The 56351-nt window shown below is 70.9% G+C and carries 54 protein-coding genes (2 of these 54 only partly in view); 34 read left to right on the top strand and 20 right to left on the bottom strand.

The features are described from left to right. Together ACIBEJ_RS32265 and ACIBEJ_RS32270 are read left to right on the top strand one after the other, a co-directional pair. A protein-coding gene (locus ACIBEJ_RS32265; protein ID WP_397186639.1) for an EamA family transporter crosses the window boundary here: on the top strand, positions 1–650 show its 3' portion. 289 nt of this gene lie to the left of the window's left edge; only the last 650 of its 939 coding nucleotides appear in the window; its start codon lies off the left edge, out of view; it ends in the stop codon at positions 648–650. A gap of 64 nt (positions 651–714) precedes the next feature. Next, a complete protein-coding gene (locus tag ACIBEJ_RS32270; RefSeq protein ID WP_397186640.1) occupies positions 715–1338 on the top strand; it encodes an SAM-dependent methyltransferase in 624 nt (207 codons plus the stop codon). A 2-nt stretch (positions 1339–1340) separates the two neighbouring features. Here ACIBEJ_RS32270 and ACIBEJ_RS32275 read toward each other — a convergent pair whose 3' ends face one another. Further along, entirely contained in the window at positions 1341–1694 is a 354-nt protein-coding gene (locus tag ACIBEJ_RS32275) for a hypothetical protein (protein ID WP_397186641.1), read from the bottom strand. A 116-nt stretch (positions 1695–1810) separates the two neighbouring features. After that, positions 1811–2392, bottom strand: coding sequence for a biotin transporter BioY (locus ACIBEJ_RS32280; RefSeq protein WP_397186642.1), 582 nt, complete (start codon positions 2390–2392; stop codon positions 1811–1813). 86 nt (positions 2393–2478) lie between these two features. Here ACIBEJ_RS32280 and ACIBEJ_RS32285 point away from each other — a divergent pair, with 86 nt between their 5' ends. Continuing rightward, positions 2479–3411, top strand: a complete 933-nt coding sequence (locus ACIBEJ_RS32285; RefSeq protein WP_397186643.1) for an HpcH/HpaI aldolase/citrate lyase family protein — start codon at positions 2479–2481, stop codon at positions 3409–3411. Here the strand turns inward: ACIBEJ_RS32285 and ACIBEJ_RS32290 are convergent. After that, on the bottom strand, positions 3401–3943 hold the full coding sequence (locus ACIBEJ_RS32290; protein WP_397186644.1) for a DUF6529 family protein: 543 nt from the start codon (positions 3941–3943) through the stop codon (positions 3401–3403). The genes ACIBEJ_RS32285 and ACIBEJ_RS32290 overlap by 11 nt on opposite strands. Next, positions 3940–4719, bottom strand: coding sequence for a hypothetical protein (locus ACIBEJ_RS32295; RefSeq protein ID WP_397186645.1), 780 nt, complete (start codon positions 4717–4719; stop codon positions 3940–3942). The genes ACIBEJ_RS32290 and ACIBEJ_RS32295 overlap by 4 nt, the downstream gene beginning before the upstream one ends. A gap of 101 nt (positions 4720–4820) precedes the next feature. On the opposite strand from ACIBEJ_RS32295, the gene ACIBEJ_RS32300 reads away from it, so the two are divergent. Both ACIBEJ_RS32300 and ACIBEJ_RS32305 read left to right on the top strand, forming a co-directional pair. Further along, positions 4821–5801: a lysostaphin resistance A-like protein gene (locus ACIBEJ_RS32300; RefSeq protein ID WP_397186646.1), complete on the top strand. Its 981-nt coding sequence runs from the start codon at positions 4821–4823 to the stop codon at positions 5799–5801. Positions 5802–6024: 223 nt separating this feature from the next. Beyond that, positions 6025–9234, top strand: coding sequence for a hypothetical protein (locus ACIBEJ_RS32305; protein WP_397186647.1), 3210 nt, complete (start codon positions 6025–6027; stop codon positions 9232–9234). Here the strand turns inward: ACIBEJ_RS32305 and ACIBEJ_RS32310 are convergent. Further along, positions 9231–9629: an NUDIX hydrolase gene (locus ACIBEJ_RS32310; protein WP_397186648.1), complete on the bottom strand. Its 399-nt coding sequence runs from the start codon at positions 9627–9629 to the stop codon at positions 9231–9233. The two genes, ACIBEJ_RS32305 and ACIBEJ_RS32310, sit on opposite strands and share 4 nt — an antisense overlap. Positions 9630–9703: 74 nt before the next feature. Between ACIBEJ_RS32310 and ACIBEJ_RS32315 the strand changes: the two genes are divergently transcribed. The 9 genes from ACIBEJ_RS32315 to pqqE all read left to right on the top strand — a co-directional run bounded on the left by ACIBEJ_RS32315 (position 9704) and on the right by pqqE (position 16356). Then, on the top strand, positions 9704–10336 hold the full coding sequence (locus tag ACIBEJ_RS32315) for a DUF6758 family protein (RefSeq protein WP_397186649.1): 633 nt from the start codon (positions 9704–9706) through the stop codon (positions 10334–10336). A gap of 39 nt (positions 10337–10375) precedes the next feature. Further along, on the top strand, positions 10376–10984 hold the full coding sequence (locus tag ACIBEJ_RS32320) for a MarC family protein (protein ID WP_184967949.1): 609 nt from the start codon (positions 10376–10378) through the stop codon (positions 10982–10984). Between the two features lie 60 nt (positions 10985–11044). After that, positions 11045–11761 carry an MBL fold metallo-hydrolase gene (locus tag ACIBEJ_RS32325; protein WP_397186650.1) on the top strand — a complete coding sequence of 239 codons (717 nt, stop codon included), beginning with the start codon at positions 11045–11047 and terminating at the stop codon, positions 11759–11761. A gap of 29 nt (positions 11762–11790) precedes the next feature. After that, positions 11791–12771 (top strand): RecB family exonuclease, encoded by a 981-nt coding sequence (locus tag ACIBEJ_RS32330; protein ID WP_397186739.1) that lies wholly within the window; start codon positions 11791–11793, stop codon positions 12769–12771. A 366-nt stretch (positions 12772–13137) separates the two neighbouring features. Continuing rightward, positions 13138–13293: a pyrroloquinoline quinone precursor peptide PqqA gene (locus ACIBEJ_RS32335; RefSeq protein WP_184967953.1), complete on the top strand. Its 156-nt coding sequence runs from the start codon at positions 13138–13140 to the stop codon at positions 13291–13293. 9 nt (positions 13294–13302) lie between these two features. Then, positions 13303–14124, top strand: a complete 822-nt coding sequence (gene pqqB / locus ACIBEJ_RS32340; protein ID WP_397186651.1) for a pyrroloquinoline quinone biosynthesis protein PqqB — start codon at positions 13303–13305, stop codon at positions 14122–14124. After that, positions 14121–14792 carry a pyrroloquinoline-quinone synthase PqqC gene (pqqC, locus tag ACIBEJ_RS32345; protein ID WP_397186652.1) on the top strand — a complete coding sequence of 224 codons (672 nt, stop codon included), beginning with the start codon at positions 14121–14123 and terminating at the stop codon, positions 14790–14792. Before pqqB ends, pqqC begins: the two co-directional genes overlap by 4 nt. Beyond that, entirely contained in the window at positions 14789–15031 is a 243-nt protein-coding gene (pqqD, locus tag ACIBEJ_RS32350) for a pyrroloquinoline quinone biosynthesis peptide chaperone PqqD (RefSeq protein WP_397186653.1), read from the top strand. The genes pqqC and pqqD overlap by 4 nt, the downstream gene beginning before the upstream one ends. A gap of 137 nt (positions 15032–15168) precedes the next feature. Then, positions 15169–16356 (top strand): pyrroloquinoline quinone biosynthesis protein PqqE, encoded by a 1188-nt coding sequence (pqqE, locus tag ACIBEJ_RS32355; protein WP_397186654.1) that lies wholly within the window; start codon positions 15169–15171, stop codon positions 16354–16356. On the opposite strand, the gene ACIBEJ_RS32360 is transcribed toward pqqE, so the two are convergent. Next, a complete protein-coding gene (locus tag ACIBEJ_RS32360; protein WP_397186655.1) occupies positions 16316–17212 on the bottom strand; it encodes an oxygenase MpaB family protein in 897 nt (298 codons plus the stop codon). The two genes, pqqE and ACIBEJ_RS32360, sit on opposite strands and share 41 nt — an antisense overlap. A gap of 30 nt (positions 17213–17242) precedes the next feature. After that, positions 17243–18115, bottom strand: coding sequence for an alpha/beta fold hydrolase (locus ACIBEJ_RS32365; RefSeq protein ID WP_397186656.1), 873 nt, complete (start codon positions 18113–18115; stop codon positions 17243–17245). Between the two features lie 82 nt (positions 18116–18197). On the opposite strand from ACIBEJ_RS32365, the gene ACIBEJ_RS32370 reads away from it, so the two are divergent. Next, a complete protein-coding gene (locus ACIBEJ_RS32370) occupies positions 18198–18761 on the top strand; it encodes a GNAT family N-acetyltransferase (RefSeq protein ID WP_397186657.1) in 564 nt (187 codons plus the stop codon). Positions 18762–18952: 191 nt separating this feature from the next. On the opposite strand, the gene ACIBEJ_RS32375 is transcribed toward ACIBEJ_RS32370, so the two are convergent. Continuing rightward, positions 18953–20737: a DEAD/DEAH box helicase gene (locus ACIBEJ_RS32375; protein ID WP_397186658.1), complete on the bottom strand. Its 1785-nt coding sequence runs from the start codon at positions 20735–20737 to the stop codon at positions 18953–18955. Between the two features lie 328 nt (positions 20738–21065). Here ACIBEJ_RS32375 and ACIBEJ_RS32380 point away from each other — a divergent pair, with 328 nt between their 5' ends. Continuing rightward, positions 21066–21710, top strand: coding sequence for a ferritin-like fold-containing protein (locus ACIBEJ_RS32380; protein ID WP_397186659.1), 645 nt, complete (start codon positions 21066–21068; stop codon positions 21708–21710). A gap of 277 nt (positions 21711–21987) precedes the next feature. On the opposite strand, the gene ACIBEJ_RS32385 is transcribed toward ACIBEJ_RS32380, so the two are convergent. From ACIBEJ_RS32385 to ligD (ACIBEJ_RS32405), 5 genes are all read right to left on the bottom strand, one after another. Next, a complete protein-coding gene (locus ACIBEJ_RS32385; protein ID WP_397186660.1) occupies positions 21988–22218 on the bottom strand; it encodes a DUF3107 domain-containing protein in 231 nt (76 codons plus the stop codon). 103 nt (positions 22219–22321) lie between these two features. Further along, entirely contained in the window at positions 22322–22942 is a 621-nt protein-coding gene (locus ACIBEJ_RS32390; protein ID WP_397186661.1) for a TetR/AcrR family transcriptional regulator, read from the bottom strand. A gap of 75 nt (positions 22943–23017) precedes the next feature. Beyond that, the gene (locus ACIBEJ_RS32395) at positions 23018–23227 is read right to left on the bottom strand and encodes a hypothetical protein (protein WP_397186662.1); all 210 of its coding nucleotides are present in this window, start codon (positions 23225–23227) and stop codon (positions 23018–23020) included. A 50-nt stretch (positions 23228–23277) separates the two neighbouring features. After that, positions 23278–24150 (bottom strand): non-homologous end-joining DNA ligase, encoded by an 873-nt coding sequence (gene ligD, locus ACIBEJ_RS32400; RefSeq protein ID WP_397186663.1) that lies wholly within the window; start codon positions 24148–24150, stop codon positions 23278–23280. Next, complete coding sequence (ligD, locus tag ACIBEJ_RS32405; RefSeq protein WP_397186664.1) at positions 24147–25019, bottom strand: non-homologous end-joining DNA ligase; 873 nt, start codon at positions 25017–25019, stop codon at positions 24147–24149. Before ligD (ACIBEJ_RS32405) ends, ligD (ACIBEJ_RS32400) begins: the two co-directional genes overlap by 4 nt. A 91-nt stretch (positions 25020–25110) precedes the next feature. On the opposite strand from ligD (ACIBEJ_RS32405), the gene ACIBEJ_RS32410 reads away from it, so the two are divergent. Beyond that, positions 25111–26040: a Ku protein gene (locus tag ACIBEJ_RS32410; protein WP_397186665.1), complete on the top strand. Its 930-nt coding sequence runs from the start codon at positions 25111–25113 to the stop codon at positions 26038–26040. Positions 26041–26151: 111 nt separating this feature from the next. Here ACIBEJ_RS32410 and ACIBEJ_RS32415 read toward each other — a convergent pair whose 3' ends face one another. Both ACIBEJ_RS32415 and ACIBEJ_RS32420 read right to left on the bottom strand, forming a co-directional pair. Continuing rightward, positions 26152–26451 carry a hypothetical protein gene (locus ACIBEJ_RS32415; RefSeq protein WP_397186666.1) on the bottom strand — a complete coding sequence of 100 codons (300 nt, stop codon included), beginning with the start codon at positions 26449–26451 and terminating at the stop codon, positions 26152–26154. Positions 26452–26800: 349 nt separating this feature from the next. After that, positions 26801–27130: a hypothetical protein gene (locus ACIBEJ_RS32420; protein WP_397186667.1), complete on the bottom strand. Its 330-nt coding sequence runs from the start codon at positions 27128–27130 to the stop codon at positions 26801–26803. A 252-nt stretch (positions 27131–27382) separates the two neighbouring features. Here ACIBEJ_RS32420 and ACIBEJ_RS32425 point away from each other — a divergent pair, with 252 nt between their 5' ends. From ACIBEJ_RS32425 to ACIBEJ_RS32480, 12 genes are all read left to right on the top strand, one after another. Beyond that, positions 27383–28282 (top strand): alpha/beta fold hydrolase, encoded by a 900-nt coding sequence (locus tag ACIBEJ_RS32425; RefSeq protein ID WP_397186668.1) that lies wholly within the window; start codon positions 27383–27385, stop codon positions 28280–28282. A 42-nt stretch (positions 28283–28324) separates the two neighbouring features. Further along, the gene (gene moeZ, locus ACIBEJ_RS32430; RefSeq protein ID WP_397186669.1) at positions 28325–29506 is read left to right on the top strand and encodes an adenylyltransferase/sulfurtransferase MoeZ; all 1182 of its coding nucleotides are present in this window, start codon (positions 28325–28327) and stop codon (positions 29504–29506) included. Positions 29507–29555: 49 nt separating this feature from the next. Next, on the top strand, positions 29556–30275 hold the full coding sequence (locus tag ACIBEJ_RS32435) for a hypothetical protein (protein ID WP_397186670.1): 720 nt from the start codon (positions 29556–29558) through the stop codon (positions 30273–30275). Beyond that, positions 30269–31585: a S8 family serine peptidase gene (locus tag ACIBEJ_RS32440; protein WP_397186671.1), complete on the top strand. Its 1317-nt coding sequence runs from the start codon at positions 30269–30271 to the stop codon at positions 31583–31585. The genes ACIBEJ_RS32435 and ACIBEJ_RS32440 overlap by 7 nt, the downstream gene beginning before the upstream one ends. Positions 31586–31748: 163 nt before the next feature. Beyond that, positions 31749–32549, top strand: coding sequence for a hypothetical protein (locus ACIBEJ_RS32445; RefSeq protein WP_397186672.1), 801 nt, complete (start codon positions 31749–31751; stop codon positions 32547–32549). Continuing rightward, entirely contained in the window at positions 32543–33697 is a 1155-nt protein-coding gene (locus tag ACIBEJ_RS32450; protein WP_397186673.1) for a S8 family peptidase, read from the top strand. Before ACIBEJ_RS32445 ends, ACIBEJ_RS32450 begins: the two co-directional genes overlap by 7 nt. A gap of 22 nt (positions 33698–33719) precedes the next feature. Continuing rightward, positions 33720–34073 carry a hypothetical protein gene (locus tag ACIBEJ_RS32455; RefSeq protein ID WP_397186674.1) on the top strand — a complete coding sequence of 118 codons (354 nt, stop codon included), beginning with the start codon at positions 33720–33722 and terminating at the stop codon, positions 34071–34073. Next, positions 34067–34381 (top strand): MGMT family protein, encoded by a 315-nt coding sequence (locus tag ACIBEJ_RS32460; protein WP_397186675.1) that lies wholly within the window; start codon positions 34067–34069, stop codon positions 34379–34381. Before ACIBEJ_RS32455 ends, ACIBEJ_RS32460 begins: the two co-directional genes overlap by 7 nt. A gap of 95 nt (positions 34382–34476) precedes the next feature. Continuing rightward, positions 34477–37299 (top strand): CDP-glycerol glycerophosphotransferase family protein, encoded by a 2823-nt coding sequence (locus ACIBEJ_RS32465; RefSeq protein ID WP_397186676.1) that lies wholly within the window; start codon positions 34477–34479, stop codon positions 37297–37299. Positions 37300–37759: 460 nt separating this feature from the next. Next, positions 37760–39499, top strand: coding sequence for a DUF262 domain-containing protein (locus tag ACIBEJ_RS32470; protein ID WP_397186677.1), 1740 nt, complete (start codon positions 37760–37762; stop codon positions 39497–39499). Next, entirely contained in the window at positions 39486–40721 is a 1236-nt protein-coding gene (locus ACIBEJ_RS32475; RefSeq protein WP_397186678.1) for a type II toxin-antitoxin system HipA family toxin, read from the top strand. Before ACIBEJ_RS32470 ends, ACIBEJ_RS32475 begins: the two co-directional genes overlap by 14 nt. A 244-nt stretch (positions 40722–40965) precedes the next feature. After that, positions 40966–41796, top strand: coding sequence for a nitroreductase/quinone reductase family protein (locus ACIBEJ_RS32480; protein ID WP_397186679.1), 831 nt, complete (start codon positions 40966–40968; stop codon positions 41794–41796). Positions 41797–41860: 64 nt separating this feature from the next. Here the strand turns inward: ACIBEJ_RS32480 and ACIBEJ_RS32485 are convergent, their stop codons facing one another. Continuing rightward, positions 41861–42595, bottom strand: coding sequence for an SDR family NAD(P)-dependent oxidoreductase (locus ACIBEJ_RS32485; protein WP_397186680.1), 735 nt, complete (start codon positions 42593–42595; stop codon positions 41861–41863). Between the two features lie 86 nt (positions 42596–42681). Here ACIBEJ_RS32485 and ACIBEJ_RS32490 point away from each other — a divergent pair, with 86 nt between their 5' ends. From ACIBEJ_RS32490 to ACIBEJ_RS32500, 3 genes are all read left to right on the top strand, one after another. Beyond that, positions 42682–43242, top strand: a complete 561-nt coding sequence (locus ACIBEJ_RS32490; RefSeq protein ID WP_397186681.1) for a TetR/AcrR family transcriptional regulator — start codon at positions 42682–42684, stop codon at positions 43240–43242. Positions 43243–43654: 412 nt separating this feature from the next. Continuing rightward, complete coding sequence (locus ACIBEJ_RS32495) at positions 43655–47323, top strand: UvrD-helicase domain-containing protein (RefSeq protein WP_397186682.1); 3669 nt, start codon at positions 43655–43657, stop codon at positions 47321–47323. After that, positions 47317–50583 carry a UvrD-helicase domain-containing protein gene (locus ACIBEJ_RS32500; RefSeq protein ID WP_397186683.1) on the top strand — a complete coding sequence of 1089 codons (3267 nt, stop codon included), beginning with the start codon at positions 47317–47319 and terminating at the stop codon, positions 50581–50583. Before ACIBEJ_RS32495 ends, ACIBEJ_RS32500 begins: the two co-directional genes overlap by 7 nt. Positions 50584–50591: 8 nt before the next feature. Here the strand turns inward: ACIBEJ_RS32500 and ACIBEJ_RS32505 are convergent, their stop codons facing one another. From ACIBEJ_RS32505 to ACIBEJ_RS32520, 4 genes are read right to left on the bottom strand one after another with little or no spacing between them, the layout of a single operon-like run. After that, entirely contained in the window at positions 50592–51656 is a 1065-nt protein-coding gene (locus tag ACIBEJ_RS32505) for a type III PLP-dependent enzyme (RefSeq protein WP_397186684.1), read from the bottom strand. Then, positions 51653–53200: an IucA/IucC family protein gene (locus ACIBEJ_RS32510; RefSeq protein ID WP_397186685.1), complete on the bottom strand. Its 1548-nt coding sequence runs from the start codon at positions 53198–53200 to the stop codon at positions 51653–51655. Before ACIBEJ_RS32510 ends, ACIBEJ_RS32505 begins: the two co-directional genes overlap by 4 nt. Position 53201: 1 nt before the next feature. Then, a complete protein-coding gene (locus tag ACIBEJ_RS32515; RefSeq protein WP_397186686.1) occupies positions 53202–54641 on the bottom strand; it encodes an IucA/IucC family protein in 1440 nt (479 codons plus the stop codon). Further along, positions 54623–55762 (bottom strand): siderophore biosynthesis protein, encoded by a 1140-nt coding sequence (locus ACIBEJ_RS32520; protein ID WP_397186687.1) that lies wholly within the window; start codon positions 55760–55762, stop codon positions 54623–54625. The genes ACIBEJ_RS32515 and ACIBEJ_RS32520 overlap by 19 nt, the downstream gene beginning before the upstream one ends. A gap of 157 nt (positions 55763–55919) precedes the next feature. Here ACIBEJ_RS32520 and ACIBEJ_RS32525 point away from each other — a divergent pair, with 157 nt between their 5' ends. Continuing rightward, on the top strand, positions 55920–56216 hold the full coding sequence (locus ACIBEJ_RS32525) for a hypothetical protein (RefSeq protein WP_397186688.1): 297 nt from the start codon (positions 55920–55922) through the stop codon (positions 56214–56216). A gap of 39 nt (positions 56217–56255) precedes the next feature. After that, positions 56256–56351: the 5' portion of an ATP-binding protein gene (locus tag ACIBEJ_RS32530; protein WP_397186689.1), read on the top strand. The gene runs 1221 nt beyond the window's last position; only the first 96 of its 1317 coding nucleotides appear in the window; the start codon lies at positions 56256–56258; its stop codon lies off the right edge, out of view.

Here is a 56351-nt window from a genome sequence, read left to right on the forward strand (position 1 = left end):
TGGGGGTGGCGTTGCTGCTGGAGTACATGGCGCCGGTGATGGTGGTGGTGTGGGTCCGGTTCGTCCGGAGGGTACGGCTGCCGCGGGTGGCGTTCGTCGGCGCGGTGGTGGCCGTCGTGGGCCTGGGCGTGGTGGTCGAGGCGTGGCAGGGGCTGCGCCTGGACGCGTTGGGGCTGGCGCTGGCGTTGCTGGCTGGAGCGTGTTGCGCCGGATATTTCCTGATGAACGATAGTTTTGGGGATGAAATCGACTCGCTGGGGTTGATCGCCTGGGGCATGGTGGGCGCGGCCCTGGTCCTGGCCCCGTTCGCCCAGCCCTGGAACGTCCGCTGGAGCGCCTTCACCCAGACCACCGCCCCGGGCGGCGCGGTGGCCCTGCCGGTGATCGGGGCCTACCTGTGGATGGTGCTGGTGGCGACGGTGCTGGCGTACATCCTGGGCGTCAACGCCGTGCGCCGGCTGTCGGCGGCGGTGGGCGCGACCGTGGCCTCCCTGGAGGTCATCGGCGGCGCCATCGTCGCCTGGGCCCTGCTGGGCGAGTCGCTGGGTGTCTTCCAGATCATCGGCGGCCTGACGGTGCTGACCGGCGCCCTCCTGGCCCAGACCGCCACCTCCCGCCAGGCCCCGGCCCCCGAACCCGTTCCCGTCTGACCCTGGTTTGCTGGTTCGGCAATGAGGTTTGCCCTCCTGCGGATGGTGGGCCGATAGTGCGGGGGTGAGTGAACACGAGGAGTTCTGGGACGCCCGCTACAACGAGAGCCGGCGCATCTGGAGTGGTGAGCCCAACACGATGCTGGTCACCGAAGTCGAGGGGATGACCCCCGGACGCGCGCTCGACCTCGGCTGTGGTGAGGGCGGTGACGTGGTCTGGCTGGCCCGGCAGGGATGGCGGGTCACCGGGGTGGACGTCTCGCGCGTGGCGCTGGAGCGGGCCTCGGAGCATGCCAAGGAGGCCGGGGTGGCCGATCGGGTCGACCTTCAGTGGCATCAGCTGGGGGAGAGCTTCCCGGAGGGGGAGTTCGACCTGGTCTCGGCGGCGTACCTGCACAGCACGGTCGAGATGTCCCGGGAGGCGATCCTGCGGGCGGCCGCCGCGGCCGTGGCGCCGGGCGGGGTGCTGCTGGTGCTGGGGCACTCGGGGTGGGCTTCGTGGCAGCACGAGCCGATGCCCGGCGTGCACTTCCCGACGCCGCTTGAGGTGTATGAGGCGCTTGAGCTGCCTTCGGGGGAGTGGACCCTGGAGCGCAACGCGGAGTTTCAGCGCAGCCAGAACGGGCCCGACGGGAAGCCTGGGACGCGCACCGACAACGTGCTCCGGGCACGCCGGAACGCCGCCTGAGGTCAGGGCAGCGTCAGGCGGATGACCGTGGAGTCGCGGGCCCAGCGCTCGGCCAGGTGTTCGGTGTCGGGGGCGTTCAGGCGGTCCTTGGCCAGGGCGGCCACCGCCTCCGCCTCGGCCGCCTGGTCGACCACCGTCACCGGCGCGTCGAACTCCACCAGCAGGGCCCCGTTGTCCTTGCTGCGCAGCGTCACGCGTACCTCGGAGCGCTCGGCCAGGCCGGGCAGTTCCTGCTCGCCGCCTCCGGTGACCAGGTAGACGGCGCCCTCGTGCAGCGTGTGCCAGGCCAGGCGCGGGCGGTCGAGGGTGAGCCAGAGGACGCCGGACTTCTTCGCGCCTTCTTCGATGACGGTCACGCCTTCGACTCTAGCCGCGGATCACCGGGCGGCCAGCCTTCACGAACTGCGGATCACGGCGCAGCCAGCCTTCACGAGCTGCGGATCACGGCGCGGCCAGCCTCCAGGATCGCCGATCATCGGGCGGCCAGTCTCCAGGCGGCAGGAAGGAGCGCCGCGGCGAGGGCGATCTTGAGGGCGTCGCCCAGTAGGAAGGGGACGACGCCCACGGCCAGGGCGGCGCCGAGGCCCAGGCCGGTGACGGCCATGAGCACGGGCAGGCCGAAGGCGTAGATGGCGAGGTTGCCGAGGATCATGGTGCCGGCGGTGCGCAGCGGGGTGCGGTCCCCGCCCCGCGCGGCGAGCCGGCCGACCAGGACGCCCGCGGCGACGAACCCGATCACGTAGCCGAACGACGGCACCAGGCCGCCGTCCAGCCACGCCGTGTTGCCGTCGGCGAACCAGGGCACCCCGGCCAGCCCGACCACGAGGTACAACAGCATGCTGAGCGCCGCCCTGTTCATTCCCAGCGAGGCTCCCACCAGCAGGGCGGCGAAGGTCTGGCCCGAGACGGGCACGGGCGAGCCCGGGATGGGGAAGCTGACCTGGGCGGCCAGGCCGGTCAGGGCCGCGCCCCCGGCGATGAGGGCGAGGTCGCGCACGCGCGCGCCGGGCAGAAGATCGGACAGTACGGCGGGCGCCGCGGGGACCGAGGTCATGGGATGCACTCCTTGGCTGACGTTCGGCCCCCATTGTTGGCAGACGCCGTTCGAGGATCGGTCGAGCCACCCATTAGCGTGTGCGCATGCGATCACGTCGTTCGGTACTGGCGGTGCCCGGCAGCAACCCCCGCTTCCTGGAGAAGGCCCAGACGCTCCCCGCGGACGCGGTCTTCCTCGACCTGGAGGACTCGGTCGCGCCCGCGGCCAAGCCCGAGGCGCGCAAGAACATCGTGACGGCCCTGCGCGAAGGCGACTGGAGCGGCAAGGTGCGCACGGTCAGGGTCAACGACCTGACCACGATGTGGACCTACCGCGACGTGATCGAGGTGGTCGAGGGCGCCGGCGAGTTCCTGGACGGGATCATCCTGCCCAAGGTGCAGGACCCGACCGAGGTGGTCTGGCTGGACACGCTGCTCACCCAGATCGAGAGGACGATGGGCTTCGAGGTCGGGCGGATCGGCATCGAGGCGCAGATCGAGAACGCCCGCGGCCTGGTCAACGTGGACGCCATCGCCGGATCGTCCAGGCGGCTGGAGACGCTGGTGTTCGGGCCGGCCGACTTCATGGCCTCGATCAACATGCGCACGCTGGTGGTGGGGGAGCAGCCGCCCGGCTACACCGAGGGCGACGCCTACCACTACATCCTCATGCGCATGCTGATGGCCGCGCGGACGCACGATCTGCAGGTCATCGACGGGCCGTACCTGCAGATCAAGGATGTCGAGGGGTACCGGCGCATCGCGCGCAGGGCGGCGGCGCTGGGCTTCGACGGCAAGTGGGTGCTGCACCCGCTGCAGGTCGAGGCGGCCAACGAGGTGTTCTCGCCGGCGCAGGAGGACTACGACCACGCCGAGCTGATCCTGGAGGCGTACGAGTACTACACCACCGTGGAACGGCGCGGCGCGGTCATGCTGGGCGACGAGATGATCGACGAGGCGTCGCGGAAGATGGCGCTGGTCGTGGCGGCCAAGGGACGGGCCGCGGGGCTCCGCCGTACCAGCGGCTTCACACCTTGACGCCGATCGTGGTGAAGAACCAGAACGACGAGGTGAGCCAGAGCCCGACCAGCGCGGTGAAGACCAGGCCGCCGAGGACCGGGAGGGTCCAGCCGGGCAGGCCGCGCTTGGGCAGGGCGAGCATCTTCGCGGTGAAGACGCCGTAGAAGAAGCAGCCGAGCAGTGAGTGGATCATGACTCTGGGCACGTCGTACTGCAGGCCGAGCGCGTAGAGGCAGTGGAAGGCCACCGGGATGGTCAGGACGAAGGCGATCCTGCCCGACCAGCGGTGCACGGCCGGGTGGATCCGGACCTTGATCTTGCCCCACATGGACAGGGCCGAGATCACCTGAACGAAGGCCAGCACGAAGGCGCCCGTCGTCAGCCAGGACTTCATCGCCAGCGCCCCGGAGAACCCGGCCGGTCCGATCGCGAAGCCGGTCGGGGTGTGGGCCCTGCCGTACACGCCGAGGGCGACCATGACCAGGCCGCCGGCCAGCAGGGGGACCAGCAGCGGGCTGAGGCCGCCGCGGCGCGGCTCGACGGCGGTCATGAGATCTCCTCGATGTCCTGCGGGTAGAGGGTGGTCTCGCCCAGGCGTACCGGGGCGTTGGGCGTGGTGGCGTCGAGGGTGGGGGCGGCGGTCTTCTTCTCGCCCTCCACGGCCAGGCCGACCTGGTCGAAGCCGTTGCCGTCCGGCCGCCTCAGCATGATCCAGCCGGCCTTGATCTGCGCGCCTCTGACCGTCGCGGTGGCGCGGTAGAGGCCGGAGGGCTTCTTCACCAGCGGCGCGGAGAAGTCCCACTTCTTGCCGCCGAGGGCCAGTTCGCCCGCGGCCTTGCCGCCGCCGAGCGCGGCGGTGACGCTCGCCTTGCCGAAGCCTTCGAGATCGACCGCGCCGTCGGCGGCGTTGCCCTTGAACCAGGCCTCGGTTTTGCCGTCGCAGAAGTAGGCGATGGCCTTGCCGTTCCGGACGGAGATCGCGAGCAGGCCGCCCTTGACGCGGGTGGCGTAGTCGGCGCGCGCCGGAGTGGGCTTCGCGGTGACGGTCTCCCCGCCGGGTTCCCCAACGGTCTCCTCGCCGGGTTCCCCAACGGTCTCCTCGCCGGGTTCTCCAGCGGTCTCCTCGCCGGTTTTCTCAGCGGTTTTCTCGGCGGCTTCCTCGCCGGTTCGCTCGCCGGTTTCCTCGGGGGACGGCTCGGCGGGCGGCGACTCGGCGGCCGCGGTGGTCTCTTGGGCCACCGGGGTCGCGGTGACGCTGGCGACACCGAGCCCGGCGAAGAGCACCGCGCCCGCCGCCAGGGTGATGACAGGTCCCAGCCTTGACATGACATGGCTCCCAGGGTCGAAACGTCCTTCGACCTCAAGAATCCGCGCGTTTCGGGAGCCCGTCTGTGAACTAATGCTCACCCGCCGGACAGAATGATGGAATGCAGGAGAACCAGATCCCGTACGGCCAGCCACATCCGCAGCCGGGTCCCTACCCGCCCCCGGCCCCGAGGCAGCCCTGGTTCCTGCCCACTCCGAGCGGCGCCCGCTACGACCACCTGGCGCGCAACGGCGCCGGCGAGCTCTGGCGGCCGGTCGTCGGCACGGTCGTCGTCGGCGTCGCGTTCTTCGCGGTGGGGCTGTTCGTCCTGCTGATCGGCACGGTGCTGTCGCTGATCCTCGGCCTGCCGCAGCCGGCCAAGCCGGACCAGCTCTTCGGCGACCCGCTGTTCGGGCTGGTGTTCCTGCTGCTGTCGATCGCCGCCGTGCTCCCGGTCGTCTACGGTACGGCGGCGCTCATCCAACGCCGCAGACCCGGCACGCTCTCGTCGGTCGCGGGCCGGCTGCGCTGGTCGTGGATGCTCATGTGCGGCGGGGTGGCGATCCTGGCCCTGATCCTGGGGCAACTGGCCCAGCTCGGCGTGTTCGTGGCGACCGGTGAGGGGACCGACGAGGTCTTCGCGTGGGCTGGGTGGAGCGGGTTCGTGCCCGCCCTGGTGATCATCCTGCTGCTGGTGCCGTTCCAGGCGGCCACCGAGGAGTACATGTTCCGCGGGTGGCTGCTGCAGGCGTTCGGCACGCGGCTGAACAGCCCGTGGTGGGGGATCGTGATCGGGTCGGTGCTGTTCGCCTCGCTGCACGGTTACACGTGGGTGGGGCTGATCGACGTGTTCACCTTCGGGGTGGTGACCGGGTTCCTGGCGGTGCGTACCGGGGGGCTGGAGGCGCCGATCGCGATGCACGTGGTCAACAACGTCCTGGCGTTCGGGGTCAGCGCGGCGGCGGGGAAGCTGGACCAGGCGCTGGAGCAGGGCGAGGTGCCCTGGCAGTCGCTGGCGGGGACGGTGGTGCAGCTCAGTGTGTTCACGCTGGGGGTGCTGTGGCTGTCGAGGAAGCGGTCAGTCAACGCTTTTTCGGGATAAATCGCAAAGTGGTGCTACGAATCTCACTAGAGAGGTCTCGCCATTCCGGGCTGGGCGTGTTGCTCTGGAATGTGTGGGTGTTGCGGGATTCCGGAGGTGATCATCTCTGCGGGATGGGGTAGAGGTACCTGCGTGTGCTAAGTCGGTTTTTATGCCGACATGGCAGTCAATGAGGACGGCATAACTGGAACGGTCCGGAACCCCCGACGAGGAGGTGCTACGCGTGGCCTCCGGCCCCAGCGAACCGCCCCGGCACCCGCCGGACGACGACGAGCCGCGCCCTCGGGAGGAGCCGAGGATCCGGCACACCCCGCCGGGCCCCACCGACGACCGGGCCCGTGGCGTGCCGCTGGCCTCGCCCTGGGGGCTGCCTCCCTTCGCCTCGCCCACCCCGGAGGACGAGGCGCCCGAGCCTGAGCCGCCCAAGGGGCGCCGGCCGTACAGCTCGCCCACGGCGGAACCCGACACCGAGCCCCGCCGCCGCCCCCGCCGCACCGTCACCCATCCGGACAAGCTCGTCGCCTCCGGCCCACCCCGCCCCCTCCCCACCCCGCACAGTCCGGTAGAGCCCCCGCCCAGCTCGGAGCAGACCCAGCCCGGTGTGGCGCAACCGCCGCCCGATCCGGCACAGCCGTCGCCCGGTGCGGCGCAGACCCCACCCGGTCTGGCACAGCCGCCGCCCGGTGCGGCGCAAACCCCGCCCGGTCCGTCGGAGACGGCACCTGGTCGTCTGGAGGACCCGCCCGGTCGTCCGGAGGTCGTGGCCCGTCCTGCGGAGACCGTGCCCGGTGAGGCTGAGGATGACGCGCCTACCCTGCCGGGGCGGGCGCGGGGGGCGCAGCCGTACCAGAACCTGCGGCCGAGCGAGCCGCCGCCCCAGCGCCCGGCCGTGGTCCCGCCCGCATGGAGGGACACCGAGGACGAGGTCGCCCGGTGGAGCGGCGAGGAGCCAGAGGACGAACGCGACGCTCCCCGCGAGGACGAGGCTCCCGGTTTCGGTGAGCGTGGGGATCCGGGTTCAGGCGAGCGGGTGACGGGCGACCAGCCGGTACGCCGGGTGGGGCGCCCGCCCGCAGGCCGCCCGACGAGGCCCGATCTGCTCGTGGCCAGCGGCCCCGACCGGCAGGGACGGCATCACCGCGGCCAGGCCCCAGCGGCGTTCCGCCGGTCCAGCCCGCTGCGGCGGCGACGGCGCGTGCTCGGGCCGGTGGCGTTCGTGCTCGCGCTGGCCGTGGCGGTGAGCGCGGGTGTGCTCGGGTGGCGCTGGTGGAGTGCCAGCGACCCGGGCCTCCAGAGCGGGCTGCGGCTGGAGGCCGCGGCGGGACGCTCGGGGGACGAGGTGTTCACGGTGGCAGGCGCCGGCGACGGCTCCAACCAGAAGCTCAACGCCATGGCCTCGGCGGGCAAGACGGTCGTCGCGGTCGGCAGCGACACGACGAGCCCGACGCCGCGCCCGCTGTTCCTGTACTCGCAGGACGGCGGCAAGAACTGGCGGCTCGGCACCGCGGGCGCTTCCACGAGCGCCACCGCCACCCGGGTCACCGGCGGCGCGGGCCGCTGGCTGGCCGCGGGCGGCGACGAGACCGGCATCGAGCACGGCCTGTGGACCAGCACCGACGGCGCCTCCTGGACCGCCGTCGAGCCCGCGGGCCTGGCCGAAACGTTCAGGAAGGGCGACTACATCCACGACATCGCCAGGACCGCCTCCGGCTTCGTGGCGGTCGGCCGTACCGCGCGACAGGACGGCGCGAACGGCCCCGCGGCCTGGCAGTCACCCGACGGCCAGAGCTGGCAGCGCGTCGACCTGCGCGGGCTGGAGGCGGGCGAGTTCCGCGCGGTCGTGGCGCGCGGGGACGGCCTGGTGGCGCTCGCCCAGCCCGCCCAAGGCGAGGGCTCACTCGCCGTGCGCTCCGTGGACGGCGGCCTGACCTGGCAGAAGACCGACTTCCTGCTTCCCGGGGCGACGCCGAAGGCGGGCGCGCTGGCGGTGCTGGACAAGCAGTTCGTGCTCGTGCCGATCAGGAAGGAACCGGACGCGGGCGGCGGGCTGCGGGTCTACTGCTCGCCCACCGGCGCGAGCTGGGGCCAGTGCGGCACGATCAACCTCGGCCGCAGCCCCGGCGTCGAGACCACCATCTCGTACGGCGGCGGCGTCGCGGCGATCAGCCAGGCACCGGGTCTGGACAAGTACACCGTGCTGACCAGCGCCAACGCCCGCACCTGGACCAAGCGCGCCGACCTCGGCAACCTGTCCGGCGCCACGCTGCGCGGCTTCACGATGACCGACGCCGGGCTGCTGTTCGCCGCCGGTGACCAGGCCGCCGCGGACGTGGGCAACCAGCTCGTGCTGATGTCGGCGCCGGCCAAGGGCAGCGCCGCGCGCGTACCGGTGGCCGGGATCGAGGGTCTGTCGCGCATCGCCCGCGAGACCACCCGCCTGGCCGCCGCGAAGGGCCAGTACGTCGCGGTCGGCGCGGCCTCCGGCGACGCCGGCGTCTGGACCAGCAAGGACTGGCAGACCTGGACCTCCACCAGCCTCGGCGGCCCGCACCGCCAGATGCTCAACGACGTCGTGTACGGCCGGCGCGGCTGGCTGGCCGCCGGCGCCACCGAGTCGGGCACCTCGGCCACCGATCCGCTGATCGTGACCAGCGGCGACGGCCGTACCTGGAAGCAGGCGGGCGCGCCCGCGCGCGCGGAGGGCCACACCTACCTGGACGTGCAGTCGGTCGCCGCCGACGGCAAGGGCTACATCCTGGCCGGCGAGGACCGCGGGCCCGGCACCACGGGCGCCGCCATCTGGTTCACGCCCGACCTGCGCAAGTTCACCAGGAGCCAGAAGCTGCCGCAGGGCGGCGCGGGCGTGCGCATCTTCGACCTGGCGGCCACCCCGGACGGCTACGCCGCCGTGGGCAGCTCGGGCACCGGCGAGGAGGAGAGCGCGGTCGTCTGGACCTCCAAGGACGGGCTCAACTGGACCCCGCGCAAGCGCCCCTCGCCGCCCGACGCCTCGGCGGCGGGGCTGCGGCAGGTGGTGGCGTTCGGCGACATGCTGGTGGCCACCGGTACGGCGCGGCACGGCGGGACGTCCAAGGCGTTCGCCGCCTCCTCGGAGGACGGCGGGGCGAACTGGCGCTACGCGTGGCTGCCCGCCGAGCGGGCGGCGGCGGTCCACGACCTGGCGGCGGGAGAGAACGGGCTGGTGGCCGTGGGCTGGCACGGCCAGCCGGGCGGCGCGGACAGCGCGGCGTGGATCTCGGCCGACGGGCAGACCTGGGCCAGGCAGGACCTCAAGGACCCGAGGCTGCTGGGCGAGGGCATGCAGTGGCTGGCGGCGGTCACGACCAGCGGCGCGCAGGTGGTGGCGCTCGGCCGCTCGACCACCTACACGGCCGACCACCTGACGCTCTGGACGTTCCGCCTGGCGGGTTAGGTCCTGGGCAGGACGTCCCAGGAGGTGAGGGTGGCCAGCAGGCCGTCGGTGAGGGGGAGGGCGGCGAGGTCGGCGGCGGTGCACCAGCGCGCGTCCTTGGCGTCGTCGCCCGGGGTGAGCTCGCCGCCGGTGGGGGTGGCGAGGTAGTCGCGGATCTCGTAGACGGTCCGGCCCGGGCCAGGACGGTCGACGGCGCCGGTCAGCGGGCCCGGGGTGACGGTGAGGCCGGTTTCCTCGCGGATCTCGCGGACGAGCGCGTCGTGGTCGCTCTCGCCGGGATTGACGCGGCCGCCGGGCAGCGACCACAGGCCCTCACCCGGCGGGTGGCCGCGCTGGATGAGCAGCAGGCGGCCAAACTCATCGAAAACTATCGCTCCGACACAATTTACGCGCACAACACCAAGATTACGACGGGATAACGGCCTGTGCCCTTGACTGGAGCGTGCCGGACGACGCACCGTGGGTAGCTGTGAGAGCGGCTCCGACGTGTCCACGGTGTTTTGGCCCTCTTCATGCGCCCAGTGTGTGGTCGAGCGCCTGGCGGTGCGCCGCGCACGGGGACGTCCTGCCCTATCAGCCCCCCTGGCAGCCGTCCGCCGCCGCGGTGGACACGCTGCGCAAGTCGTCGATGGTCCCGGTGTGGCTGCCGTGGCCGTTGCCGCCCGGATGGCTGGTCACGGGGTTCGCCGAGGCGGGTGACGAACGCAGCGGCGGGCGGGCCAGCGTCGTGGCGCTCGGCGGCCCTTCGGTCACGAGCGGGCCCGCGGACCTGCTGGTCATCGCCGAGGAGCCGGGCGTGGGCCTGGGCGCCGCCTTCGCCGGCCTGGACGGTCCCGACCCCGGCGAGGGCTTCGACTCCGGGCCGCCGAACGCCAAGATCGACGTGCTCGGCCATCCGAGTGCCCTGTGGTGCGTGAGCGGCGCCGCCGACCGGGCCGTCTACGCCGGCGAGGCCATGGGCAACTGGCTGTGGACCATCGCCTGGCCCGCGGAGGCCGGCTGCCTGATCGCGCTCCTGCAGCTCAGCCTGCGTGACCTGCGCGAGCAGGACCAGGACCTCGACCTGCCCTTCGGTGCTTTCTCCCCGCGCCTGGACGACTAAGATCGGCAGCACTTCCCCCAACCGGCTGTTGGGGGAGCGGTGTCGGGGACCAGGTTCTTCGTCGAGGCGTTCGTGACGATGTTCGTCATCATGGACCCGCCCGGCGTGATCCCCCTCTTCCTCGCCTACACCAGCGGGCGCTCGCCGCTGGAACGGCGGCGCATCGCCTGGCAGGCCGCGGTGACGGCCTTCTGCCTCATCGTGGTCTTCGCGGTGTTCGGGCAGGCGATCCTGGCGTACCTGCACGTCGAGGTCGCGGCCATGCAGATCGCCGGTGGCCTGCTGCTGCTCCTGGTCGCCCTGGAACTGCTGCGCGGGGTCTCCCAGCCCTCCAGCGAGAGCATGCGCTCCAACGTCAACGTCGCCCTCGTGCCGCTCGGCACCCCGCTGCTGGCCGGTCCCGGCGCGATCGTGGCGACCATCGTCTTCGCCCAGCAGGCAGGGGGCCGGCCGGGCGGGATTCTCGCGCTCGGGCTGGCGATCGCGGCGGTGCACCTCGTGCTGTGGGTGTTCATGCGGTTCTCAGTCAGCATCATCCGCGTCATCAAGGAGAACGGCGTCGAGCTGGTGACCAGGATCGCCGGACTGCTGCTGTCCGCGCTGGCGGTGCAGCTCATCATCAACGCGATCCGGGCATTGCTGGCCTGACAGGAGATCCGAACAGGCTGGACACGGCGTACTGGAAGAAAACTCAGTATTGTTCGTGGCGTGACAGCGCGTATCGAGCGAGTGGTGACCGAGGGCGTCGTCGACGTCGACGGCGTGGAGTACAAGGTCGAGAACAACACGTGGATCGTGGGTGACGACGACGAGGTGATCGTCCTCGACCCGGCACGGGACGCGGAGAAGATTCTCGAGCAGGTCGGCGAGCGGGAGGTGCTGGCCGTCATCTGCACGCACGGCCTGCCCGACCACGTCGGCGCGGCGATCGAGGTGGCCAGCAGAGACGAGGCCGTCGTGGCGCTGCATCCCAAGGACAAGCCGCTGTGGCGGGAGACCTGGTCGGAGACCTGGCCGGACATCGACATGGAGGACGACGGCATCTTCGGCGTCGCCGACGTCCAGCTCGACGTCATGGAGACGCCCGGCGTCACGCCCGGCGGGGTCTCGCTGTACTGTGAGGCCCTCGAAGCGGTCTTCACCGGCAAGTCCCTGCAGGCCGACGGGCCCGGCAAGCTGGGCGGGGAGTACCCCGCACTGGCCGACCAGCTCACCTCCATCGGCGGGCGGCTGTTCACGCTCCCGCACGCCACGCGCATCCTGGCCAACCACGGTGACGAGGTCACCGTCGGCGACCTCGAGCCCCACTTCGACGACTGGGTCTCCGGCTCGCTCACCCGGGCCGACACCGGCGAGGCGGCGCCCGAGGGCCCGCTGACCGACGCGTCCAAGATCGCCGGGATCAAGCTCAACCCGGACGCCTGAGCGTGTACGACCAGCTTCCGCTGGAAGGGATGCCGCGGCGGCTCTACTCGTGCACGCCGTCGCGGCTCAACACGTGGCTCGACTGCCGGCGTCGCTACCGGTTCACCTACCTTGACCGGCCGCAGCCCGCCAAGGGTCCGGCCTGGGCGCACAACTCCGTCGGCGCCAGCGTGCACAACGCGCTGGCCGGGTGGTGGCGGGAGCCGTACGAGCGCAGGACGCCGCTGACGGCGGCCATCCTGCTCACGAACGGGTGGATCACCGAGGGTTTCCGGGACGGCGAGCAGTCGGCGGAGTGGCTCGGGAGGGCCCGCGACCTCGTATCCGGATATGTCGCGACACTGGACCCATCGGATGATCCGGTGGGCGTCGAGCGCACCGTCGCCACGCGGACCAAGGTCATCGCCGTCTCGGGCCGCATCGACCGCCTCGACCGGCGCGGCGACGAACTCGTCGTCGTCGACTACAAGACCGGCCGCCGGCCCCTCACCCAGGACGACGCGCGGTCCTCGCTCGCGCTGGCCATCTACGCGATCGCGGCGTCCAGGATGATGCGCACCCCGTGCTACTCCGTCGAACTCCACCACCTGCCGACCGGCGAGATCGTCGAGTGGCGCCACACGGACGACTCCCTGCGCCGCCACCTCACCCGGGCCGAGGAGATGGCCCAGGAGGCGGCCGACGCCGACGAACGCTACCGTGCGGTCCTGTCCGACGTGCCCGCGCCGCGTGCCGGCGGTTCGGGTACGGCGGGCCGTACCGGGACCAGGGCAGGCCAGCCCCAGCCCCAGAGCCCACCGCAGAGCGCGCAGGGCGAGCCAGAGGGCCCGGCGGCAGGCGCGCTGCAGGGTGCGACGGGCGGGCAGGCGACGGCGGTGACAGCGGAACTGGACGACCTGTTCGCACCGAACCCGGGGCCGATCTGCGGCTGGTGCGACTTCCGCCGCCACTGCCCCGAGGGCCAGGCCGCCGCCCAGGAACGCCGCCCCTGGGACGGCCTCGCCGACTAACCCCGCCCCGGCCCCAGCCCCCGGCTCGGCCCGCGTCGCACGCGATGCCAGGCGCCGGAGGGGTTACACCCCTGGGGGTCGCCCTGGTGTGGCTGTCGGAGCGGGTGGGCGTGTCGGTGCTGAGGCGCTCTGGTCCGGTCTGACCTGGGCTGTCTGGGCGCTGGCGGGGCGGATGGGCGGAACGGGTGCGCGAGTAGGTGGCCTGAAGTTACCGGCCAGACATCCGATGAAGCCCGGATGTGGGCGAGTTTTTGCGTGGATCGGGTGAAATTTCGGGCGATAGATCCGATCACAGGGATTGACGGAACGCCTCTGCCGAAGTCAGATCGTGGGTAACCCCCCGTATCGCACGGAAGGCAGGTGCACATGGCTCAGCCCAAGGACCCCGGCAAGAAGCAGCCGCCGAGGACCCACTCCAAGAAGGTCCGCACCCGCGGCGAGGAGACCACCTGGCACAAGCCCGACTACCAGGTCGTCGAGGCGTCGATGGAGATGTCCGCTTACTTCCTCGCCACCAGGTAACCGGACGCCATGCGCCTGCAGGTGCTCGGCACCGCCGCGGGCGGCGGCGTCCCCCAGTGGAACTGCGCGTGTCCCGGTTGCGCCGGGGCACGCGCACACCCCGCCTGGCACCGCCGTCACGCCAGCCTGGCCGTCCAGCTCCCCGGCCGCGTGGCCGTCGTCAACGCGACCCCCGACATCGCCGCGCAGATCGAGGACTGCCCCTGGCTGACGCCCGATCGCGACCACGCGCCGCTCGTGGTGCTCACCGACGCCGAGCTCGACCACACCCTGGGCCTCCTGCGGCTGCGCGAGGCCGCCTCCCTGGACGTCGCCGCCACCCCTCCGGTACGGCAGGCCCTCCGCCCCTTCGAGGACATCCTGCGCCCGTACGCCCCCATCCGCTGGCACGCCATGGACGGAATCGCCGAACCCATCCCGGTCTCCGCCAAACGCCCCCGCTACGCCGCCACCGGGGCGGCGGACGGGGCGTGGGTGTCGGCGTTGAGGTTCACCGACGGCAGGTCGAACGTCGTGTACGCGCCCGCCATGGGAGTGTGGACACCGGAGCTGGACGCCGCCTTCAGCGACGCCGACTGCGTGATCATCGATGGCACGTTCTGGGACGACGACGAGCCCCGCCGTACCGGAATCTCCGGCAGGACGGCGACCGGCATGGGACACCTCCCGATCGAGGCCACCATGGAACGCCTCGCCGCGCTGCCCGGCCGCTGCCTGTACACCCACCTCAACAACACCAACCCCCTCGTCGACCCGGACGCGCTGCACCACAAGGCGCTGGCCGAGCTGGGCGTCGAGGTGGCCGCCGACGGAATGGTGATCGAGCTGTGAACCCCTTCGAGGCCGAGCTCCGGGCGGTGCCCGAGCAGCGCTACCACCACCTGCACCCGTTCAACCTGCGGATGCACGCGGGCGAGCTGTCCAAGGAGGAGCTGCGGGGCTGGATCCTGAACCGCTTCCACTACCAGCGCCACATCCCCATCAAAGACGCCCACATCCTCGCCAAACTCCCCACCTCGGACCTGCGCCGCACGTGGCTGCGCCGCATCCAGGACCACGACGGCAAGGCCCCCGGCGAGGGCGGCATCGAACGCTGGCTCCGGCTCGGCGAAGCGGCCGGACTCGACCGCGAGGACCTGCTGTCGGGCGAGGGCGTCCTTCCAGGGGTACGGCTCGCCGTGGACGGCTACGTCAACCTCTGCCGCCACGGCACCCTGTTGGAGGCGGTGGCCGCCTCGCTGACCGAACTGTTCGCCCCCGACCTGATGCGCACCAGGATCGCCGCCTTCGAGAAGCACTACCCGTGGATCGACGCCGAGGGCCTGCGCTACTTCCAGATCCGCGTCCAGCAGGGCCGCCAGGACAGCGGTGAGGCCCTGGCACTGGTGCTCGACTGGGCGCGCAGCCGTGCCGACGAGGAGAGGGCGGTGGCGGCGCTCCGCTTCAAGTGCGACGTCCTGTGGACGCTCCTCGACGCCGTGGACGGAGCCTACCGATGACCGACTGGCGCCCCGCCCTGTCCCGCTCGGCCATGCTCCGCCACTGTCCGGTACGGCAGGCCGAACTCCTCATCGTGCCCGAGCGGATCGTGGTCCTGAACGACGAGGCGGCCGAGATCGTCGGCCTGTGCGACGGCCAGCGGACCGTGGCGGAGATCGTGGCGGAGTTCCCGAAGGAGGCGGGCAAGGACGTAACAGACTTCCTGGACCGCGTCCGCGCCGAAGGATGGCTCCGATGACCCCCACCCCTGGTCTGTCACCCTCTGGTCCGACATCCCAGGGTCTGTCAGCCTCGGGTCTGTCAGACTCTGGGACCACTTCCTCCGGCCCCCCGATGTCCAGCCCTGCGGCGGCCGATGCCGCGAGGTCCGGACCCATGAAGGCCGATGCCCCGATGGGCGGGGCGGTGGCCTCTGGGGGCGGTCAGGAGGGTGGTGTGGCCGTGGGGGAGGCGGCCGGGACGGAGGTGGGGGAGCGGCGGGTTAGGCCGCCCTGGGCGATGTTGGCGGAGCTGACGCATGGGTGTCCGCTGCGGTGCCCCTACTGCTCCAACCCCACCGAGCTGGTAGCCCGCACAGAGGAGCTGGACACCGGTGAGTGGGCGCGGGTGTTCGAGGAGGCGGCGGCACTGGGGGTGGTGCATGCGCATCTGTCCGGTGGTGAGCCGTTGCTGCGGCGCGATCTGGTGGAGATCGTACGGGCGGCACGGGCGGCCGGGGTGTTCACGCAGTTGGTCACCAGCGGCGTGGGGCTGGCTGGGCGGCGGGTGGCGGAGCTGGCCGAGGCGGGGTTGCACAGCGTGCAACTGTCGGTGCAGGCGGCCCGACCGGCCGAGTCCGACCGGATCGCGGGCCGCCGCAGTTTCATGGCCAAGGAACTGGCGGCCGCGGCCGTGGTCGAGGCGGGGCTGCCGCTGGGCGTCAACATCGTGCTCCATCGGCACAACCTCGACCAGATCGAGGAGCTGATCGAGCTGGGCATCGCGTGGGGTGCGGAGCGGATCGAGCTGGCCAACACGCAGTTCTATGGCTGGGGGCTGCTCAACCGGGAGGCGCTTCTGCCGACAAGAGAGCAACTGTCCCGCGCCGAGTCAATTGTCACGAAATATCGGGGAAAAACGGGTGTGGAGTTGATCTGGGTGATCCCGGATTACTTCGATGGCATACCCAAGCCCTGCATGGGCGGCTGGGGCGCCATCTCGATCACCGTCGCCCCCGACGGCCGGGTCCTGCCCTGCCCGGCGGCCTACGACCTGCCGCTCGACCTGCCCAACGTCCGAGAGCATCCTTTGAGCTGGATCTGGACGCACTCGTCCGCGTTCAACGCCTACCGGGGCACCGCCTGGATGGCCGAGCCGTGCGTGAGCTGCCCGCGCAAGGAGCTCGACTTCGGCGGCTGCCGCTGCCAGACGTACGCGCTGACCGGCGACGCCGCCAGGACCGACCCGGCCTGCGGCCTCTCGCCCGACCACCACCTGATCACCCGGCTGAGCGCCAAGGAGAAGCCGTTCGTCTACCGCGAGTTCAAACGGCCGCCCAGCGCCGAGGATCCGTCAGGCCCTTGAGGCCCTTGCGCACGTCGTAGCCGAGCACGCCGAGCCGGTCGCGCGAGGCGTGCAGCATCCGGCGGGTCGACGGCATGAACGCGCGGTCGTGCACCGGCTCCGGCAGCGCGTTCATGGCCAGGCTGAACGTCCGCAGCCCCGCGGTCACCGCGGCCTGCGGCGCCTCCGGCAGCGCGCGGTACATACGGCGCGCCCACGACGGCAGCGTGTAGTAGCACAGGGCGCCGAAGGGGAAGTAGACCGGTTTGCCCGGCGAGAGCATCCGCATCTCCTTGGGCAGCCGGGGCCAGAGCAGGAAGCGTACGGTGGCGGCCGACTCGTCGATCACGCGCAGCCTGGGGCGGACCTCCTTGAAGTAGTCGGCCATCTCCGCCTGCGAGCCGGGCACGTCCTCCGGGTGCAGGCCGACATAGGCGGCGCTCTTGCGCTGCTCGCGCAGGTACTGGTCGGCTTGGCGGTCGGTCAGGGCCAGGCCGCCCCGCCGTACCACCTCGAGATAGGACGAGACCTCCGCGCAGTGCACCCAGAGCAGCAGCTCGGGGTCGTCCACGCGGTGGGTGCGGCCGTCGCTGGAGATGCGCAGCGAGCGGTGGATGGCGCGCACGCGGCGGCCGATCGCGTCGGCCTCGGCGGGGGTGCCGAACGTGGTCCTGCCGACGAAGTCCGCGGTGCGGCGCAGGCGGCCGAAGGGGTCCTCCTGGAAGTTGGAGTTCTGCCAGACGCCGCGCATGGCCAGCGGGTGCAGCGCCTGGAGCATGAGCCCGCGTACGCCGCCCACCCACATGCACCGGTCGAGGTGGACCTGCCAGGTGGCGCTCTGTGGCCGCTGGACGACGATCTCATCGATGCTCGCCATAGTAAGCAGATAATTACACGGCATTGGACTCTATGTCCAAGATGCGGACTCCGCCGTGTTCCAGAACCGCACCAGCGTCTGCGCGGTCGTCTCCGGCGCCTCCACGGCGGGGGAGTGGACCGCGCCGGGCACCACCATGCGCTCCGCGCCGAGCCTGGCCGCCATGTGGCGCTGGACGTCGGGTGGCCAGCCGTCGTCGTGCTCGCCGAACAGGACCAGCGTGGGCACCTCGATCTGGCGCAGCTCCTCGGTGCGGTCGTGCATGGACAGCACCTCCTCGGCCATCCTGGCCAGGCCCGTGGGCGAGTTGGCCAGCAGCCGCTTGCGCAGGAACGTCACGATCTCGTCGGGCACGCCGTTGGCCAGGGCCTCGGGTTCGATCCTGGTGTGCCAGACGTGTTCGAGGCCGTGCTCGGGGAGCTCCTTCATGATCTTGCGGCCGTTGTGGGCGCGCTGCCCGGTGATCGCCGAGGGGCCCGAGCTCATGAGCGTGAACGAGGCGAACTTGGTCCGCCCGTCGATCACCGCCTCGCGCGCGACCAGGCCGCCGAAGGAGTGGCCGACCAGGTGGACCGGCTCGCCGCCGCCGACCGCCTGCGCGATCGCGTCGACGTCCGCGCCGAGCGCGGCGCAACTGTAGGCGTCGGGGTCGTCGGGGCCGGGCGTCTCGTACTGCCCGCGCAGGTCGATCGCCAGCACCCGGCGGCCGGACTGGGCCAGCGTCTGCATGACCGCGATGAAGTCTTCCTTGCTGCCGGTCAGCCCTGGAACCAGCAGCGCGGGCCAGCGCTCCACGACGCCGCTCACCGGGAGCGCCTCCAGGGCCGCGAAAGCGCCCAGCGGCGTCTCGATGCGCTGCGGGGCGACGCCAGGTGGCAGGTTCAGGAATCGCGGCGTACTCACGTGGGGCAACAATACCCAGAGGTCAAGGCGACGACACCGGCTAACCCGGTTCGCTGGTGCGACTTCAGGGGAGTTGTGAGGTATGAGCAAGGTTGAGATCCGGCCTGCGGACTCGTGGGCCGACCTGGAGACGGTCTTCGGCCCCAACGGCGCGTACGGCGGGTGCTGGTGCATGTGGTTCCGCGCCACGAACGCCGACTTCCGCGCCTGGCCCAAGAAGGAGCGGCGCGAACGGCTGCGCGACCTGGTCGAGTCGGACGCGCCCGCGCCCGGCCTCGTCGGCTACCTCGACGGCGACCCGGTCGGCTGGGCGGCGCTGGCGCCCCGCGAGGACTATCCACGCCTGGCCCGCTCGACCGTCACCAAGCCCGCGGACCCGTCCGAGCCCGATGTCTGGGCGGTGACCTGCTTCTACGTCACCAGGGCCGGGCGCGGCCACGGCCTGCCCGCCGCCCTGCTGCGCGAGGCCGTCTCCTACGCCCGCGCGTCCGGGGCCCGCGTCCTGGAGGGCTATCCCACGGACACGAACCGCAAGCTGCAGAAGTCCGAGCTGTACCACGGGTGGCTGTCCCTGTTCACCGGCGCAGGGTTCACCGAGACCGCCCGCCCAACCCCGACCCGCCCCCTCATGCGCCTCACCCTCTGATCCGGTCAGCCCCTGGTAGGACAGACGCATAGGTCAGCCCGTGGTGGGAGCCCCACGGGTCAGCCCGAGGAAGGACAACCTCGCGGGTCAGACCGGGGTAGACAACCTCGCGGGTCGGGCCGCGGTAGCCGTACCGGGGCATGGAAAAGGCGCGCGTCCCAGGAGGACGCGCGCCCTGTGGCCAGCCGGAGCTAGCCCGCCCGGCGGCGGTTGTTGCTGTTGCCGCGCGGGGAGCGGTTGCCGCGGCGCTGGGCCTGGCGCTCCGAGGCCGCGGACGGGGCGATGTCGTCGTCGTCCGTGGCCAGGTCGGGTGACTGGAAGATCACCGTGAACGGGTTGGGCGGGATGATGCGCTCGGGCTCCACACGGACCTCCTGCACGCGCTCGGGCGCGCGCTCCGGCGCCCGCTGGGGCTCCGGCTCGGGCTCTTGCGCCTGCTCCACGACGGGGCGGGCCTGGGTGAGCGCGCTGCCGATGGCCTCGGCGGCACCTCCACGGGCGCGGGTACGGCGAGCGGGCCTGACGGCCTCCTCCACCTCGGCGAGCACGTCACCGGCGACCGGCTCGGCGGCCACGGCGGCGATCTCGTCGGTGGAGATGATGGCCGGAGTCTCCTCGCTCCTGCGCGGTCGGCGGCGCCTGTCCATGCTCTCGCCCTCCACGATCTGCACAGCCTGCACAGTCTCCACGGTCTCCGCGACCTCGGTGGTCTCCTCGGCGGAACGGCCGCCACGCGTGCGACGGCGCTGGCGCGGCGCGCGGGGCGGGCGCTCCTCGCGCTCGTCCTTGCGGCGGCCTCTGACGCGGGACTTCCCGGTCTCGCCCAGGTCCTCGAGCTGCTCGGCCGCGAGGCCGGCCCGGGAGCGGCTGGCGTGGGGCAGCACGCCCTTGGTGCCCTCGGGGATGGTCAGCTCGGTGAAGACGTGGGGCGAGGTGGAGTAGGTCTCCTCGGGCTCGGCGAAGTCGAGTCCGAGCATGTTGTTGATCATCTTCCAGCGGGTCAGCTCCTCCCACTCGACGAACGTGACCGAGATGCCCGTCTTGCCCGCGCGGCCGGTGCGGCCGATGCGGTGGACATACGTCTTGTCGTCGGTGGGGGCGTCGTAGTTGACCACGTGGGTGACGTCGTCGATGTCGATGCCCCGCGCGGCCACGTCGGTGGCCACCAGGACGTCGATCTTGCCGTTGCGGAACGCGCGCAGCGCCTGCTCGCGCTGGCTCTGGCCCAGGTCGCCGTGGACGGCCGCCACCGCGAAACCGCGGGTGTCGAGCTGCTCGGCGACCATGTCACAGGCGCGCTTGGTCTCGCAGAACACCATCGTCAGACCGCGGCCGTCCGCCTGCAGCAGGCGGGCCACGATCTCGATCTTGTCCATGCGGTGCACGCGCCAGACGAGCTGGCGTACCTGCGGGGTGGTCTCGCCCTCGCCCGAGTCGTGCTCGGCGCGGACGTGGGTGGGCCGGTTGAGGTACTTGCGCGACAGCGCGACGATCTCGCCGGGCATGGTCGCGGAGAACAGCATCGTCTGCCGCTCTTCCGGGATCAGCTTGAAGATGCGCTCGATGTCGGGCAGGAAGCCGAGGTCGAGCATGCGGTCGGCCTCGTCCAGCACCAGCGAGCCGACCTGGCTGAGGTCGAGGTGCTTCTGCTTGACCAGGTCGAGCAGGCGTCCGGGGGTGCCGACGATGACGTCGACTCCGGCCTTCAGCGCCTCGATCTGCGGCTCGTACGCGCGCCCGCCGTACACGGTGAGCACGCGGGAGCCGAGCTTGCCCGCGGCGGTCACGAGGTCTTCGCTGACCTGTATGGCCAGCTCGCGGGTGGGCACGACGACGAGGCCGCGCGGCTTCTTGCGGTTCTTGCGCGGCTTGCCGATGCTCTGCAGCATGGCGATGCCGAACGCGTAGGTCTTGCCAGTGCCCGTGCGGGCCTGGCCGATGACGTCCTGGCCGCTCAGTGCGAGCGGGAGCGCCATTTCCTGAATCGGGAACGGTTGGGTGATGCCCTCGGTCTCGAGCGCATCAGCGATCTCTGGTGTGACTCCGAGGTCTCGGAAAGTCGTCAGCGTGGCCTGCCTCAGTCTCAAATGAAGGCGGGCCTGCCGGGACCAGCGGGTCGGTAACCAGGGTCCTCGCGGTAGAGCCAGCCCTCTCGCGTCATCGCGACCGCAGGCCCGGGGAGCGGGGAACTTCGGGAGAGAACCCCCCGAATTCACACAGTGCGGTCGCACTTTCACAGAGCAGTGTACTCGATACCACAACGCTGGCCGAGTTTGCGGATGTTCCCGAAGTACGCTGCCTTTCATGAATGAGTCCCTTGGTGTGGTGGATCTCCTTGGTGTGCTGGCGTATGCGGAGTTGAGCGCCTTCCTGCAACTCGGCGCGGATGCCGGGCAGTTCGCGCCGACGCTGAGCGACCGGGCCGCGCTGAGCGAGCTCGCCGTGGCCGAGTTCGGACACTTCCAGCTCGTCCGCGACAAGCTCGTCGAACTCGGCGCCGACCCCGACCGGGCCATGGCGCCCTTCGTCGAGGCCCTGGACGGCTGGCACACCCAGACCCGGCCGGGCGACTGGCTGGAGGCGCTGGTCAAGGCATACGTGGGCACCGGCATCGCGCTCGACTTCTACCGCGAGGCGGCCCGCCACCTGGACCCGGCGATCGCCCGCCTCGTCGACGAGGTCGTGGCCGACCAGGAGCGCTCGGAGTTCGCGGTCGAGCGGGTACGCGCCGCCGTCGCAGCCGATCCGGCCGCCGCGGGCCGACTCGCCCTGTGGGCCCGCCGCCTGGTGGGCGAGGCGCTGAGCCAGGGCCAGCGCGTGGCCGCCGCCCGGCCGGAACTGGCGCAGATGCTCGTCGAGGCGGTGGCCGACGACCAGGCGGAGATCTCCCGGCTGTTCGCGCGCCTGACCGAGCAGCACGGCAAGCGGATGGCCGCGCTCGGCATCTGATCCTGCGCATAGGGGCGGCGCGAGGGCACGAAACGGTTGTACCGTGCGGTCATGAGGGCCACGCGCCGCTACGGCAGTTGCTTGACCAGATGCGCGCAGAATCGCTGGACCGCACGACCCGTGCTACGTCGTCAGAGCGCCCAGTGCCCGGCTGTGGATCAGCGGCACGCGCCGCTGCCCCGCCGGCGGGGCCGATGGTGCCGCTGGCGCTGACGGCCGGAGACCGCCCGGAGAGCGGGAGGAGGCCAGACCCCTCTCCCGCTCCGCCGGAGACAGGTCAGAGTGTGCCGCCGAAGCCGATCTGACGCTGCTCGTCCTCGCCGATCTCGACGAAGCCGAGGGCGGCCACGGGGACCACCACGCGCCTGCCCTTGGCGTCGGTGAGGGCGAAGACGCCGCGGTCGGCGGCGAGGGCGTTCCTGATCTCCTCTTCGACCTGCTCGGCGGTGAGTTCGGTCTCGACAATGATCTCACGGTGCACGGAACGTACGCCGATCTTGACTTCCATCGTGGTGCTCCCTTTCGACGGGCCTGGATCCATCGTCGTCGCTCCGCCCCACGAAAAGGCGGGTGATCGCGCCCAGCGAACGGGTTACGCCGTACGCGGAAAACTACGTCGTACGGGGGAAGCCGCTGATCCCGCGCCAGGCGAGCCGCGCCATGAGCTGCTCGGCGGCGTCCTTGGGGATCGAGCCGTGGGTGGTCACCCAGTAGCGGGCGCTGACCTCGGCCATGCCCACCAGGCCGACGCCCAGCAGGTGCGCCTCCTCGCTGGAGCAGCCCGTGTCCTCCTGGATCACCGCGCTGACCATCTCGGCGCACTCGCGCAGCGAGCGTTCCACCCGCTGGCGGACCGGGGCCACGTTGCGCAGGTCGGACTCGAACACCAGCCGGAACGCCTCACCCTGGCTGGAGACGAAGTCGAAGAACGCGCTGAAGGTGGCCTGCACCCGCAGCTTGTTCTCGTTCGTGGAGGCCAGCGCCTCGCGGCAGCGGCCCACCATGTCGTCGACGTGGAGGTCGAGCAGCGCGAGGTAGAGCTCCAGCTTGCCGGGGAAGTGCTGGTAGAGCACCGGCTTGCTGACGCCCGCCCGGTCGGCGATCTCGTCCATGGCGGCCGCGTGGTAGCCGTTCTCGACGAACACTTCCTGCGCGGCGCTGAGCAACTGCCTGCGGCGGGCGAGTCGGGGCAGCCGGGTGCCCCGGGGCTTGGCGTCCGGGGTAGCGGTCACGCGCGTCTCCAGTGGTCTTCGAACATCCGGGTTGGGACATCCTACGTGCGGGTAACCGTCCCGCGGGCGTTCGCGTCAGCGATAGTCGTCGTCATCGTCGTAGCTGACGAGGCGGTCCTGCTCGGCGGCGTCGCCCGGGTCGACGTCGATCGGGTACTCCCTGCGCCGCTCGTCCCCGGCCTCGTCGCGCAGCCGCCGGTGCTGCTCGGCGGCATCGGCCTCCGGAGCCTCCGGCGAGAGCTCGTCATCCTCGTCGAAGGGGAGGTCGTCCCCACGTACGTCCATCTCCGACATCTCAGGTCCCCTTTTCCTGTGTGGACGGATCCAGCCTACGCTCAGGTGAAAAGGTCGCCATGTTCCTCCACGCGGGCGAGTACGTCGGCCGAGGTGAACACCAGGTCGTCCGGGCGCTCGCACGCCTCGACCTCGGACCACAGCAGCGGTGTCGAGACCGTCGGTCGCTGCCTGGCCCGCAGGGAGTACGGCGCGACGGTGGTCTTGGCCGGGTTGTTCTGGCTCCAGTCGATGAACACCTTGCCCGGCCTCGCCTTCCTGGCCATGACGCTGACCACCAGCTTGGGCGCCTCCTTCTCCAGGAGCCTCGCCAGGTCCTTGGCATAGGCCGAGGGTTCCTCGCGGCCGTCCCAATGGGCGTACAGCTGCATGCCCTTGTTGCCGCTCGTCTTGGGACGGGCGGTGAGGCCGTCGGCGGACAGGACCTCGCGCAGCATGAGCGCGACCTGGCAGCATTCGACGATCGTGGCGGGCGCGCCGGGGTCGAGGTCGAAGACGAGGGTGTCGGGGTCGATCGCCGCGCCGTCCGCCGACACCCGCCACTGGGGCACGTGGAGTTCCAAGGCCGCGAGGTTGGCGTAGTAGACGAGGCTGGGCAGGTCCTCGACGACGGCGAAGTCGATGGTGTCGCGGTTCATGCTGCTGCCGGGCACGGGCAGGGTGACGCGCCTGAGCCAGTCGGGCACGTGGCTCGGGGCGTTCTTCTCGAAGAAGTACTTGCCGTCCACGCCGTTCGGGTAGCGCTTGACCGTGAGCGGGCGGCCCGCCAGGTGGGGGAGCAGGACGGGGGCGACGCGCGAGTAGTAGTCGATGACCTCGGCCTTGGTGAAGCCGACCTCGGGGTAGAGCACCTTGCCGAGGTTGCTGAGGACGAGATCGCGCCCGTCCACCCGCACGGGCGTCTTGGAGCTCACAGCACTACCTCCGCGGGTATCTTGTCCGGTCGCAGTCCCCGCCACACCGGGTGTCGCAGGCGTATCTCGTCGGTCACCATCGTGTAGGCGACCTCCCCGACCAGATCGGGTCTAACCCAGTGATTGCGCCACGGGACCGGATTGACGAACGGGCTGCGCGCGATCTCCAGCGGGCGCAGCGCCGCGAGCAGGTCGTCCAGCGTGGCCTCGGTGAACCCGGTGCCGACGTGCCCCACGTAGGTCAGTCCCCGCTCGGTGAAGACGCCCATGAGCAGCGAGCCGATCCCGCCCGCGCGCCGTCCCTTGCCGGGCTTCCAGCCGCCGACGACGATCTCGCGCGTGCTCAGGTTCTTGACCTTGACCCACCAGGGCGTGCGCACGCCCGGCCGGTACGGCGAGTCGAGCCGCTTGGCCACGACCCCTTCCAGGCCCTGCTCGTGCGTGGCGCTGAGCAGGTCGGAGTCTCCTGGAAAGTACGGCGGCGCCCCGATGTCCAGCTCGTCCAGGAGCGCCCGGCGGTCCCGGTAGGGCAGGTCGAACAGCGGCCGGCCGTCCAGGAAGAGCAGGTCGAAGGGCATGTACGTCACCGGGTAGCGCTCCAGCATCCTGGGCTCGGGGTCGGTGAGGTGCATGCGGCGCTGGAGGCGTTCGAAGCTGGGCAGCCCGCGGTGGTCGAGGGCGACGACCTCGCCGTCGATGATGACGTCGCGCAGGCCGTAGGAGGAGATCTCGGGGTAGCGGCGGGTGTACTCGGCGCCGTGCCGTCCGGAGACCCGCAGGCCGCCGTCGAGGTGGATGACCGCCCTGATGCCGTCCCACTTGACCTCGAGCCCGTACAGCTCGCGGTCGGCGGGAAGATCCCCGGCCATGGCGAGCATAGGTTCGACCGGGTATGGCATTGGTTGGCCCATGACGGGTATGTGCCCATATGGTGAGCCCTGCTACCGATGAGGAGTGCCCATGCGCGCCATATGGAAAGGTGCGATCTCCTTCGGGCTGGTCACGATTCCGGTGAAGCTGTACTCCGCGACCGAGCAGAAGGACGTCACCTTCCACCAGGTGCACCGTGAAGACGGCGGCAGGATCCGCTACAAGCGCGTGTGCACGATCGACGGTGAGGAGGTGCCCTACGCCGACATCGCCAAGGGGTACGAGCTGGCGACCGGCGAGATCGTCGTGCTCACCGACGAGGACTTCGAGGATCTGCCGCTGACGACCTCGCGGCGGATCGACGTGCTGCAGTTCGCACCGGCCGACCAGATCGACCCGATCTACTTCGCCAAGTCCTATTACCTGGAGCCCGACGGGCAGGGCGGCAAGCCGTACGTGCTGCTGCGCACCGCGCTGGAGAGCTCCGGTCAGGTGGCGGTGGTGAAGGTGGCGCTGCGCCAGCGGGAGTCGCTGGCCACGCTGCGGGTGCGCGACGGGGTGTTCGTGCTGGAGACGATGCTCTGGCCGGACGAGATCCGCGCCCCGGACTTCGGTTTCCTGGAGGAGGACATCGACGTACGGCCGCAGGAGCTCAAGATGGCCGAGTCGCTCATCACCACGATGGAGGCCGACTTCGACCCGACCGAGTACCACGACGCCTACCGCGAGGCACTGCAGCAGGTGATCGAGGCGAAGGTCGCGGGCAAGGAGGTCATCGCGCCTCCGGCCGGCGAGGAGGAGGCCGGTCCCGCCGTGGACCTCATGGCCGCCCTGCGGGCCAGCGTCGAGGCCGCCAAGCGCGAGCGGGGCGAGCCCGCCAAGCCCAAGAAGGCCGCCGCGGCCAAGAAGCCCGCCTCTGGAAAGGCCGCCGCGAAGGGCGACGGGGAAAAGGGCGACGCGGAGAAAGAGGAAGAGGCGGAGAAGACAGCGCCCAAGCGGAAATCCAGGAAGTCCGCCTGAGCGCTGCTTTCCCGCGCCGCTCCGTCGTCAGCTGGGAACATTGTTTCCACACATGTTGGGAGGGGGCCCCATTTCTCTGGGGCCCCCCATTTCTGTCGCGGGTGGTTTTCGTTACCAGACGAAGTGGCGCGTGCGAACGCAGCCACGCTCGCGGTGGACCCTCCAGCCACGCCAGTGCTTGAAGTTGAGGTGTGCCTTGTTGACGTAGTGGCCCCGACGAATGGCGCCCGCAGGGCCGGCGAAGAGGCAGCGACCGCGCCACTCCGAGAAGCCGACGCTGGAGGCGCTGGCGCTGATGCCGACGCTGGAAGCGCTGGCGTTCGCGGCGGTGGTCGATCCGAGGCCCAGGACGCCGCCCGCAAGGGCGGTGCTGAGCGCAGCGGCCGTGAGCATCCTCTTGACTGTGGACATGATGTGCTTCCCCTTGACGGTCTCTTGCAACTTCAGGCACTGTGCCGGATTTAGCTGGCTAATGCCCGGGATGGTTCTTACTTCTAGAGCCATCCTGGTTGTCAGAATTTCCGACCATTCATGATCATAAACTGTGGCCGGGATGGTTTTGCCACTCAAAAACCCTGAGATTGCATTTATTGATACGTCTTCTCACGCTATGTCCCGATTTGTCCAGGCAAGCGGAAAACGCTCGGGTGGCTTCAGGTGGATATGTCGGCATACATCGGGGGGCCCAAAAGGGCATGGCAGGACCGCGGAACACGAGGTCCCGCGGCCCTGCCGTGACGCGACTACCTACGGCGCGGCACTACTGCAGCCACTTGTTCTTCGGGAAGTGCTTCGTGTGGCCCTTGGCGCAGAGGCCGGCCCCGCCCTTCTTGTACTTCTTGCCGGGGCAGAACTTCTTGTTCGCCCGCCAGTGGCCGGCGAAGTAGCGGGCGGTCGGCTTGTGGCTCTCCAGCTTGTAGGAGCACTTCCTGCCGTTGAGCCAGCAGCGATGGAACTTGGACTTGGCGGTCGTGACGCTGACGGCCGCGGTGGCGGCGCCGGCGGCGGTGACCGCTCCGAGGGCGAGCGTGCCGCCGGTGAGGGCGGTCACGAGAGTCGCCGCCGCGAGCGTGGATTTGAACTTGGACATCGTGCTTCCCCCTGTTGGTCTGCACTCGCGTGCCTGGGTCGCCGAGATGGCACGACCCGGATAGGCATCCTGCTGCCAGGATTTCCAGCCATTCATGCCGATAAACGGCAATCTATGCCCTTTATTCTCTATTTATGAGGCTTCTACTTGTTTTTAACAATTTATGCGGTTTTATCCATAAATGTCATGATTGGTGGCTGGCACTCGGGGCAGGCGGCTACCGTGGAAAGGGCCGAAGGAAGGGGCGTATCCGTGGAACAGCAGCCGATTCCGCACTGGCCGGGACGCATGGTCGGCCCGGTGTACGTTCGCTCGACCCCCGAGGGGGCGCCGGAGACGGCGGTGTTCGTCCATGGGCTGGCCGGCTCGGCCACCAACTGGACCGACCTCATGGACGAGCTCCAGGACATCGTCACCGGACACGCCCTCGACCTGCCGGGCGCCGGCCACTCCCCGGCCCCCGCCGACGGCGACTACAGCGTCGACGCCCACGCCCGCGCCGTCATCGGCCTGCTGGAGGAGGTCGGCCCCGCGCACCTGTTCGGCAACTCGCTCGGCGGCGCGATCTCCGTCCGCGTCGCCGCCCTGCGCCCCGACCTGGTCCGCTCGCTCACCCTGGTCTCGCCCGCGCTCCCCGACCTCCTGCCGAGGTACGGCCCCGCCCGCGTGGCCGCCGCCGCCACGCCCCGCATAGGCGAATGGGTGGCGGGCAAGCTCAGGCTCGTCCCGGCCGCCCAGCGGGTCAACGCCTCGTTCGCGATGGTCTGGGCCGACGCGGGACGGGTCCACCCCGACCGGCTGGCCGAGGCGATCGAGGAACTGCGCCGCCGGGACGACCTCGCGCACACCGCCCCGTCGATGATCGGCTCGGCCCGCGGCATCGTCGCCGAGTACTTCCGCCGCGGCGCCGACAACCTCTGGAGCCAGGCGGCCCGCGTCGTCGCGCCCACCCTGGTCATCTACGGCCGGCTCGACCGGCTCGTCCGCCCGGCGATGGCCGCGAAGGCCGGCCGTACGTTCAGGAAGGTCAGGCTGGTCCTGCTGCCCCGCGTCGGCCACGTCGCGCAGATGGAGCGGCCCGACGTCGTGGCCGCCGAGGCGCGTCGTCTGATCGGTGAGACGCGATTGGGGAATGCCCCACTGGCCAGCTAGGTTTCTACGAGAGATAAGAACCCCGAAACGGGAGCGTAGAACGTGTCGTTGCCACCGCTGGTCGAGCCGGCCGCCGAGCTGACCGTTGACGAAGTGCGCCGCTACTCGCGCCATCTGATCATCCCCGACGTGGGCATGGCCGGGCAGAAGCGGCTGAAGAACGCCAAGGTGCTGTGTGTGGGCGCGGGGGGCCTCGGCTCGCCCGCGCTGATGTACCTGGCCGCCGCGGGCGTCGGCACGCTGGGCATCATCGACTTCGACGTCGTCGACGAGTCCAACCTGCAGCGCCAGATCATCCACGGCCAGTCCGACGTGGGCCGGCTGAAGGCCGAGAGCGCCGCCGCCACGGTCAGGGAGATCAACCCGCTGATCGACGTCGTGATCCACAACGCGACGCTGACCACCGAGAACGTGATGGACATCTTCTCCGGCTACGACCTCATCGTCGACGGCACGGACAACTTCGCCACGCGTTACATGGTCAACGACGCGGCCGTGCTGCTCGGCAAGCCGTACGTCTGGGGATCGATCTACCGCTTCGACGGCCAGGCGAGCGTCTTCTGGGCCGAGCACGGGCCCTGCTACCGCTGCCTCTACCCGGAGCCCCCGCCGCCCGGCATGGTTCCCTCGTGCGCCGAGGGCGGCGTGCTGGGCGTGCTGTGCGCGTCGATCGGCTCCATCCAGGTCAACGAGGCCATCAAGCTCCTCACCGGCATCGGCGACCCGCTGGTCGGGCGGCTGATGATCTACGACGCCCTGGAGATGAAGTACCGCGACGTCAAGGTCCGCAAGGACCCCGAGTGCGTCCTGTGCGGCAAGAACCCGACGGTCACCGAGCTGCTCGAGGACTACGAGGCGTTCTGCGGCACGATCTCCGACGAGGCCGCGCAGGCCGCCTCCGGCTCCACGATCACCGCAGCGGAGCTGAAGGAGATGCAGGACAAGGGCGAGGACATCTTCCTCATCGACGTCCGCGAGCAGGGCGAGTACGAGATCGTCTCCATCCCCGGCGCCACGCTGATCCCCAAGGGCGAGTTCCTGAACGGCTCCGCCCTGGAGAAGCTGCCGCAGGACAAGCGGATCGTCCTGCACTGCAAGTCCGGCGCGCGCAGCGCCGAGGCGTTGGCCATCGTCAAGAACGCCGGTTTCTCGGACGCCGTGCACGTGGGTGGAGGGGTCCTGAGCTGGGTAAAGACGGTAGACCCCAGCCTGCCGACATACTGAGTCCGGTATCTGGGGATGGCATTAGGTTCCCAGCGTTAAGGTCGGTGCCGTGAGCAACGCCCGCCCCTGGCCCGCCCTCGTGGTGGCCTCCGTGCTGACTCTGGTCTGCGCGGTGGCCGCCGGAGTGGCGGCCAGCGCGGCGGGCTCCGAACTGTCCAGGGGACCGACCGCCGCCGAGCTGGCCGCGGCCGCCAAGCGCGAGGTGTCGGAGCGCTGGCGCACCTGGCAGGCCGGGAAGATCTTCCCCGCCACCCTCGCGTACGCCGCCGAGCAGGGCGGCCAGGAACGTGCCACCAGGATCGGCATCTCCCGCCAGACCGCCTGCCGGCAGGCCGTGGACGAGAAGGCCGCCAAGGCGCTGCGCTCCCACGGCTGCCGCGCGGTGCTGCGCGCCACCTACATCGACGCGCTCCAGGGCGTGGTCGTCACCGTCGGCGTGGTCGCGCTGCCCGACGAACTGCGCGCCTCCCGGGCCAAGGCCGCCTTCCCGCAGGGCGGCAAGGCGGTGCCGGGCCTGCGTCCCGTCGCCTTCCAGGGAACGGTGACCGACCGCTTCACCGCCGCGGTCCGCCAGGCGGGATCGGTCCGGCAGGCTGGGCCGTACCTGGTGCTGACCACCTCGGGACAGGTGGACGGGCGGCCGGCGCGCGCGGTCGGCGAGCAGCGCCCGACCATCTTCGCCTTCGCCGCCGAGCTGTCGGAGCGGATCCTCGCCGACCTCAGCGAGCCGCGGATGCCCGAGTGCGGCGCGAAGGAGTGGCGGTGCTGAGGTCCCCTGCGGCCCGGTCCGCCCCGCCCAGGGGTGCGGCCCCGCCGCCCGCACGGGAACCCCGCGCCGGAGTGGTCGTGCGGCGGGGGGTGCTGCTCCTGCTGGCCGGGGTGTTCGTGGCGCCGCCCGCGCCCGCGCTGGCCGACGACATCAGGGGCAGTCAGCAGCCGGTGATCAAGACCCTGGGGCTGCCCAAGGCGTGGCGGACCAGCAAGGGCGCCGGGGTGACCGTGGCGGTGCTGGACTCGGGGGTCGATCCCGGGCACCGGGACCTGGCGGGGTCGGTGGTGACCGGCAAGGACTTCACGGCGGGCGCCAACCCGCCGGGCGTGCCGCCGCGCAAGCTGCACGGCACCTACATGGCCTCGCTGATCGCCGGCCACGGCCACGGGCCCGGCGGCAGGAGGGGCGTGATCGGGGTCGCGCCGTCGGCCAGGCTGCTGTCGGTCAGGGTGATCCTGGAGGACGAGGAGCCGGGGTTCAAGGAGTTCAACACGGCCGAGCGCTACGAGGACGTCGTGGCCAGAGGCATCCGCTACGCCGTCGACCAGGGCGCCGACGTGATCAACATGTCGATCTCCAAGGAGCTGGCGACGAAGGAGGAGCGGGCGGCGATCCGGTACGCGATCTCCAAGAAGGTCGTGCTGGTGGCGGCGGCGGGCAACGACGGGCAGCGCAAGCCGGACGCCAACGGGTTCGCGCCGTACTCCTATCCCGCGGCCTTTCCGGGCGTGGTCGCGGTGGGGGCGACGGATCGGGGGCTGCGGCGGGCGTCGTTCTCCAACTGGAACCCGTCGGTGCTGGTGGCCGCGCCGGGTGTGGACATCCTGGGCGCGGGGCCCGGCGACGAGTACTGGGTGGGCAGGGGGACGTCGCAGGCGACCGCTCTGGTCTCGGGCGTCGCCGCCCTCATTAAGGCCAAATATCCGGATATGTCGCCTGCGCTCGTGGCCCAGGCCCTCACCGCGGGCGCGACCCGGCGGCCACCGGGCGGCTACGACACCGGCACCGGCTTCGGCGTCGTCAACGCCGCGGGCTCCCTGGACGAGGCGGCCAGGCTGGCCGGCCACACCCAGACCGCCAAGGGCCCGCAGGCTCAGGACCCGGCCCGCCCGATGGCCGGCGGCCGCGCGGGACCGATCCAGGTGGTCAACCGCGACCACCGCGCCGTCACCCTGTACGGCACGATCGCCGCCGCGGGGGCCATCGCCTCGATCACCTCGCTCGCCGTTCTGGTAGCACTGGTAAGAAGGGCAAGACGCGCCATACCCCAGCAGGACGCGCCATCCCGCCTCGGCGGGGAGGCATGATCTCCCCTCCTCGGGGGACGAAATAGACACAAATGAGAATCGGTTCGGAAACGAGGCGGTGGTGAGGGCACGTAGGTCGAGCTCGGGACTGCCGCGAGCCGGGGGGAGCGGCACACCACGACGGGACAACCCGCTCGGAGCCGCCGCCGGCCGCCGTTCCCGCGTGCGCGCGTGGCCGCCCATGACGGGCGCCAAGGCCGGCGCCGTACGCGAGCGGGCCGAGGCCGCCGCGCTCCGGCAGGGCGTGCGCTACCGCAAGATCTTCCGCGCCCTGCTGGCCGGGATCATCGCGCTGTCCGCGGTCATCGTGCTGACCGGCACCGTCGGGCTGTTCTCCGAGACGCGGGCGCGCCCGCTCACCGTGGCCGAGCAGAACCGCTACAAGCAGGAGGAGATCGCCCGCCGCTGGCAGGCGTGGCCCGCCACCGGCGTCTTCCCCGAAGAGGTCAAGTACCTGGGCCTGGAGAAGGCCACCCAGTACGCCAGACGCGTCGGCATCGCGCCGCAGGCCGCCTGCGACAAGGCCGTCGACCAGGCGGTGGCGGGGGTCCTGCGGGAGTTCGGCTGCGTGGCCGTGCTGCGGGCCACCTACGTGGACCAGACCGCCTCGTTCGTGTTCACGGTCGGGGTCGCGGTGCTGAAGGACGAGGAGTCGCGGGCCTCGGTGACCGAGCAGCTCGCGCTCGACGACCGGGTGGGGGTGCTGCCCGTGGCCTTCCCGGGCACCGTGACCGAGCGCTTCGGAATCGAGCAGCGCCAGCGCAACGCCTGGGTGGGGGCCGGGCCGTACGTCGTCTTCTCGACCGCCGGTTACGTGGACGGGCGCACGCGCGCCGCCGTACCGCCTGAGGAGCTCTTGCACAGCGAGCTCTGGCCCGCGTCGAAGTCGATCGGCAACCAGATCGCCTACTTCCTCGCCGACCCGCCCGCGGTCCCGCCCTGCACGCAGGGGAACGTGTGCTGAGCGCCGTCCGCCTCGTCACGGCCGCCGCGCTCGCGTTCTCGGGCACGGCCCCGCCGCCCGTCCGCGACCAGCAGGAATGGGTCCTGGACGCGCTCAACGTCGAGCAGGCGTGGACCCTCACCAAGGGCGCGGACGTAGTGGTCGCGGTCGTCGACAGCGGCGTGGACACGAAGATCAAGGAGCTGAAGGACAAGGTCACCGTCGGCCCCGACATGACCGAGCCCGCCCTGGACCGCCAGTTGCCGCCCGGCAGGCACGGGACCGCGATGGCCGCGCTGATCGCCGGTTCCGGCGCCGACGGCGGGCTGGTGGGCGTGGCGCCGGAGGCGAAGATCCTGTCGCTGCCCCTGCCCGAGGAGGAGGGCACCCCGAACTTCCTGCCGCCCGCCCAGGAACAGTCGGGGAGCAGGGAGAGCCCGCTGGCCAGGGCGATCCGGTACGCGGCCAACCACGGCGCCAAGGTGGTGAGCCTGTCGCTGGGCGCCTACGGGCCGCACAAGTCGGAGCGCGAGGCGGTCTCGTACGCGCTGGGCAAGGGCGTCGTGCTCGTCGCCGCGGTGGGCAACGACGGGCAGACCAGGTACGCCAAGGACAACAACACCTCCTACTGGAGCTTCCCGGCCGGGTATCCGGGTGTGATCGGCGTGGGCGCCGTCGACCGGCAGGGCAGGCGGGCCGCGTTCAGCAGCGACAACCTGTCGGTGCTGGTGGCGGCGCCGGGCGTGGAGGTGCCTGTGGTCAAGGGCGAGGACACCTACGAGCTGTCGTCGGGCACCAGCTCGGCCACGGCGCTGGTGGCAGGCGTCGCCGCCCTGATTAAGTCGAAATATCCGCAAATGTCGCCCGCGCAGGTGTCGCAGGCGATCGCCCTCAGCGCCCGCGGCAGGCCCGCCGCCGGATACGACGAGAAGGTGGGCTTCGGCACCGTGGACGCCGCCGCCGCGCTCAACGCCGCGCAGCAGCTCACCGGCCAGCGGCGCGAGGTCGAGGCGCCCACGGGCAAGCACTTCGGCGAGGGCGAGGAGTCGCCGCAGCCCTCCCCGCCCGGCCCCGACCCGTGGCGGCTCTGGCTGTACGGCGTGGGCGTCATCCTGGCCCTGGTCACCTTCTGCGGCGCGATCATCGTGCTCAATCAGCGCAAGCGGTAAAGATCCGCTATGGTCGCGCCTCATGGGATACGAGCTACGCGTGGTTCGTGAGTCGCCACTGGCGTTCGCGGAGCTCGCGAAGGCGATCGCGCCGGCCGGATTCGAGCTGGGCGCGACAGAGGAGATCCTCGCCAGACACGGCGGCGACACCCACGCCGTCGGCCGCTGGCGGGGCGAGATCGTCGGCGAGCCCGGCTCCGACTGGCACGTGGCGCAACTCGTGCGGCTGTCGTCCGTGCTCGGCGGGCGGCTGGTCGGCGAGGACGGTGAGGTCTACGCGCTGACCGACGGCGTCGTCGAGGTGCTGACCGACGGCAGGGCCGCCGAGATCGGCAAGTTCGACGAGATCGTCGCCGCGGGGCCGGATTCATGGTGAACCCCTATGCCGAGCGGGTCCTCGACGTCGTCGAGCGCATCCCGCCCGGCATGGTCATGTCCTACGGCGACATCGCCGAGTATCTGGGCGAGGGCGGGCCCCGCCAGGTCGGCCGCGTCATGTCCACGTGGGGCGGCGGCGTGCCCTGGTGGCGGGTGGTCCACTCCGACGGCACCGGCGCCCCTGACCACGAGGAACGCTGCCTGACGCACTGGCGAGAGGAAGGCACGCCGCTGCGCGGCGACCGCGTCGACATGCGCCAAGCCCGCTGGCACGGGGATTCAGCGGATTCTCAGGAAACCCGCTGAGCTGCGCATCCCGCCTCAGGGAGAATCCGCGGCATGTGATTCCCATTACCATGGCCTGAACAGCGACTGCGGGTCCGAAAGGCGGTGCCTTCCCAATGGCCACCGGCGTCACAGCCCAGGAGCGGCTGCGGGCTGTTCAGGACCTCTCCGACCGCGGGGAACCACTCGACGCGATCATGGAGGCGGTCCGCTCAGCCGGGCCCGACCATGCCGCCGAGATCCTCAGCGGGCCGCTGGGCGCCAGGATGGACCAGGCGATCAAACGCGGGGCCGCGCGCAGGCGCGAGCTGGTCACGCTCCTGCGCCCCTACCTGGCCACCGTCGATCCCAAGGTCAAACGCGAGCTTCCGGTGGCGCGCAGGCTGCTGTGCCACCTGATCGAGCACCGCGACCTCGACGAACTGGCCGACGGCGACGTGCTCACCACCGTGGTCGCCGCCGCGGCGGAGCCGTCCAAGCGCATCCGCAAGGGCCTGCGCTGGTATGCCGACCTGCCGCTGCGCGACGAGCTGCCGCCCGGCCTCTACCGCCTGCGCCGCGCCGACCTGGTGCCCGTGACGCAGATCGACGACATCGTCTGGCGTGACGGCAAGCTGCTCGTGCGCGGCCACGCCTACCTCGCCGGGCTGTCGGTGCGCAGCCGCCGCTTCAACCGGGCCACCGTCGTGCTGCGCGGGCCGCGCTGGCTGCCGCCGGTGCGCATGCGCACCCGCCGGGTGCTCGCGCCCGAGGCCACCCACGCCGCCCGCGAGCCCGGGTGCAACTACGACTGGTCCGGCTTCACCGCCGAGCTAGGCGCCTGGCCGCTGCGCTGGCGTGGCGGGGTGCGCGGGCTCGTGTCCGCGGTGCGGCGCCGGATGCGGCATCGGCCCGCCGTACGCGATGCCACGACCTGGCGCGCGGAGATCGTCTTCTGGAGCCGCGGCGCCCGCGCCACCGGCCTGCTGCGCGGCGCCGCCGTGGGCCGCACCGAGCGTCCCGCCGGGCTCCGGGTCAAGCAGGGCCTCTGGGTACGCCCCGTCTGGACCTCCGACCGGGCGCTCCAGGTCGTCCTGCAGCCCAACCGGGCCGAGCTGACCAGCGTCAACGTCGACGGCGACCGGCTGGAGCTGAAGATCTTCCTGCCTGGCCGCAGCGTGACCAAGGGCCATGCCAGGCTCGGCGGGCACCGCATGGCCGCCGACTTCACGCCGGAGGCCGACGGGACGCTGGTGACGGTCGGGCTGGCCGTACCGGCTCTGCTGCAGGAGAAGGACGGACGGCGGCTGTGGGTCGAGCCCAAGGGCGACCCCGCGGCCTCCGTGATGCTCGGCGACGCCGCCGAGGTGCGCGCGACCTCGGACGACCGCGAGATCACCGTGCTCGCCGACCGCCGCGACCGCGTCATCGTCTCCGCCCACCGCATCCGCCCCGTGCTCACCTCCGCGGTGTGGGAGGGCGAGGAACTGGTGCTCCGCGGCAGCTACCCCGACGCGGCGGGCGCCCGCACGCTCACGCTGCGCCACCGTTCCGGCCTGACCTATACGGCCGCGATGGAGCGCTCCGAAGACCGGTTCACGGTACGGCTGGCCCCGGCGACCATGGACCGCTTCGGCGAGTCCGTGCCCCTGGCCTCCGGCACCTGGAACCTGTCCATGCGCCACCCCTCCGGCGAGATCGTCCCGGTGCGCATGGACCACGCCGCGCTCGGCTCGCTCGACGAGGACCCGCGCACGATCGGCGGCCACGCCTTCCGCATGGTCTCCACACGCTTCGACGTGCCCGTGGTGATCGTCGAGGAGGCGCGCCCGGCCGACGAGAAGGGCGTCGCGGGCACCCACGTGCTGCGCCGCGTCTTCTACCCCGCCCAGCGCACGGAACCGCTCACGGACGCCACGGTCTACGTGGCCAACGACGGCCGCCTCTACTCCGACAGCGTCCGCGCGATCTACGAGGAGCGGCTGCGGCGCGGCGACGACCGCGAGCACATCTGGGTCGTCAAGGACGGCGCGTTCGTCCCGCCAGGGCCCGCCACGGTCGTGCGCGCCGGCAGCAGGGAGCACCACGCGGCGCTCGCCCGCTCCCGGCACATCGTGACCAACGCGTTCCTGCCCGTGTGGTTCCGCTCCCGTGAGGACCAGGTGGTGCTGCAGACCTGGCACGGCACCCCCGTCAAACACATCGGCAACGACCAGCCCCACATGACCCGCGACCCGCGCCCGCCGGTGTGGCACCGGCAGGCGGCCGAGGTACGCGGCTGGGACGTGCTCCTGTCCCAGTCCCCGTGGGCGACGCCGGTGCTGCGCGAGGCGTTCGGCTACAAGGGCGAGGTGCTGGAGAGCGGCCTGCCGCGCAACGACGCGCTGACCTCGCCCGAGCGCGACAGGATGGCGGCGGAGATCCGCGCCCGGCTGGGGCTGGCCGAGGGCAAGCGCGTGGTGCTGTACGCGCCGACGTGGCGTGACTACGACCGCAAGAACGCGATGGTCAAGCTGGACCTGGCGAAGGCCAGGGAGGTGCTGGGGGCCGACCACGAGTTGCTGGTCAGGGGCCACCCGATGCAGGCCATGCCCGCCGTTCCCGACATCGCCCACGACGTCTCCACCTATCCCGACATGACGGACCTCTTGCTGGTCGCGGACGTGCTGGTGACCGACTACTCCTCGTCGATGTTCGACTTCGTGGCGACGGGCAGGCCGATCGTGTTCTACGGCTACGACCTGGCCAAGTACGCGAGCAAGCGCGGCCTGTACCTGGACCTCCAGGCGCAGGCCCCGGGCCCGGTGCTGTCCACGTCGGGCGAGGTGGTGGAAGCCCTGCGCGAGATCGACACGGTGGCGGCCGAACACGCGGACCGCTACGAGACGTTCCGCGCCACGTACGCCCCGAAGGACGACGGCAAGGCAACAGCCCGAGTCGTCGACCACCTCTTCTCCTGACAGGCAAGGTGGTCGCTCCGCTCCCGCGCGCCCCCAGCCGAGGCGCGGCCTCGGCCCCTGTCGGTCCTCGCTCCGCTCGGGCGCCCTTCTTTGGCGCTTTCGCCCGGGCTCGGCCGGAGTAGGTGCTTGGGGCAGGAGTGCCTGGGCCAGGGTGTCTGGGTCGAGAGTGTGGAGGGTGCCCGGAGGCGACCGGGCCGGGGTGCCCGGTATGCCGGGGTAGCAGAGCGGTGGGGAAGTGGGCTGAGCCCGTGGGACAGCAGGGCCCGCCGTTCCTTGATCGAGTCAGTGCGCGGCGTGTACACCCCGCCGAAACCGGCACAGGCGTGCTTCTGTGGACGTGATCTATCCTCAAGCGCACCAGGACCGCTTCGTGGCGCAGGTGTGCGGGAGGCATGTCGAGCCGCAGGATGGTCGGGGCGAGAGTCGCTAGGCTTGTGTCAGCACGACCGGAGGAACACCCATGAGCGTTGGGCTCGACACCCGACCCAGTGCCACGACGTTTCCCGTGGCGCGCCTGGTCGAGCTGGCGTGGCGAGGACACATTCGCGTTCCAGAGTTTCAGCGTGACTTTCGCTGGACGCGAAAGGATGTGATGCGACTCTTCGACAGCATCGTCCGGGGCTACCCGATCGGCTCATTGTTGCTGTGGATCAAAGAGGCTCCCGCCGGCCCCCTCAAACTTGGCGTTGTGGCGATTGACGCTCCGGCATTGGATTCGGCCTGGTGGGTCGTGGACGGGCAGCAACGAATCATCAGCCTGGCAAATGGGCTGCATCCTGATGGAGCGGCTGATTCGCGGTTCGCCCTGTCGTACGACCTGGTCCGGCAGGAGTGTGTTCCTCGCCCGGCCACCGACGATCCGCTGATCGTTCCCCTTCCGGTGCTCTTTGACCTTCAGCTCGTCCTCAAGTGGTTCGCCATGTATCCGGAAATCTCGGAATATTTGGACCACGCCAGTCAGGTCACCGCAAGGCTGCGTCAATACGAGGTTTCCGCGATTCAGGTCGAGCAGGACGACATCGATGTCCTGCGCGATATCTTTGACCGGATGAACAGCTACGGCCGGCATCTGTCCCGGGCCGAGATCTTCTCTGCGATCCATCCGTCGAGGACGAAGCCGGTCGATGGCGCCTTGAGTCTGGAGCTGATCGCGTCTCAGGTGGATGACGAGTTTCACTTCGGTGTCATCGACACCAGCACCGTCCTGCGTGCTGTTCTGGCTCGGCGTGGCGCCCACGTGTCGCGCGAGATGCGAGGGGAGTTCGACGAGGACTCGAAGATAACGAGCGACTTCCCCAGGGAGAGTCGGGACGAGGCGTTCCGGCGCGGTGCCGAAGCTCTGAAGCGAGCGGTCGGCTTCCTGCAGAAAGAGGCTGGAGTGCCGCACTTCAGTTTCCTTGCCTATCGGTATCTGCTTGTCGTTCTCACCCGCTTCTTTGCGCACTACCCCGTCCCGGGTGACCACAATGTTCGCCTCCTTCGCCGCTGGTTCTGGCGGGCCGCGATTCTGGGCCCTGGAGTCTTCCGGGGAAGTGCCACCGGCGCGATGCAGACTCTCGGGCACCGCATAATGCCCGGTGACATCGCCGGATCGTTGCAAGGGCTCTTCGGCCTGGTCAATCGCGCTGAATTCATTCCGATCAACCTGAAGCGGTTCCGCACCGACGAGTCGGCCACGCGGATTCTCCTGTGCTCCTGGTGGGACCTCCATCCCCGCTGGCCGGTAACCGGTGAGGAGATCGAGTCGGCGCAACTGGCGGAAAGCCTGGTCGATCAGGCGACCGCGGCCAGGGCGGTGCGGGCCGTCTTCGGATCTGGGGCGGTTTCCCGGATTCTGGCCGCCAACCGCATCCTTCTTCCGACGACCACCGAGCGCGACAGCGACTCGAGCCTGCCCCTGGACGAGGTTCTGGGCAATCAGATCGACAGTGTCCTGTCCGCTCAGCCCCTCGATCTGGACACCGCAGAGTGGAGCGCGGTGCTCAGGTCGCACTCGATCGAAGCGGAAGCGGAACATGCTCTGGTGGCCGGAGACGTGGACCGGTTCTTGGCACACCGTGAACAGACCATGCAGGGGGATCTGCAACTGTTTCTGGCGCGCATGTGTGAGTGGGAGCAGGAGGACACTCCTTCGCTCGATGATCTGATCATCGGGGACATCGAGGAGGACGTGGAGGAGCAGCGGGATGACGCTCTCTGAGGTCTGCCACGGGGTCTGGCTCGGTGATCAGAAGGTCGGCCTGTTGCGGCAGCGAGGCGACTACACCTGGTTCGAGTTCGGTGAGGAGTATCTGACCGATCCCGGCCGTGCCGTACTGGGGTTGCATTTTGAACAGAACCTTCAGGTACGGCGGGCATCGGCGCTACGGCTTCCGCCGTGGTTCTCGAACCTGCTTCCGGAAGGGCGCCTGCGGGAATGGGTGGCAGAGGACCGAGGTGTGTCCGTCGAGCGGGAAATGGAGCTTCTCGCCCAGGTGGGGCACGATCTCCCCGGAGCGGTCAGAGTTCTGCCCGATGACGGTGACGACTCTTCGCATTGGGATCTGGTCACCCATGAAAGCGATGTGCAGGCGCATTCCGACGACCATCCGGGATGGCGTTTCTCGCTGGCCGGGGTGATGTTGAAGTTCTCGATGGTCAAGGAAGGGGATCGGCTGACGCTTCCGGGCTCCGGTGAGGGCGGGGACTGGATCGTCAAGTTGCCGGACCGGATTTACCCCGACGTCCCGCTGAACGAGTTCGCCATGATGAGTCTCGCCAAGTCCGCCGGGATTGAGGTGCCCGAGGTCAGGCTGGTTCACCGAGATCAGATTGAGGGGCTTCCGGCCAACGTCTGGCCCGTGCATGAAGATTGGGCGTACGCCATCAAGCGGTTCGATCGGAGTGGCGAAGGCGGCCGGATCCACATCGAAGATCTCGCGCAGGTCCGGGGGATCTATTCGGACCGCAAGTACGTCGGCAACTACGAAACGGTCGCCTCGTTGATCTATCGGCGGCGGGATGTCAAGTCCCTTCAGGAGTTCGCCAGGCGCCTTGCCTTCTCCATTTTGATATCCAATGGCGACATGCACCTGAAGAACTGGTCGCTCATCTATCGTGATCCCAGAATCCCGACCCTGGCTCCTGCCTATGACTTCGTCGCGACGGACGTATACCGGGATGAGTCGGATCCGGAGACCCTGGGCTTGAGATTTGGGAAGACGAAGCTGTTCGAGCGGATATCCGTGCGGACCTTTGCCCGGCTGCAGGAGAAGCTGCACGTGCCGGACGCTCAGCTTCCTGACGTCGTGGCTGCAGTGGTGGAGCGTGTCGTGGATGAGTGGCCGCGTGTCGCGGACCTGCTCGCGTCGAGCCCGCTGATCCTCGAGCGGGTGGGCAAGAGCATCGAGCTTCGTCGTCAGTCGCTCCTGCAGTCCCTTTGACGAGGCTTCTGCAGGAGCGCCGCGTCTGGGTGTTACCGCATCCCTGGATGGACAGGGTGCGGAGGGGGTGGCTTTGAGGTGGGGGGTTTGGGGGCTAGGGTTGGGTTTGTGACTGCCGGGTCGGCCATGGGCCATGAGCGAGAGAGGTACCCGGCTGAAACGTGAGCGATCGGCGGGCGCGTAGCCCGCCTGGATCCCCGTTTCGCCGTATCTCTCGTCAACCAGCTCACGTCCATGGAGAAGAATGAGTTTCGATTTCAACACGCAGATCATCGAGGAGTTTCGGGCCAACCGTGGCCGGGTCGGGGGGCCTTTTGAGGGGGCTCGGCTGCTCCTTCTCAGCACCACCGGGGTGCGTTCCGGGGAGCAGCACACCGTTCCGCTCGGGTACCTGCCGGACGGGGGCGAGCAGGTTCTCGTCATCGCCTCGGCCAACGGGGCGGCGCGGCATCCGGACTGGTTTCACAATCTCGTGGCCGAGCCTGTCGTCAACGTCGAAGACGGGATCTTCACGTATGAGGCGCGGGCGACCGTACTGGAAGGTGCGGAACGGGACGCGGCCTGGGCCAGGGCGGTCGAGGCCGATCCGGCTTGGGGCGACTATCAGGCGCGTACGTCACGGGTGATTCCCGTCGTCGCGCTCAGGCAGACCGGGGGCGGGCCGCCTCCGGCCTCGTCGTTCGGCGAGGCGCTGCGGATGATCCACGACGCCTTCCGGCGGGAACTGGTGCTCATCCGGAAGGAGATCGCCGAGTCTGGGCCGGGGCTGGGGGCGCAGTTGCGGGTCAACTGCCTCACGCTCTGCCAGGGGCTGCACATTCACCATTCGCACGAGGATCGCGGGCTTTTTCCGGCGGTCTCGGCTCAGCATCCTGAGCTCGCGGAGGTGATGGACCGGCTGCGGGACGAGCACGAGAAGGTCGCCGCGTTGCTGGCGAGGCTGCAGGAAGTGATCTCGGGCGAGAACGTGGATTCGCCTTCGGTGCTGAAGGAGGTCGAGGAGCTCGCGAGCGCCGTGGAGCAGCACCTCGACTACGAGGAGGAGCAGCTCATCCCGGTGCTGGACGGGGCCTGAGGCTCTGGCCGGCGGGCGGCTCCGGTTCGAGTCGCCCGCCGGGCGGGCTTCCCCTCGCGGGCGGTCAGGCTGTCGTTCCGGCGTCGACCGTGATGGACGTGCCGGTGATGTTGCGGCCCGCCGGTCCGGCCAGGTGGACGACGGTGGCGGCGATGTCGTCCGGGTCCACGTAGCGGCCGAGCGCGGTGTAGGAGCGCTCGCCGTCGGCGTCGGGTCCGTCGGCCGGGTTCATGTCGGTGTCGGTTGAGCCGGGATGTACCAGGTTGGCGGTGATGTCCAGCGGGCCCAGGTCGCGGGCCAGGCCCTTGGTCAGGCCCACCAGGGCGGACTTGCTCATCGAGTACAGGGTCCAACCGGCATACGGGACGCGTTCCGCCAGGCTGCTGCCGATGGTGACGATGCGCCCGCCGTTCCGCATGTAGGGCACGGACGCCTGAGCCAGGAGGAAAGCGGCGCGCGCGTGCACCGCCATCGTGTGGTCCAGCTCTTCCAGCGTGACCTCCTCCAGGGGGCCGAAGGGGGCGATTCCGGCGTTGTTCACCAGGATGTCCAGGCGGCCCAGGGTTCCCGCCGCATGGTCGACGGCCGCGCGGAGCGCACGCTCGTCCGCGGCCTCGGCCTGTACGGCGGTGCCGCGCCGCCCGGCCAGTTCGATGTCCTTGACCACGGCCTGGGCTCGGTCGGCGGCGCTGGCGTAGGTGATGGCCACGTCGGCCCCGGCGGCGGCGAGAGCGCGGGCCACGGCGGCGCCGATGCCTCTGCTGCCGCCGGTGACGAGGGCGGCCTTTCCGTGCAACATGATGATCCTCCAAGAAGCGGAATAGGTTCCGTTTTGAGGTTAAGCGGAATCAGTTCCGGTTGGCAAGGGGTCGATAAGGTGTGCGGGTGACGCAGGAGCGGGCCGATGCCGCCAGGAACCGGGCGAAGATCCTCGCGGCGGCGGCCGAGCTCGTCGCCGAGAAGGGCATCGACGGGCTGGGGATGGCCGAGGTCGCCGCCGCGTCGGGGGTGGGGGTCGGGACGCTGTATCGGCGGTTCGGGGATCGGTCCGGGCTGGCCTATGCGCTGATCGACGCCAAGGAACGGGAGTTCCAGGAGGCGTTCCTGTCGGGGGCGCCGCCGCTGGGGCCCGGGGCGCCGCCCGGGGAGCGGGTGCGGGCCTTCCTGCACGGGCTGACCGACCGTACTTTCGCTCAGCTCGACCTGCTGCTGATGGCGGAGACGGCTGGGCCTTTCGCCCGGTTCGGTGGGGCTTATGAGGCCTACCATCGGCACCTGACCCTGCTGATCGGGCAGGCCAACCCGGCTGTCGACGCGCCGTTCAGCGCCGATGCCCTGCTGGCGCCGCTCACCGCCAACCTGGTGATCCATCGGGGACGGGAGGCGGCCGACGTCAAGGCGGGGCTCGACGGGCTGCTCGGCGGGGTTCTGGCCGGGCGCTTCTGAGCGTGGGTGCCCGCCGTTCTGGCCGGGCGCTACGGGCGTGGGCATCCCGCCGTTCTGGCTGGGCGCTTCTGAGCGTGGGCATCCCGCCGTTCGTCGCTCTCCCCGCACTAGTCCTAACGGCAAGCCGCCCCCACGCCACCCGCCGACGCGGGCGGGCGCCGATCGTGGGGGTCGCTTCTCACGTCGGACACACGGCCCGCCGTAACGGCCCGGCGTCGGGGATTTTTGGGGCGTGGGGTGGGCGGCGGGTTGGCGGGATATTGGGGGATTGGGCCGGTAGCGTGGGCGGACCCGTGGGGAGAACGGTCAAGGCGGCACGATCTACCCCTGTGGTCTGGTGGAATCTAGTGCTGTGAGTGGTCAGACCTGGCGGTTGGTGCGACGTGGGGGCGGGGGACCGGTTGAGGCCCCTGTGCTCGACGAGTACCAGCGTGCCGTGGTCGAGCATCCGGGTGGGCCGCTGCTGGTGCTCGCCGGACCCGGCACCGGGAAGACGACCACCGTCGTGGAGACCGTCGTCGACCGGATCGAACGGCGGGGGCTGGATCCTGAGCGGGTGCTCATCCTGACGTTCGGCCGGAAGGCGGCCGGTGAGCTGCGGGAGCGGATCACGGGACGGCTGCGCAGGACCACGCGTACGCCGCTGGCCGTCACCTTCCACAGCTATGCCTACGCGTTGTTGCGTCGCGAAGCCGTACAGGCTGGGCTGGAGCCGCCGCGGCTGCTGAGCGGGCCGGAGCAACTGCTGGAGATCCGGCGGCTGCTTCACGGTGAGCTGGAGGACGGCGCCCCGCAGTGGCCGCAGGCCCTGCGGGAGCCGCTCAAGACACGCGGGTTCGCCGAGGAGTTGCGCGACTTCCTGTCGCGGGCGGGGGAGCGCGGGCTCGACGGCGATCGCCTGGTAGCGCTCGGCCGTCAGCACGGCAGGGCCGACTGGGTGGCGGCGGGCAGGTTCTCCCTGCGCTACCAGGAGCGTTTCGACCTCGATCCCGAGCCGGTGCTCGACTACGCCGAGCTGATCAAGGCCGCGGCGGGCCTGCTGTCGGATCCCGACGTACGCCGCCGCGAGCGGGCGGCCTACGACATGGTGTTCGTGGACGAGTACCAGGACACCGACCCGGCCCAGGAGTACCTGCTGCAGCAGCTCGCCGGCGACGGCCGGGACCTGGTGGCCGTGGGCGACCCCGACCAGTCCATCTACGGCTTCCGTGGCGCCGACGTCCGCGGCATCCTGCGCTTCCCCGAGCGCTTCCGCACCCTGGACGGCCGCGAGGCGCCCGTGGTGGCCCTGCGCGTGTGCCGCCGCAGCGGGTCCGACCTGCTGACGGCCTCCCGCCGCGTCGCCACCCGCCTCCCCGCCGCCCCCACCCCCGACCTCACGATCATCCCCGACCTCACGGTCACCCCCGACCCGACCGTCCCCCAGCCATCCGGTACGGCCCAGCCGCCCGCGGACCAGGAAGAGCCGCTGGACCCCGCCTTCGAAACCCTCCTGACCACAGGCCCCACGGACGACCTGCCCGGCGACGACCCGTTCGAGATCACCGGCATCGAGCCGCCGATCACCGACACCGAGCAGCCGATCACCGGCATCGAGCGGCCGATCACCGACGCCGAGCCGCCGATCACCGACACCGAGCGGCCAGCCGCCGACACCGGGGAGCCCGGCGCCGAGCCGCCTGCCGACGATCGTCCCGAGCCTCGGGCAGCCGCCGTCCCGTACGTGCCGAAGGCGTGGGGGCACCGGGACCTGGTGCCGCTCGACGACGCCGAACCCGGCGAGGTCCGGGTGCTGCTGGCCGACTCCACCAGCCAGGAGGCCGCCGTGGTGGCCGACGCGCTGCGCCGGGCGCACCTGATCGACGGTGTGCCGTGGCACCGGATGGCCGTGCTGGTCCGCTCGGCCACCCGCCAGGTGCCGCTCCTGCGCAGGGCTCTGGTGAGCGCCGGAGTGCCCACGATGGTGGCGGGCGACGAGGTGCCGATCGCCCAGGAGCCCGGGGTTCGGCCCCTGCTGACGACGCTCAGGATGGCGCTGTACCCGGAGGAACTGGACGAGTCCGTGGTGGAGGAGCTGCTCACCGGTCCGTTGGGCGGCACCGACATGATCGGCGTGCGCCGCCTCCGCCGCGCCCTGAAGATCGCCGAAAACGAGGCCGCCGCCGCAGAGGAAGCCACGGAGGAAGCCGCCGAGGAAGCCACGGAGGAAGCGGCCGCGCCTCAGGAGGAGGAAGCGCGGGCTCAGGAAGACGAGGAAGCCCGGCCGCAAGCAGGGGAGGAAGCGCGGGCTCAGGAAAGCGAGGAAGCGTCGGTTCAGGAAGGGGAGGAAGCGGGGGCTCAGGAGCGGGCCGGCGAAGCGGGGGAAGCTCGGGCCAGGGAAGGCGTCAGGTCCTCTGGCGAGCTGCTCGTAGCGGCCATCCGGGACGTACGCGAACTCACCCGCATTGAACCCCACATAGCCCACCCCGCAGAACGCATAGCCAACCTCCTCCACGCCGCCAAGGAAGCGGTCAAGGCGCAGAGCACCGCCGAGGAGGTCCTCTGGGCCATCTGGCAGGGCAGCGGCCTGGCGGAGCGCTGGACCGACCTGAGCCTGTCCGGCGGCGCGCGCGGCGCCCAGGCGGACAGGGACCTCGACGCCGTGGTGGCGTTGTTCGACCACGCCGCCAGGTTCGTGGACCGGATGCCCAGGGCCGGTGCCGAGGTGTTCCTGGACGACATCGCCTCCCAGGAGATCCCGGGCGACACGCTGGCCGAGCGGGCGCCGGACGGCGACGCCGTGCGGGTGCTGACCGCGCACCGCTCCAAGGGCCTGGAGTGGGACGTCGTGGTGGTGGCGGGCGTTCAGGAGGGCGTGTGGCCGGATCTGCGGCTGCGGGGCTCGATGCTGGGCGCCGAGGACCTGGTCGAGCTGGCAGAGGGCGCGCAGCCCAGTACGGCGTCGCTGGCCTCGAAGCTGCTGGCCGAGGAACGCCGCCTGTTCTACGTGGCCGCGACCAGGGCGCGTAGGAGGCTGGTCGTGACGGCGGTCGGCGGGGAGGACACCGACGAGCGGCCGTCGCGGTTCCTGGCGGAGCTGATGCCGGGTTCCGTGGAAGCGGCGACGGTGGACGACCAGGCCCGCTGGCTGAACATGTCGGCGCTCGTGGCCGACCTCCGCAGCGCCGTAACAGATCCCACAAAGTCGGCAAAAATCCGGCAGGAGGCCGCGCAACACCTGGCCAGGCTCGCCGCCGCGGGAGTGCAGGGCGCGCATCCCAACGACTGGTACGCGCTCACGCCCATCTCCGACGACCGCCCCCTCGGCTGGCCGGACGACATCGTGCGCATCTCGCCCTCGGCCGTGGAGAGCTTCACCAAGTGCGGCCTGCGCTGGCTCCTGGAGACGGCGGTCGGCGCCGCGGGGACGAGCAGCGCCCAGGGCCTCGGCACGGTCATCCACGCCCTGGCCGTGCTGGCCGCCACCGACCTGCCCAGCGAGGACCTCCTCGGCCGCCGCCTGGACGAGATCTGGAGCGAACTGGACTTCGGCGGCGTCTGGTTCAACCGCAAGCAGCGCCAGGTGGCCGAGCAGATGATCACCAAGTTCCTGCGCTGGCACAAGGAGAACCCGCGCGAACTCGTCGCCCTGGAGGAGGCGTTCACGGCCATGGTCGGCGACGGCGTCCTGATCAAGGGCAGGGTGGACCGGGTCGAACGCGACTCCGACGGCCGGGCCGTCATCATCGACCTCAAGACCGGGTCGAGCAAGCCCAAGGCGGGCGACCTCGACCGCCATCCCCAGTTGGGCGTCTACCAGCTCGCCGCGCTGCTCGGCGCCTTCGCCAGGCACGGCATGAGCGAGCCCGGCGGCGCCTCGCTGGTGCAGCTCGGCAAGGCGGGCGGCAAGAACGACGCGCTGGAGCAGGCTCAGCCCGCCCTGGCCGACGACCGGGACCCCGGCTGGGCCAAGGACCTGGTCGACACCGTCGCGATCGGGATGTCGGGCCCGTTCTTCCAGGCGAAGGTCAACGACGGCTGTCGTACGTGCGCCGCGAAGGCCAGTTGCCCGGTCAACGACAACGGGGGCCAGGTGTGCTGAGTCCGGGAGAGCTCGCCGACAAGCTGGGCGTCCTGCCGCCCACTCCGGAGCAGGAGTACGTCATCCAGGCGCCGCTGGAGCCGATGGTCGTCATGGCCGGGGCGGGCTCGGGCAAGAGCGAGACCATGGCCGGGCGCGTGGTCTGGCTGGTCGCCAACGGGCTGGTGAGCCCGGGCAACGTGCTCGGACTCACGTTCACCCGCAAGGCCGCCGCGGAGCTGGCCAACCGGGTGCGCGAGCGCCTCAACGGCCTGGTCGAGGCCGGACTGGTCGAGCCGTCGCTGCTGGACGAGGAGCCGACCGTCTCCACCTACCACGCCTACGCCGCGCGCCTGGTCACCGACCACGCGCTGCGCGAGGCGCTGGAGCCGACGATGCGCCTGGTCACTCCGGCCGTCTCGTGGCAGCTCGCCTCGCGGGTCGTGGCCATGTACGACGGGCCGATGGACAAGATCGAGCTGGGGCCGCCGTCGGTCACGGCCGCCGTACTGGAACTCGCGGGGGAGCTGTCGGAGCACCTGCGCGCGGGCGCGGACGTGCGGGACGTCGGCGAGTGGCTCGACGAGCAGTACGGCCTGCTCCCCGCCAAGACGACGGTGGCCCAGCGCAAGCCCGTCTCGGTGCAACGGGCGAGGGAGCAACTCCTCCCCCTGGTGGCGGCCTACGAACGGCTGAAGCGCGGCCGCGAGGTCATCGACTACGGCGACCAGATGTCGCTGGCCGCCCGGATCGCCAGCAAGCACCCCGAGGTCGGCCAGATCGAACGCGACAGGTTCTCCGTCGTCCTCCTCGACGAGTACCAGGACACCAGCCACGCCCAGCTCGTCCTGCTCAGGAGCCTGTTCGGCGGCGGGCACCCGGTCACCGCGGTCGGCGACCCCTGCCAGTCCATCTACGGCTGGCGCGGCGCCTCCGCGGGAAACCTGCGCCGCTTCGCCCAGGACTTCAGGACGGCCTCCGGCGACCAGGCCCCGGTGCGGCAGCTCTCGGTCAGCTTCCGCAACGGCGACCGCGTCCTCGACGTCGCCGCCCGGGTCCAGATCCCGCTGCGCATGGAGGCCAGGGAGGTGCCCGTCCTGGTGCCCGGCGCCAACCGCAAGGACCGCGGCCGCGTCACCTGCGCCTTCCACGAGACCGCCGAGGACGAGGCCGAGTGGATCGCCGAAGGCATAAAGAAGATGCTCGGCCAGGACGTCGCCCCCGACGGCCTGCCCTGGGGCGAGAAGGAACGCAAGAAGACCCTGGAACTCCAGCCCCAGGACGTGGCGATCCTGGCCCGCAAGCGCTCGCAGTTCCCCGCCCTGCGCCGCGCGCTGGAGGCCCGCGACATCCCGGTGGAGGTCGTCGGGCTCGGCGGCCTGCTCACCGTCCCCGAGGTCAACGACATCGTCGCCACCCTGCGCGCCCTGTATGACCCGACGGCCGGAGACGCCCTGGCCAGGCTCATGGCCGGGCCGAGGTGGCGGATCGGTCCCGCCGACCTGCGCCAGCTCGGCGAGTACGCCCGCGAGCTGACCCGCGAGGCCAGGGAGGGCGCCAGGCCGGAGAAGGACCCGCTCGACCAGGTGGTCGCCGACCTCGCGGAGGAGCGCGGCAGCCTGATCGACGCCCTGGACGAGCTGCCGGATCGCGAGGAGTGGCTGGAGTCGTTCTCGCCGCTGGCCAGGACCCGCCTGGTCGCGCTGGCTCACGAGCTGCGCCAGCTCCGCGCCCACACCGCCCAGCCGCTGCCCGACCTGATCACCGAGGTGGAGCGCAAGCTCGGCCTCGACATCGAGGTGGCCGCCCGCGGCGGCACGGTCAGCGCCTTCGCCGCCCGCGCCGACCTGGACGCCTTCCTCGACGCCGCCTCCCGCTTCGCCGGTGACGCGGAGGACCCGACGCTCGGCGCGTTCCTGGCCTACCTGGAGGCGGCGGAGAGCGAGGAGTTCGGCCTGGAGGCCGGGCGCGTGGGCGAGAGCAACAGCGTGAAGCTGATGACCGTGCACGCCTCCAAGGGACTGGAGTGGCCGGTCGTGGTGGTGCCCGGACTGTCGCAGCTCATCAGCTCGAAGGGGACGATCGCCACCGGCAGCATGTTCCCGGCGACACCGGTCACCAACAGCCGGTGGACCGACAACCCGCGCAAGCTCCCGTACCCCCTCAGAGGGGATGCCGCGGACCTGCCCCGGCTGGGCGGGCTGAGCAAGGAGGAGCTGGGCGCGTTCGACGAGCGCTGCCGCGCGCGCGACCTCATGGAGGAGCGGCGCCTGGCCTATGTGGCGGTCACCAGGGCGCACTACCACCTGATCGCCTCCGGCTACCGCTGGGGCAGCGCGACCAAGCCGCTGGAGCCGTCGGAGTTCCTGCTGGAGATCCGCGACACGAGCGACCGCGTGGCCTTCTGGGCGCCGGAACTGGCCGACGGCGCCACCAACCCGCTGCTGGACGAGCCCGCCGAGGCCACCTGGCCGGTCGTCCCCGAGGGCGACAGGTACGAGGCGGTCCTGGACGGCGCCCGCCTGGTCGAGGACGCGCTGTCCGGCCGCCTGGACGGTCCGGCCGAGGACCAGCCGCTGAAGTCCTTCGAGCAGGAGCGCGTGCGTGCCTGGGAACGCGACACCGACCTGCTGCTGCGCGAGCGCGAGCTGTATCGGCGCGGCGGCGGCAGGACGGTCGAGCTGCCGTCGAAGCTGACCGTGTCCTCGCTGGTCACGCTGGCCGCCGACGCCAAGGAACTGGCCCGCAGGATCCGCCGCCCCGTCCCCGTCAAGCCCGCGCCGCTGGCCCGCCGGGGCACCTCGTTCCACCGCTGGCTGGAGACGCGCTGGGACCAGCAGCGCCTCATCGACGACTTCGAGCTGCCCGGCCTGGAGATCGTCGAGGAAGAGGCCGACGTACGGCTGGCCGAGCTGCAGGAACGCTTCGAGGAAAGCGAATGGGCCACCCGCAAACCCCTGGAGCTGGAGGTCCCCTTCGAGACCATGATCGCCGACCGGGTGGTCAGAGGCCGCATGGACGCCGTCTTCCAGTTGCCCGACGGTTCGTACGAGGTGGTCGACTGGAAGACCGGCGCCCGCCCCACGGGCAAGGCCGCTGCCGCCGCCTCGGTGCAGCTCGCGGCGTACCGGCTGGCCTGGTCACACCTAGCTAAGGTCCCACTCGACCAGGTGGGCGCCGCCTTCCACTACGTCCGCTCCAACGAGACCGTCCGCCCCGTGAACCTCCTCGACGCCGACGGCCTCATCGCCCTCGTAGAAGCCGTCCCCCACACCACCTGACCCCATCCTCACTCGGACAGGTAGTGGAAGGTGGGTTTGGGGTGCATGAGGAAGTCGTGGTGGGAGATGTTCCAGGCGTAGGCCCCGGCCATGGCGAAGATCACGGTGTCGCCCACCCGGATCGAGGTGGTGACCCCGCGGGCGAAGACGTCCTTGGGAGTGCAGAGCTGGCCTGCCAGCGTCACCGGTTCCTCGTGCACCCCGACGCCGTCGCCGGTGGGCAGGACGGTGAAGGGCTGGTCGTGGCCCTTGGTGACGGGGGTGCGCAGGTGGTGGGTGCCGCCCAGGACGATCGCGTACGCCATGCCGCGCACCCGCTTCACGTCCACGACCCTGGTCACGTAGTAGCCGCAGTACGCGGTCAGAGAACGGCCGGGTTCGACGCGGACCGTCTGGCCGGGGGTGCGCAGGCGGGCCAGGCCGGTGCCGTAGGCGGGCCAGTCGAAGCGGGCGGACGGGTCGTGGTAGTCCACGGCCATGCCGCCGCCCAGGTTCACCTCGCCCGGGTCGCTGGACAGCAGGGTCTCGGCCAGCTTCAGCAACTGGTCGGCGTTCAGGCCGCTGGCGAGGTGGTAGTGGCGGCCGCGTAGCCGTACCCGGTCGTCGAACAGGGGGAGGCAGGCGCGCGCGTCCTCCTCGTCCATCCCGAACGGGCCGTTCATCGTGAGGGCGGCGCCCTCGACGGGGAGGTCGGGGTTCACGCGCAGGAGGACGTCGGCGGGGCGGCCCGAATCGAGCAGGCGGCGCAGTTCGTTCGGGGACTCCACGTGCAGGCGGTGGGCGGGCAGGAGCAGTTCGGCGTCGGTCTTGCCGGGGCCGCCCAACGCCAGTGGTTTGTCCGGGAAGAGGGCGCTGACGTGGGCGTGTTCGCCGCCTGAGGAGACCTCGAAGCCGTCCACGTGGGGTTCGAGGACGCGGAGCAGCTCGGGGTCGGGGTTGGCCTTGACCGCGTAGTAGAGCTCGATGCCGGGCAGGGCTCGCCGTACGGCCGAGGCGTGCGCGTCGAGGGCGGGCAGGTCGTAGACGTAGGCGGGCGCGTCCCCGGCGGCCTGGGCGATGCGGTCGGTGTTCATGCGAGCGGGTTCGCGATCGGGACGTATCCGGCGGCGCGGTCGGCGGCCCTGGCCCAGCGCACCGACAGGTTCGCCTTGGCGGGCAGCGGCGCGCCGGCCAGCAGGTCCGACAGCGGCACGGGGTGGCCCAGGTCGGCGGCGACCCGGCCGATGATCTCGGCGGCGGCCTTCCACAGCCGCGCCAGCGTCGCGTCGTCGGGCGCCACGCTGGCGGCGATCTCGGTGAGGTGGTTGACCAGCAGGCAGTAGGCCACCCTGGCCCAGCCGCGCTCGGCGTCGTAGGACAGCGACTCGGCCACGCGGGCGGGCACGCCGGTCAGGTCGTGGCGGCCGGTGACCAGCTTGGTCCCCTCCAGGTCGCGGAAGACCACCTCGGCGGGCAGGCCGTCGGGCCCGAGCCCGACCAGCACGTTCTGCAGGTGCGGCTCCAGGACCACGCCGTGCCGGAAGTACAGCTCCAGCACGGGCGGCACCAGCGCCGCCACGTAGGCCCGCCACCAGGCGGCGGGGTCGGGCGTGCGCACGCCCTCGGCGGCCAGCGCCCCGGCCAGCACCGGCGTGACGCCGGGGGAGGTGACCGACCACGGGCTGGAGCGCACGATCACACCGAGCCCCTCCAGCAGCCGCGTGCCGAGGCCCGCGGAGCGGTAGCCGGGTTCGGGCAGCCAGCGTGTCGCAGGGTACTTGCCGGAAATTTCGTCAAATATCGTGCCCAAACGGCGGTTCAGCTCCACCGCCCCCGCCAGCTCGTACCACGCGTTCTTCCGTACACAATTCGTGATCCGGACATCCAGCGAGAACTTCAGGCACACCCCGAGATCCGGCGCGTAAACCGTCCTGACCGACGACGTCGGCACCACCGCCGGCCCCGGACCCAGGTCGACGAGCCGGTCGTCGAAGACCGGGCCGAGCAGGTCGAGCTGCCACGGGTGCGCGGGCAGCAGCGTGTAGCCGGGCGGCGCCTCTCCCAGCCGGTCCAGCACGCCGGTCACGCCCTCCTGCGCCACCACGTCGTCGCGCACCCCCAGCAACCGGAGAGGGAAGCGCGCGTGCGCCTCCGGCGCGTACGCCAGCCAGTCCCGCCCGCCGCGCGCCTTCGGGCTCGGATGGAACGGATGCCCGTAGACCAGCGCCTGCTCGGAGGCCAGCCACGGGTCGGCGGGGGCGACCGCCTCGGCCCGCGCCCGCAGGATCGCCTCCAGCGCCTCGCGGCTGGCGGCCACCTGCCCGGCGAACTCCGCGTTCACCTCGCCCAGGCTCAGGTCGGATACAGCCCGCCGTACCAGCTCATCGGTGGTCAGAGGCACCCAGACGCCCTGCTCCAGCCGCTCAGGCGGGCCGGTGAAGCGCAGCGCGGCGCCGCCGCGCGTGCGTGCCCGCAGCAACGCCCCGCCCACCCGCAGCAGCAGGTACGGCGGCGCCGGCCACACCTGGCCGCGCGGCCCCGCCACTTCCCGCACGCAGCAGCGCAGCAGCGCGGCCAGGGTCGCCTCCTCGGCACGTGGAGGCGACGCTGCGGGGGAGTCGAGGACCAGGCTTTCCACGTCACGCTCTCCTCAGGTAGTTGGGCCCGCTGGCGCCGTAGTACTTGTTGACGTCGCGGGCGCCGGAACGCTCCTTGGCCACCAGGGTGCCCGCGGTGATCATCGATTTCCCGGTGAGCCGGGCCGCGTCGAGCGTCCTGGCGCGCAGCAGCCGGGCCATGGGGTCCTCGCCGTGCTCGTCGAGCGCCTCGGCGAGGGTCTCGCGCAGCAGCCTCGCGGCCCGCTCGTGGGGCAGCGCCCCGAAGGCGACCGCCGCGGCGGCCAGGTGCAGCGTGATTGTCACGAACACGTCGGCCAGCGCGTGGGGGTCGTCGGTCAGCATGCGCTCGTCGGTGAAGTCAGGCGGCTCGATCCCGGCCGCGCGCAGCCGCGCGGGCGAGGCCAGCAGCCCGTCGTTGTCCTTGACCAGCAGCTTCATCGCGCCGTCGGTGAACACGAGCGCGAGGTTCTGCTGGTGCGCCTCCAGCGCGACGCCGTGGCGGACGAACAGCCGCACGTTCCAGCGCAGCAGGATGCGCAGGTAGCCGGGGACGACGTCGCCCAGGCGGTCGAGCACGGACGGAGCGTTCAGCGCGGCGACCGGGACGATCCTGCCCTCCGGCAGCCTGCGGATCATCCACGCCAGGTACTCGTGGCCGGAGTGCGCGTACGTCTGCTCGTCGGCGACGAGCACGTCCGGGTCGGCCAGCTCCCGCACCAGCAGCTCGGCCAGGGCGCCGTCGCGCAGCGTCCCCGGCTTGATCGAGCGGCGGTTGCGCACGCCCAGCGTGCTGACCGGGATCGGCAGCTTGAGATGGGTACGCGCGTCCAGCTCCACGGTCCGCATCGACAGCGTGGGCCGCACGATCGCCCGCCGCCCCCCGACCTCGCGCACCCCTTCGACCTTGAGTGCCTCGCCGATCGTCAGCGGGTGCACGGGGAACGGCTCGTCGTGGCCGGGCACCTCGACCCAGCGCAGCGCGAACGACGGCCCGAACTCCGGCGCGTACGCCAGCAGGTCCGACGCGCTCATCCCCACCCTGGCCCGCGAGGTCGGATACACCGGATGCTCCACGAACGCCGCCAGCGTCTCGTAGGAGGGGCCGCTCGCCAGCACCCGATCGGCGTGCCGGGCGTGCAGCTCACCGGCGGTCAGCGCCGCCGCGCACTCGTCGGCGAAGGCCGCCACGCCCTGCGCGTCGGCGGGGTCGGCGATCTCCGCCAGCGTGGCGAGCACCTGCTCAAGGCGCAGGCGTTCCTCGGGGGCCACGACGAAGTCCTGGTAGAGCGAGCCGGGCACCAGCCGGACGACCATGCCGTCGGCCAGGGTCAGCCGCACGCCCTCCCTGGTCCTGCTCACCCGCCGCGACAGGCCGCCGTAGTCCTCGCGCAGCAGGGCGTCGAGCACCCGCGCGGCCAGCCTGGCCTGGGTGGAGTCGGGAGTCACGCCGAGATCACCCACGGCCGCTCCGCTCGGTAGGCGTCCACCGCCGCCTCGACCCGGGCGCGGTCGGGGCCGACCGCGCGGATGACGCCCAGATAGTCGCGGTTGGTGTGGGTCCTGGTGATGTGTTCTCCGGCGGCGCGCAGGGGGCGGTGCCAGAGGCGGACGCCGTCGTGGGAGCGTTCCTCCGCCGCCGGAGCCTGGGTGATCGTTCCCGATCGGTCGGCGACGAGGCTGACGGCGGTGCCGTACCCGGGAGTGGGGGGTGTGGCGGGGAGCCGCTCGCCCAGGTGCGCGCGCAGGATCCACTCGAACAGCGGGACGCCCAGGATGTCGCCGAGCAGGAAGTCGCAGTGGTCGCCGATGACCCGGTAGTTCACCTCGACGATGCGCGGTCCGGCGGGCGTGAGCACGTACTCGGTGTGGCAGGCGCCGAAGCCCGCGCCCAGCGCCGCGAGCGCGGCCAGCACGTGCTCGTGCGGCCCGTCGGGCGCCCAGTCCAGCCGCTCCTCCACGAAGTGCGGCAGCGGCCCCAGCTTCGTCGCGTAACCGCCCAGCACCCGCGTGCCCGCCGCGTCGCCCAGCGTCTCCAGCGTGCGCAGCGGCCCCTCCAGGTACTCCTCCACGACCACGAACGCGCCCGGCCGCGCGCGCCGCACCGCCGCGACGGCCTTCTCGAGGTCCTGCTCCACCAGTATCACGTCCTCGCTGGCCACCCCCTCGCGGGGCTTTACCACCAAGGGGTACGGCAGGCCGCCGGGAACGGCGTCGTCCGGACCCAACTGGATCGAGAAGACCTCTTCCACCCCGGCCTCGGCCAGCTTCCGGCGCATCAGGTACTTGTTCTTGGCCGACAGGCAGGCCCGCCAGTCCTTGCCGGGCAGCCCGAAGTAGTCGACGGCCAGCGCGGTCTCGGTCTGCAGGTGGTCGGAGTTGCTGAACAGGGCGTCCGGCCGCCCGAGCCGCGAGACGGCGTCGATGAGGGCGCGCGGGTCGCGCACGTCGCAGGCCACCGCGTGCGGGTGCTGATCAGGCCGGTCGGTCAGGATCGTGACCTCGCAGCCGAGCGCGCGAGCCGCCGGCAGGAACCCGTCGGTCACGGAGTCCGTCGGCTTGAGCGCCGTCATGAAGAGCCGCAAAGCAGGGCACCCCCGGATCAGGTAAGGCTAACCTAACTCGGCGATGATAGTCCCGAGACGATCATCTCGTTGCCCCGACAGGCTAATCCGCCGGCAAATGAGAGTCTTCTCATTCTCATCTCACCGACGTCTCCTCCGCAGAGCCTACGGTCCTGTCATGACCCGTAAGACCACGCTCGTGGGCGCCACGGTCGGCGCGGTGCTCGCCGCGCTCGCCATGACGGTGGTGGTCAAAGCGGGGGCGGTCGAACCGGACCTCGGCGGTGAGATCATCGTCACCCCCACGGCCACCCCGCCGCCGCCCAGCCCGACGCCGGCCGTCACGCCGACCCGGAAGAAGGAAAGCGCGACGCCCACGCCCAGCAGGAAGAAGACCAAAGCCGACCCGGTACCACCCCCGTCGCCGACCAGGGTCCGCAGCGGGGATGATGATGAGGACGATGACGACGACTGAGCAGGCAAGGTGAGCGCGAGAGCACGGATCGTAGGCTGGATGCTCTCGGTCGTGACCCTGGCGCTCGGCCTGTCCATCTTCGCCGCCTGGAACGTCCTGCTGACCCGGGTGGACGAGCGGATCGCGGCCGAGTTC

The sequence above is a fragment of the Nonomuraea sp. NPDC050790 genome, from assembly GCF_044456745.1.
Classification (GTDB): domain Bacteria; phylum Actinomycetota; class Actinomycetes; order Streptosporangiales; family Streptosporangiaceae; genus Nonomuraea.

Excerpts from the sequence above, each read along its gene's own strand:
- ACIBEJ_RS32280 (WP_397186642.1), bottom strand. The coding sequence starts at position 2,392 with ATGACCTCGGTCCCCGCGGCGCCCGCCGTACTGTCCGATCTTCTGCCC.
- ACIBEJ_RS32285 (WP_397186643.1), top strand. The coding sequence starts at position 2,479 with ATGCGATCACGTCGTTCGGTACTGGCGGTGCCCGGCAGCAACCCCCGC.
- ACIBEJ_RS32290 (WP_397186644.1), bottom strand. The coding sequence starts at position 3,943 with ATGACCGCCGTCGAGCCGCGCCGCGGCGGCCTCAGCCCGCTGCTGGTC.
- ACIBEJ_RS32295 (WP_397186645.1), bottom strand. The coding sequence starts at position 4,719 with ATGTCAAGGCTGGGACCTGTCATCACCCTGGCGGCGGGCGCGGTGCTC.
- ACIBEJ_RS32300 (WP_397186646.1), top strand. The coding sequence starts at position 4,821 with ATGCAGGAGAACCAGATCCCGTACGGCCAGCCACATCCGCAGCCGGGT.
- ACIBEJ_RS32330 (WP_397186739.1), top strand. The coding sequence starts at position 11,791 with ATGCCGCGGCGGCTCTACTCGTGCACGCCGTCGCGGCTCAACACGTGG.
- ACIBEJ_RS32335 (WP_184967953.1), top strand. The coding sequence starts at position 13,138 with ATGGCTCAGCCCAAGGACCCCGGCAAGAAGCAGCCGCCGAGGACCCAC.
- pqqB (WP_397186651.1), top strand. The coding sequence starts at position 13,303 with ATGCGCCTGCAGGTGCTCGGCACCGCCGCGGGCGGCGGCGTCCCCCAG.
- pqqD (WP_397186653.1), top strand. The coding sequence starts at position 14,789 with ATGACCGACTGGCGCCCCGCCCTGTCCCGCTCGGCCATGCTCCGCCAC.
- pqqE (WP_397186654.1), top strand. The coding sequence starts at position 15,169 with ATGAAGGCCGATGCCCCGATGGGCGGGGCGGTGGCCTCTGGGGGCGGT.
- ACIBEJ_RS32360 (WP_397186655.1), bottom strand. The coding sequence starts at position 17,212 with ATGGCGAGCATCGATGAGATCGTCGTCCAGCGGCCACAGAGCGCCACC.
- ACIBEJ_RS32370 (WP_397186657.1), top strand. The coding sequence starts at position 18,198 with ATGAGCAAGGTTGAGATCCGGCCTGCGGACTCGTGGGCCGACCTGGAG.
- ACIBEJ_RS32375 (WP_397186658.1), bottom strand. The coding sequence starts at position 20,737 with ATGGCGCTCCCGCTCGCACTGAGCGGCCAGGACGTCATCGGCCAGGCC.
- ACIBEJ_RS32380 (WP_397186659.1), top strand. The coding sequence starts at position 21,066 with ATGAATGAGTCCCTTGGTGTGGTGGATCTCCTTGGTGTGCTGGCGTAT.
- ACIBEJ_RS32385 (WP_397186660.1), bottom strand. The coding sequence starts at position 22,218 with ATGGAAGTCAAGATCGGCGTACGTTCCGTGCACCGTGAGATCATTGTC.
- ACIBEJ_RS32395 (WP_397186662.1), bottom strand. The coding sequence starts at position 23,227 with ATGGACGTACGTGGGGACGACCTCCCCTTCGACGAGGATGACGAGCTC.
- ligD (WP_397186664.1), bottom strand. The coding sequence starts at position 25,019 with ATGGCCGGGGATCTTCCCGCCGACCGCGAGCTGTACGGGCTCGAGGTC.
- ACIBEJ_RS32410 (WP_397186665.1), top strand. The coding sequence starts at position 25,111 with ATGCGCGCCATATGGAAAGGTGCGATCTCCTTCGGGCTGGTCACGATT.
- ACIBEJ_RS32415 (WP_397186666.1), bottom strand. The coding sequence starts at position 26,451 with ATGTCCACAGTCAAGAGGATGCTCACGGCCGCTGCGCTCAGCACCGCC.
- ACIBEJ_RS32420 (WP_397186667.1), bottom strand. The coding sequence starts at position 27,130 with ATGTCCAAGTTCAAATCCACGCTCGCGGCGGCGACTCTCGTGACCGCC.
- ACIBEJ_RS32455 (WP_397186674.1), top strand. The coding sequence starts at position 33,720 with ATGGGATACGAGCTACGCGTGGTTCGTGAGTCGCCACTGGCGTTCGCG.
- ACIBEJ_RS32460 (WP_397186675.1), top strand. The coding sequence starts at position 34,067 with ATGGTGAACCCCTATGCCGAGCGGGTCCTCGACGTCGTCGAGCGCATC.
- ACIBEJ_RS32465 (WP_397186676.1), top strand. The coding sequence starts at position 34,477 with ATGGCCACCGGCGTCACAGCCCAGGAGCGGCTGCGGGCTGTTCAGGAC.
- ACIBEJ_RS32470 (WP_397186677.1), top strand. The coding sequence starts at position 37,760 with ATGAGCGTTGGGCTCGACACCCGACCCAGTGCCACGACGTTTCCCGTG.
- ACIBEJ_RS32475 (WP_397186678.1), top strand. The coding sequence starts at position 39,486 with ATGACGCTCTCTGAGGTCTGCCACGGGGTCTGGCTCGGTGATCAGAAG.
- ACIBEJ_RS32480 (WP_397186679.1), top strand. The coding sequence starts at position 40,966 with ATGAGTTTCGATTTCAACACGCAGATCATCGAGGAGTTTCGGGCCAAC.
- ACIBEJ_RS32485 (WP_397186680.1), bottom strand. The coding sequence starts at position 42,595 with ATGTTGCACGGAAAGGCCGCCCTCGTCACCGGCGGCAGCAGAGGCATC.
- ACIBEJ_RS32505 (WP_397186684.1), bottom strand. The coding sequence starts at position 51,656 with ATGAACACCGACCGCATCGCCCAGGCCGCCGGGGACGCGCCCGCCTAC.
- ACIBEJ_RS32525 (WP_397186688.1), top strand. The coding sequence starts at position 55,920 with ATGACCCGTAAGACCACGCTCGTGGGCGCCACGGTCGGCGCGGTGCTC.